Origin of the sequence: Pseudomonas aylmerensis (assembly GCF_001702265.1) — a bacterium.
GTDB lineage: Bacteria > Pseudomonadota > Gammaproteobacteria > Pseudomonadales > Pseudomonadaceae > Aquipseudomonas > Aquipseudomonas aylmerensis.
Window position 1 is genome coordinate 57,672 of the sequence record NZ_MAUE01000032.1, and the last position, 57,671, is coordinate 115,342.

The 57,671-nt window shown below is 62.4% G+C and carries 50 protein-coding genes and 1 pseudogene (2 of these 51 cut by a window edge); 15 read left to right on the forward strand and 36 right to left on the reverse strand.

Annotated features, from left to right (window positions below; genetic code table 11):
• Positions 1–3,367, forward strand: partial view of an NEL-type E3 ubiquitin ligase domain-containing protein gene (locus tag BBG20_RS21390; protein ID WP_065906847.1) — the 3' portion only. 1,658 nt of this gene lie to the left of the window's left edge; only the last 3,367 of its 5,025 coding nucleotides appear in the window; its start codon lies off the left edge, out of view; the stop codon is at positions 3,365–3,367.
• Here BBG20_RS21390 and BBG20_RS21395 read toward each other — a convergent pair.
• From BBG20_RS21395 to BBG20_RS21420, 6 genes are all read right to left on the reverse strand, one after another.
• Complete coding sequence (locus BBG20_RS21395; protein WP_065906849.1) at positions 3,357–4,097, reverse strand: pilus assembly protein; 741 nt, start codon at positions 4,095–4,097, stop codon at positions 3,357–3,359. The genes BBG20_RS21390 and BBG20_RS21395 overlap by 11 nt on opposite strands.
• A gap of 20 nt (positions 4,098–4,117) precedes the next feature.
• The gene (locus BBG20_RS21400; protein WP_065906851.1) at positions 4,118–4,591 is read right to left on the reverse strand and encodes a CS1 type fimbrial major subunit; all 474 of its coding nucleotides are present in this window, start codon (positions 4,589–4,591) and stop codon (positions 4,118–4,120) included.
• 56 nt (positions 4,592–4,647) lie between these two features.
• Entirely contained in the window at positions 4,648–5,388 is a 741-nt protein-coding gene (locus BBG20_RS21405) for a pilus assembly protein (RefSeq protein ID WP_065906853.1), read from the reverse strand.
• 15 nt (positions 5,389–5,403) lie between these two features.
• Entirely contained in the window at positions 5,404–6,627 is a 1,224-nt protein-coding gene (locus BBG20_RS21410) for a hypothetical protein (RefSeq protein ID WP_065906855.1), read from the reverse strand.
• A 26-nt stretch (positions 6,628–6,653) separates the two neighbouring features.
• Positions 6,654–9,179: a CS1-pili formation C-terminal domain-containing protein gene (locus tag BBG20_RS21415; protein ID WP_065906857.1), complete on the reverse strand. Its 2,526-nt coding sequence runs from the start codon at positions 9,177–9,179 to the stop codon at positions 6,654–6,656.
• A 107-nt stretch (positions 9,180–9,286) separates the two neighbouring features.
• A complete protein-coding gene (locus BBG20_RS21420) occupies positions 9,287–9,778 on the reverse strand; it encodes a CS1 type fimbrial major subunit (protein WP_065906859.1) in 492 nt (163 codons plus the stop codon).
• Between the two features lie 521 nt (positions 9,779–10,299).
• Here BBG20_RS21420 and BBG20_RS21425 point away from each other — a divergent pair.
• The gene (locus BBG20_RS21425; protein ID WP_065906861.1) at positions 10,300–10,848 is read left to right on the forward strand and encodes a PadR family transcriptional regulator; all 549 of its coding nucleotides are present in this window, start codon (positions 10,300–10,302) and stop codon (positions 10,846–10,848) included.
• On the forward strand, positions 10,845–11,612 hold the full coding sequence (locus BBG20_RS21430; RefSeq protein ID WP_065906863.1) for a siderophore-interacting protein: 768 nt from the start codon (positions 10,845–10,847) through the stop codon (positions 11,610–11,612). Before BBG20_RS21425 ends, BBG20_RS21430 begins: the two co-directional genes overlap by 4 nt.
• Before the next feature lie 19 nt (positions 11,613–11,631).
• Here the strand turns inward: BBG20_RS21430 and BBG20_RS21435 are convergent, their stop codons facing one another.
• The 11 genes from BBG20_RS21435 to BBG20_RS21485 form a co-directional block, all read right to left on the reverse strand.
• The gene (locus tag BBG20_RS21435) at positions 11,632–12,588 is read right to left on the reverse strand and encodes a fimbrial protein (protein WP_053133612.1); all 957 of its coding nucleotides are present in this window, start codon (positions 12,586–12,588) and stop codon (positions 11,632–11,634) included.
• Between the two features lie 106 nt (positions 12,589–12,694).
• Positions 12,695–13,243, reverse strand: a complete 549-nt coding sequence (locus tag BBG20_RS21440) for a fimbrial protein (protein WP_065906865.1) — start codon at positions 13,241–13,243, stop codon at positions 12,695–12,697.
• Between the two features lie 11 nt (positions 13,244–13,254).
• Positions 13,255–13,734: a fimbrial protein gene (locus BBG20_RS21445; RefSeq protein ID WP_065906867.1), complete on the reverse strand. Its 480-nt coding sequence runs from the start codon at positions 13,732–13,734 to the stop codon at positions 13,255–13,257.
• Between the two features lie 13 nt (positions 13,735–13,747).
• Complete coding sequence (locus tag BBG20_RS21450) at positions 13,748–14,242, reverse strand: fimbrial protein (RefSeq protein ID WP_065906870.1); 495 nt, start codon at positions 14,240–14,242, stop codon at positions 13,748–13,750.
• 10 nt (positions 14,243–14,252) lie between these two features.
• Complete coding sequence (locus tag BBG20_RS21455; protein WP_065906872.1) at positions 14,253–14,834, reverse strand: fimbrial protein; 582 nt, start codon at positions 14,832–14,834, stop codon at positions 14,253–14,255.
• Positions 14,835–14,855: 21 nt separating this feature from the next.
• Complete coding sequence (locus BBG20_RS21460; RefSeq protein WP_065906875.1) at positions 14,856–15,617, reverse strand: fimbria/pilus periplasmic chaperone; 762 nt, start codon at positions 15,615–15,617, stop codon at positions 14,856–14,858.
• Positions 15,614–18,217, reverse strand: coding sequence for an outer membrane usher protein (locus tag BBG20_RS21465; protein ID WP_158267379.1), 2,604 nt, complete (start codon positions 18,215–18,217; stop codon positions 15,614–15,616). Before BBG20_RS21465 ends, BBG20_RS21460 begins: the two co-directional genes overlap by 4 nt.
• A gap of 19 nt (positions 18,218–18,236) precedes the next feature.
• On the reverse strand, positions 18,237–18,797 hold the full coding sequence (locus BBG20_RS21470; protein ID WP_065906878.1) for a fimbrial protein: 561 nt from the start codon (positions 18,795–18,797) through the stop codon (positions 18,237–18,239).
• 50 nt (positions 18,798–18,847) lie between these two features.
• Positions 18,848–19,357, reverse strand: coding sequence for a fimbrial protein (locus tag BBG20_RS21475; RefSeq protein WP_065906879.1), 510 nt, complete (start codon positions 19,355–19,357; stop codon positions 18,848–18,850).
• A 438-nt stretch (positions 19,358–19,795) separates the two neighbouring features.
• Positions 19,796–20,419, reverse strand: coding sequence for a Pr6Pr family membrane protein (locus tag BBG20_RS21480; protein WP_065906880.1), 624 nt, complete (start codon positions 20,417–20,419; stop codon positions 19,796–19,798).
• Positions 20,420–20,423: 4 nt separating this feature from the next.
• Positions 20,424–20,657, reverse strand: a complete 234-nt coding sequence (locus BBG20_RS21485; protein WP_065906882.1) for a VF530 family protein — start codon at positions 20,655–20,657, stop codon at positions 20,424–20,426.
• 212 nt (positions 20,658–20,869) lie between these two features.
• Between BBG20_RS21485 and BBG20_RS21490 the strand changes: the two genes are divergently transcribed.
• Positions 20,870–22,888, forward strand: a complete 2,019-nt coding sequence (locus tag BBG20_RS21490) for a TonB-dependent receptor (protein ID WP_065906884.1) — start codon at positions 20,870–20,872, stop codon at positions 22,886–22,888.
• A gap of 400 nt (positions 22,889–23,288) precedes the next feature.
• Entirely contained in the window at positions 23,289–25,706 is a 2,418-nt protein-coding gene (locus BBG20_RS21495; RefSeq protein WP_065906886.1) for a glucose/quinate/shikimate family membrane-bound PQQ-dependent dehydrogenase, read from the forward strand.
• 64 nt (positions 25,707–25,770) lie between these two features.
• Here BBG20_RS21495 and BBG20_RS21500 read toward each other — a convergent pair whose 3' ends face one another.
• The 9 genes and pseudogenes from BBG20_RS21500 to BBG20_RS21540 all read right to left on the reverse strand — a co-directional run bounded on the left by BBG20_RS21500 (position 25,771) and on the right by BBG20_RS21540 (position 36,091).
• Positions 25,771–28,107, reverse strand: a complete 2,337-nt coding sequence (locus BBG20_RS21500; RefSeq protein WP_065906888.1) for a putative bifunctional diguanylate cyclase/phosphodiesterase — start codon at positions 28,105–28,107, stop codon at positions 25,771–25,773.
• Between the two features lie 208 nt (positions 28,108–28,315).
• Positions 28,316–29,488, reverse strand: a complete 1,173-nt coding sequence (locus tag BBG20_RS21505; protein ID WP_065906896.1) for an ABC transporter substrate-binding protein — start codon at positions 29,486–29,488, stop codon at positions 28,316–28,318.
• Entirely contained in the window at positions 29,485–30,459 is a 975-nt protein-coding gene (locus tag BBG20_RS21510) for a CobW family GTP-binding protein (RefSeq protein WP_065906898.1), read from the reverse strand. Before BBG20_RS21510 ends, BBG20_RS21505 begins: the two co-directional genes overlap by 4 nt.
• A 12-nt stretch (positions 30,460–30,471) precedes the next feature.
• The gene (locus BBG20_RS21515) at positions 30,472–30,774 is read right to left on the reverse strand and encodes a hypothetical protein (RefSeq protein ID WP_065906900.1); all 303 of its coding nucleotides are present in this window, start codon (positions 30,772–30,774) and stop codon (positions 30,472–30,474) included.
• Positions 30,775–30,787: 13 nt separating this feature from the next.
• Positions 30,788–31,537, reverse strand: a complete 750-nt coding sequence (locus tag BBG20_RS21520; RefSeq protein ID WP_065906901.1) for an SDR family NAD(P)-dependent oxidoreductase — start codon at positions 31,535–31,537, stop codon at positions 30,788–30,790.
• A gap of 156 nt (positions 31,538–31,693) precedes the next feature.
• Positions 31,694–32,457: pseudogene (locus BBG20_RS21525) on the reverse strand (SDR family NAD(P)-dependent oxidoreductase).
• A 10-nt stretch (positions 32,458–32,467) separates the two neighbouring features.
• The gene (locus BBG20_RS21530) at positions 32,468–33,808 is read right to left on the reverse strand and encodes an MFS transporter (RefSeq protein ID WP_065906903.1); all 1,341 of its coding nucleotides are present in this window, start codon (positions 33,806–33,808) and stop codon (positions 32,468–32,470) included.
• 61 nt (positions 33,809–33,869) lie between these two features.
• On the reverse strand, positions 33,870–34,748 hold the full coding sequence (locus BBG20_RS21535) for a polysaccharide deacetylase family protein (RefSeq protein ID WP_065906905.1): 879 nt from the start codon (positions 34,746–34,748) through the stop codon (positions 33,870–33,872).
• 11 nt (positions 34,749–34,759) lie between these two features.
• Positions 34,760–36,091 carry an amidase gene (locus BBG20_RS21540; RefSeq protein ID WP_065906907.1) on the reverse strand — a complete coding sequence of 444 codons (1,332 nt, stop codon included), beginning with the start codon at positions 36,089–36,091 and terminating at the stop codon, positions 34,760–34,762.
• 336 nt (positions 36,092–36,427) lie between these two features.
• Here BBG20_RS21540 and BBG20_RS21545 point away from each other — a divergent pair, with 336 nt between their 5' ends.
• The 6 genes from BBG20_RS21545 to cmoB all read left to right on the forward strand — a co-directional run bounded on the left by BBG20_RS21545 (position 36,428) and on the right by cmoB (position 43,011).
• Positions 36,428–37,417, forward strand: a complete 990-nt coding sequence (locus tag BBG20_RS21545) for a GntR family transcriptional regulator (protein WP_065906913.1) — start codon at positions 36,428–36,430, stop codon at positions 37,415–37,417.
• 135 nt (positions 37,418–37,552) lie between these two features.
• Positions 37,553–39,976 carry an endopeptidase La gene (gene lon, locus BBG20_RS21550; protein ID WP_065906917.1) on the forward strand — a complete coding sequence of 808 codons (2,424 nt, stop codon included), beginning with the start codon at positions 37,553–37,555 and terminating at the stop codon, positions 39,974–39,976.
• A 254-nt stretch (positions 39,977–40,230) separates the two neighbouring features.
• Positions 40,231–40,620, forward strand: coding sequence for a protease inhibitor I42 family protein (locus BBG20_RS21555; RefSeq protein ID WP_065906919.1), 390 nt, complete (start codon positions 40,231–40,233; stop codon positions 40,618–40,620).
• Position 40,621: 1 nt separating this feature from the next.
• Entirely contained in the window at positions 40,622–41,278 is a 657-nt protein-coding gene (locus BBG20_RS21560) for a lysoplasmalogenase (RefSeq protein ID WP_065906920.1), read from the forward strand.
• 36 nt (positions 41,279–41,314) lie between these two features.
• Positions 41,315–42,058: a carboxy-S-adenosyl-L-methionine synthase CmoA gene (gene cmoA, locus BBG20_RS21565; RefSeq protein WP_065906921.1), complete on the forward strand. Its 744-nt coding sequence runs from the start codon at positions 41,315–41,317 to the stop codon at positions 42,056–42,058.
• Complete coding sequence (cmoB, locus tag BBG20_RS21570; RefSeq protein ID WP_065906922.1) at positions 42,055–43,011, forward strand: tRNA 5-methoxyuridine(34)/uridine 5-oxyacetic acid(34) synthase CmoB; 957 nt, start codon at positions 42,055–42,057, stop codon at positions 43,009–43,011. The genes cmoA and cmoB overlap by 4 nt, the downstream gene beginning before the upstream one ends.
• Positions 43,012–43,149: 138 nt before the next feature.
• Here cmoB and tadA read toward each other — a convergent pair whose 3' ends face one another.
• From tadA to lptF, 10 genes are all read right to left on the reverse strand, one after another.
• Positions 43,150–43,647 (reverse strand): tRNA adenosine(34) deaminase TadA, encoded by a 498-nt coding sequence (gene tadA / locus BBG20_RS21575; RefSeq protein WP_065906923.1) that lies wholly within the window; start codon positions 43,645–43,647, stop codon positions 43,150–43,152.
• Entirely contained in the window at positions 43,647–45,029 is a 1,383-nt protein-coding gene (locus BBG20_RS21580; protein WP_065907091.1) for a multicopper oxidase family protein, read from the reverse strand. The genes tadA and BBG20_RS21580 overlap by 1 nt, the downstream gene beginning before the upstream one ends.
• A gap of 401 nt (positions 45,030–45,430) precedes the next feature.
• Entirely contained in the window at positions 45,431–46,174 is a 744-nt protein-coding gene (pdxJ, locus tag BBG20_RS21585; RefSeq protein ID WP_065906925.1) for a pyridoxine 5'-phosphate synthase, read from the reverse strand.
• Positions 46,175–46,225: 51 nt separating this feature from the next.
• Positions 46,226–46,915 (reverse strand): DNA repair protein RecO, encoded by a 690-nt coding sequence (recO, locus tag BBG20_RS21590; RefSeq protein ID WP_016978272.1) that lies wholly within the window; start codon positions 46,913–46,915, stop codon positions 46,226–46,228.
• Between the two features lie 164 nt (positions 46,916–47,079).
• Positions 47,080–47,982, reverse strand: coding sequence for a GTPase Era (gene era / locus BBG20_RS21595; RefSeq protein WP_016978271.1), 903 nt, complete (start codon positions 47,980–47,982; stop codon positions 47,080–47,082).
• Positions 47,975–48,664, reverse strand: a complete 690-nt coding sequence (gene rnc / locus BBG20_RS21600; protein WP_016978270.1) for a ribonuclease III — start codon at positions 48,662–48,664, stop codon at positions 47,975–47,977. The genes era and rnc overlap by 8 nt, the downstream gene beginning before the upstream one ends.
• 150 nt (positions 48,665–48,814) lie before the next feature.
• Positions 48,815–49,669: a signal peptidase I gene (gene lepB, locus BBG20_RS21605; protein ID WP_065906928.1), complete on the reverse strand. Its 855-nt coding sequence runs from the start codon at positions 49,667–49,669 to the stop codon at positions 48,815–48,817.
• A 5-nt stretch (positions 49,670–49,674) separates the two neighbouring features.
• Positions 49,675–51,474 (reverse strand): translation elongation factor 4, encoded by a 1,800-nt coding sequence (gene lepA, locus BBG20_RS21610; RefSeq protein ID WP_028618986.1) that lies wholly within the window; start codon positions 51,472–51,474, stop codon positions 49,675–49,677.
• A 151-nt stretch (positions 51,475–51,625) separates the two neighbouring features.
• Positions 51,626–52,705: an LPS export ABC transporter permease LptG gene (gene lptG, locus BBG20_RS21615; protein WP_065906929.1), complete on the reverse strand. Its 1,080-nt coding sequence runs from the start codon at positions 52,703–52,705 to the stop codon at positions 51,626–51,628.
• A complete protein-coding gene (gene lptF, locus BBG20_RS21620) occupies positions 52,698–53,816 on the reverse strand; it encodes an LPS export ABC transporter permease LptF (RefSeq protein ID WP_016978267.1) in 1,119 nt (372 codons plus the stop codon). Before lptF ends, lptG begins: the two co-directional genes overlap by 8 nt.
• A 283-nt stretch (positions 53,817–54,099) precedes the next feature.
• Here lptF and BBG20_RS21625 point away from each other — a divergent pair, with 283 nt between their 5' ends.
• From BBG20_RS21625 to BBG20_RS21640, 4 genes are all read left to right on the forward strand, one after another.
• On the forward strand, positions 54,100–55,590 hold the full coding sequence (locus BBG20_RS21625) for a leucyl aminopeptidase (RefSeq protein ID WP_065906931.1): 1,491 nt from the start codon (positions 54,100–54,102) through the stop codon (positions 55,588–55,590).
• Between the two features lie 124 nt (positions 55,591–55,714).
• A complete protein-coding gene (locus BBG20_RS21630; protein ID WP_065906932.1) occupies positions 55,715–56,143 on the forward strand; it encodes a DNA polymerase III subunit chi in 429 nt (142 codons plus the stop codon).
• Between the two features lie 7 nt (positions 56,144–56,150).
• The gene (locus BBG20_RS21635) at positions 56,151–56,549 is read left to right on the forward strand and encodes a DNA polymerase III subunit chi (protein WP_065906933.1); all 399 of its coding nucleotides are present in this window, start codon (positions 56,151–56,153) and stop codon (positions 56,547–56,549) included.
• Positions 56,550–56,679: 130 nt separating this feature from the next.
• On the forward strand, positions 56,680–57,671 hold the start of the coding sequence (locus BBG20_RS21640) for a valine--tRNA ligase (protein ID WP_065906935.1). It continues 1,855 nt past the right edge of the window; the window shows 992 of its 2,847 coding nt (coding positions 1–992); the start codon lies at positions 56,680–56,682; its stop codon lies off the right edge, out of view.

Genomic DNA, 57,671 nt, shown 5'->3' on the forward strand with positions numbered 1-57,671 from the left:
CTATGTCGACGACCAGGGCACACTCGATCCCGCGCAACGGCTGATACACGAAGGCGCGCAGTATCGGGTGCAACACGCGCGCATCGTCCACCCACGCCGCCCGCAAGCGTATCGACCACAGCTGTATCGCCGGGCCAACGGGATTGTCGTGCATGAAGCCGACCAGCCGCAGACCTGGGACAGCCGCACGTTGATGCGCCGCCTCGGGCCCAGGGTCGCGGCCTTCAGCGATGAGCAACTGGAACGCATCCGCCTCACCAGTGGCTGCGATGACGACGTGCTACGCGGCGCGTATCTGCAGGACCAGCCGCTGCCACCGCTGCTCGCTGACACGCTCAACCGCTTCGAGGCCTACGCCAGCGCGCAGTCGGCCAGTGATCAGATCCGCACGGGCATGCCGCTGGACCCGGCTGCCGCCTGGTTCGAGCAAACCGTTACCGAACTCGACGGCTGGCCACAGGACAAGGCCCTGGAAGTGTTCCTCAGCCCCAGCCTGAGCGGCGACTCCCACCGCTATGGCAGGCTCGACGCCGCCCCGGCGGACACCCTCAAGATGAGTGTGGCGCAGGTGATGTCCGGGCAGTTGCCGGAGCGGGTGCTGGGGTTTCTCGATGAAGCCCAGGCGCGCCTGCTGCTCGGCGCCCAGGTGCCCAAGGCCGGGCAAGTGCAGCACTTGCGCGAGCTGTTGGCCGCCTACGTCACCCGCCAGGCCCCCGAGATCGGCCAGTACGCCCACCATGTGCGTGAGCTGTCCGATGAGCCGGGCATCCGCCTGCTGCGCGAGCATTTCCCGCAGATGGACTCCAGCGTCGCACGGTCTCTGCTCGACAGTGCCGATGCCGCCGAGCGCAGCCTGATGCTGGACCACCGGCGCCTGCCGCTGCGTTTGGAAAACCTGGCGCGCGAACTGAATTTCGCCGCCGGCACCAGCCACGCCTATGAAAGTTTCTACTTCCCCTGGCGCCAGACCGCCGACAGCGAACGCATGCTGCTCAATACCCTGAAGCGGCACAGCGACTTCTTCGCCGACCTGCACCTGCAGATTCGCCAGCACACCGCCGACGGTCCGCTGCGCTGCGAGGCCGGCCCGGTCAATGCCGGCACCCGGCGCATCCTGGTCAGGAAGGACACCCTGGGCTATGAGGTCCGCGACGGCGCCCACCGCAAGCTGCACGGCCCCGACACCCTGTACGAAGCCCTGTTGCACGCCGCGCCCGCCGATAGCCGCCAGGCGGTCGGGCTTTCACCCGGCCAAGGCGAGGGCCTGCGGCACTGGCTGCTGACCACCCTGGAACCGCTGGCCGAACGCCGCAGCGCGCTGGCCCAACCCCCCGTGCGCAGCCAGGCTGACGAGGAGACACTGAAGCTGCTCGGCTCCCCCGCGCCTGCGCGCACGCCGAAGCTGGTCGTCATGAGTGAGCAGGTGGTGATCCTGAACGCCTTGAAAACCGTATTTACGCACCAGAGCGAGGCGCACATCCTGGCCTTTATGGAAAAAGTCGGCAGCGAGCACCTCAGCCCCCGCGTCAACCAACTGATCGTCGACCATTACCGCCTGGACGCTGACCTGGCGCACTGGTCGCGCCAGCCAGGCAACCATCCGCCGGACAGGGAGCTTGAGTTGCGCCTGTTCATTCGCGGCAAACTCCTTGAATGCTGGCAGGATCAGATCCGCGCCTATACCGAACCCTCCGGCACGCGCCTGGATCTGAGCGGCATAACGCTGCCCGATACCCTGCCACCGCTGCGCGCCGACTTCAGCCATGTCACCCGGCTGAACCTGATCCACAGTCAGTTCAACGCGGACCATGGTGAGTTCCTGCAACACTTCCCGCAGCTGTCCACCCTGTATCTGGCGGATAACCCGCTGTCCCGGCTGCCGGAAGCGATCCGCGACCTGCGCCACCTGGAAAACCTCGACCTGGCCTGGTGCCCGCTGGCGTTGCAGGCGGTGGATGTCACCCGCCTGAAAAACCTGCGCTACCTGCGGCGCCTGAAGCTCAACAACACCCGCAGCCACAGGGCCCCGGATATCGGGCGCATGCGCGACCTGGTTCACCTGGACCTCAGCCACAGCCCTGTCGCGCAGTGGCCCGATGGGCTGTTCGAGGTGCCCCGGTCCTCGCGGTTTGTCCTCAACCTGCAGGGCACCGCCATTACCCACGTGCCCGAGGTGGCCCTGGGCAGTGCCGAGGCCCGGCTTGTCGCCGCGACCTACCTCAATCGCGCCGCACTCGACGCCCTGCAGCGTGAACGGTTCAAGGCCTACCGCGCGTCAGTCGGGCTGGATCCCGAGCGCACCTATGAACCCCAGGGCGACAGCACGCCGTGGCTGGACTACCTGTCACCGCAAGGCCAGGACGACGCCCGCAAAGTCTGGGATGCACTGGAGCACGAACACGGCTCCCAGGGATTGTTCGAGGTGATCAAGGCCCTGGAAATACCGGAGCGGTTCCAGACAGATGAAGATCAGCAACGCTACCGCGCCAACCACCGCACCCTGACCCGGCAGGTCTGGACCCTGCTGCAGGCGGCCGCCGTCGACACCCCGCTGCGCAATCGGCTGTTCGAGATCGCCAGTTTCCCCGGCAATTGCCCGGATGCCGGCACGCAGATCTTCAACGAAATGGGGGTCGAGGTGCTGCTCTACCAGATCGAGCACCAGGCGCCGACGCCAGAGGCCCATGAGCGGCAACTGGTCACCCTGGTCAAGGGCCGTGCGCGCCTGCAACAGCTCAACGAGGTGATCCGGGCCGACGTTCAACAGCGCCTGGCGCCGGTCGCCCAAGGAGGCCAGGGCTTGCGGTTTCTCACCGAGGTCGTCGACGGCGTGGCCGGCCAGGTGGATGAAGTGGAAATCTACCTGGCTTACCAGACCGCCCTCGCCGAGCGCCTGGACCTGCCGTGGATCGCCGAGCACATGCTCTACCGCAGCATCGCCGGGGTCAGCGACGCACAGATCGACGCGGCGTATGCCAAAGTACTTGAGCTTGGCGAGGGCGACGGCCTGGTCAACCGCATGCTGCTCGACGCGCACTGGTGCGAGTGGCTGCAACGTCGCTATGCCGGCCAATATGCCGAACAGCAGCAGTGGCTCAAGGCGCAACACAACCGCTTGTTCGACCTGCTGGAGTTGGGCGAACAGTGGCCGCAGACACCCGACACCGCAGCGCTGCAAACACAGGTCGATGCCCTGGCCAGTGAGCTGGGCATGAGCGGACTGAACCCCGCCGACCCGGCGGCATTCCAGGCCGCCTGCGAAAAACGCGAGGAAGAACTGGGCGACATCGCCCAGGCGTGGATGCGTGACCGCACCCGCGCAGCGCTGATGGCGGCGCGCACCTTACGCAATCGCCCTAGCCGCTGATCTCGATGACGCTCTCGGTGGTGCCTTCCACCAGGAAGAACCGATAGATCCTCCCGGCCTGTTTTTCAAAGCTGAAGACCCGGCCGGGGAAGATATGGTTCTTGGTGGTGGGCGCGCAGGCGGTGCGGTCATTCACCGCACAATCCTTGAACTCATCCACCACTACCACGGTGTTGCCGGCATTGCGCAAGGTGTAGGTGCGGCCGCCGTTCTCGACACGGGTATCGAAGCGGCTGTCCGTGGGCCGCACGAAGAACACCGTGCCGTAGCCCGCCATTACCTGCACGCCGCCCGCCAGGGTGTTTTCGTAGGCCTGGCGGTCTTCATCGTTCAGCCCGAAGCCATCATCTTTATCGGGTGCCACCGGCAGGTAGCGCACGCGGAAATAGCGCTCGCGATCGCGCTCGCCAATGAACACCAGGCGCGTGCTCTGCATGCCGTCCGCCGGCACGATCAGGCGCGCCGGGCTGGCGATCAGGCCATTGCGCACGCTGCCGTCGGCCTCGATCCGAAGCGGCACTTCCTCATAGCTGCCGTCCGGTTTGTAGAGCATCTCGCTGACGTTGACCTTGACGAAGGCGGTCTGGGTGCCGCCGTTGAAGATGCGCTTCAGGTAGGTACTTTTATCGCCGCGCAAATAGTCGTAGAAATCACCGACATTGATGTTCGGCCCGGCGTGGGCGTTCAGGGCACACAGCAGCAAACCCAGGGTTGCACATAAAGACTTCATCACCACTCCTCGAAAAACCATCACGGCCGTACCGCATCGAACAGCAACTCGACGCTGCCGTAGTACTCACCCGGGGTAAACCCCTCCGCCGGCTCGACCGCCGAGATATCCAGCAGCACCCGCTTGCCCTGGCTGGCCTCGGCCTGCGGCACCACCAGGGTGTCAGCCAGGCCCAGCACCTGGCCGTTGAAGGTCACGCTCAAGTCGATGTAGGTACGCCCGCCATTGAACAGCATCGGCAGCGCGCCCAGCCGTGCGTTGATGCCGCCCGCCGAACTCTTCACGTCAAAGTGTTCGCGCACCGGCCGCAGGCGTCCCGGCACCAGGTCCCAGACCATCTGTTGTTCACGTTCGAAGAACCCGGGGTTGATCGGCAGTACATAAAAATCCTGGGTGGGGATGGTCACCGACACGTCAAACACGTGCTCTTCACGGATCGCCAGGGCCTGGGTACTGAGCAACGCGAGCACCATCAGCAGCAGCGCCGCCGACATGACCTTGCACCGTCTGCACGCACGGTATGCGCGTGCCTGGGCTATTTCACTGACCATCAGCCTTTGACCTCATAGGGTGTTTTCTCGCTGCCCTCGATCAGGGTAAAGCGATAGGTACGCCCGGCCTGCCTGGTAAAACCAAAGGCACGACCCGGCAAAATGTGATGCTTGGTCACCGGTCGGCAGTCGTGGCTATCGCCGCTGGCGCAGTCCTTGAACTCATCGACCACCACCACACTGTTACCGTCGTTATGCAGCCCGTACTCAACGGGTTGCTCATCGACACGGGTGGCAAACCGCGTGACCTTGGGCCGCACGAAAAACACCGTGCCGAACCCGGCCAGCACCGTGACCCCGGCCGACAGGCGAGTCTTGTAGGCGTCACGCTCCTCCTCCGACACGGCGAATTCGTCGTCCTGCTCGGGCATCACCGGCACAAAACGCACGCGAAAGTAGCGCTCTTTTTCGCGCTCGCCGAGGTACAGCAAGCGCGTGCCCTGCACGCCATTGGCCGGCACGATCAGGCGTGACGGCGTGGCCATCAGGCCATCGCGGACACCGGTCTGGGCATCGCTCTTGAGCTCGACTTCCGCGGAACCGCCGTCGCTGTCGTAGAGGATTTCCATCACCGCGACCTTGATGAAGGCCGTGCTGTCACCACTGTTGAACACCCGTTTCAGGTAGGTACTTTTATCGGCGTCCAGGTAGTCATAAAACACCCCGACATTGATATTCGGAGCCGCCGGTACCGACTGCGGCAACCAGCACAGCGCACACAGCGCCAACACATGTTTCATTGTCATGAGCCTCATCTAGAGATCCGAATCCCAAATCACCGAAACCTGGCCCGCGTACGTGCTGCCGCCGCGCTCGACCATCTGGTCGGCGTATGGCTTCTGGACCTCGAAATGCAAGGTGCCGGGTCGCCGGCTGACATAAAACCCTGGCTGGAACTGCTCGGTACCGGCGCCGCTCAATAACAGCGGCTGACGAATCACGGCGCCGCCGTCTTCACGGTTCAGGCCATGGGGCAGGCTGACGCTGACATCCACCGGCACTTCGTGGCCATCGGTAGTGTTGCGCAGGGCGCAGGTGTCCCCGATGACACGCTCGCAGGCCATCTGCATCTTGAAACGCGATGAAGCGGAGATGTGGAAGGTCTGGTCACGGAACAGCCGGGCGGGTTTGCGGCCCTGGCTGAGCCAGGCTTGCCAGCCACCCTGGGGCACCAGCTCGATTCGGTTGCCACCGGGCGGCACGTCGACCTTCAGGTCGTGCTCCACGCTCAAGGTGAAGTTGAGAGTGAGGGCGTTTTTCGAGGGCATCATGACGTCACCGAAATCGTAATCGCCGCCCGGGCCCATGCTGTAGGTGATGCTGCCGGTGTACAGCCCACTGGACATGCCCAACGGGTTGGGCGTGCGCAGTTCGTAGGCGTACTCCATGGTGTTGACGCTCATCCTGAGCAGATCCTCGGACGGTTTCCGGCTGCAAGGGCCAGCACCTTCAGGCGTCAGCCAGAAGTACGAAGCAGACGCGGTACCTGCTGCAAGGTGGTTGGTGCTTTGGCAAGGTGAAGGCGCAGACCGCCACTGCGTAGACCAGCCGACCCCTGGCTGCGCCCACCCCGACACGCCAGGCGGTCGAGGGATCGACCAAAACCCGCCGATGCCGGCGATCCGCACTTGAACGATCTCGGTTTCCTGGGTGGCGGTATGCGTTACGGTCAAATCACGCCAATCGGACGGCACCTTGACCATGAAGCCGTGGCGCTCCTGCTCATGATTGGCAATGATCGGCGCATTGCTGGCAATCCTGAGGGTCTCGTCCCGCAGGCTGAAAATACCCAATGCCTTGCAGCGCGCCGGAATATGCGCGGCACAAATCGAACTGATCGGCGTGGTGTTTTCGAACTTGTTCACCATAGGGTTGCTGGGGTCCGGCCGGAAGCGCGCAGTGATGTCCTCGTCAGCCAACGCCGCGAAGGAACACAGCAGCATGGCCGTGCCCGTGGTGCGTAAAATGAAGCTGTTCATAACCTTGGGTTTTCTCGTCATCATGCTCAACCGGCAATCTGTTCAGTGGCGGTGGACTCGGCCAACGTATCCGGCGTGCAGCGCAAATCGCCGATCATCAGCAGGTTGTTTTCACTGCGGGCCTTGGAAGGGTCGAGCCGGAACTGGCAGAGCAACTGGTTATTGCGGCGCACTTCCAGGGTCGGTGAACTGGCGTTCATTTCCAGCGAGAAGAACCCGTCGACCTCGCTCACCCCACGGGTGGCGTGATTGATGACGTGCAGGCCCTTGAGCGGTTTGCCCTGGGGGTCGACCAGGCGGCCGAGCACGGTGACGGTTTGCATCACGCTGATCTTGCGGTACTCCACCCCGCCCTTGTTCAGGTGGTAGCGCGTGCGCGGCGGCTGGATCGAGGCCGACGGCGCATGGTTGCCGTCGAAGTCGAAACTCACCGAGCTGCCCTTGTAGGCAGTGATCGGGATGAAGTTGCGACCGGGACGCAAGGCCGTGCTGCCGCCACTCAGGTCGTCGGCGCGCAGGGCGATGTCGTCGACGTCGGTCTCCACGTCCACGATCAGCCCGGAGCCGTTGCCGTGGTACTGGCTGGTCATCACCATCTTTTGCTGGCCGACGGCGAACGTGCTGTCCAGGTTCAGGCCGCCACTCAAGTCGTCGTTGAACGAGGAACGCTGCAGGTAGCCGTCACCGTTGACATACTCGTTTTCAAAACTGGCCATGCCGGACAAACCGATGCCGTAGGTGTCGGTGGTTGTCGTGGCGGACACGCTTTGCAGCAGGTGGTCCTGCAGGTCCTTGCGGTACGTCAGCGAAGCGTTGTTGTCCCGGGTGCCGTCGCGGGAAGTCCGTGTGCCGATGCTGGCGGACCATTGCTCGCCCGGCGCGCCGAGGGCCAGGCTGATGCTCAGGTCGACCCCGCGATTGCGCTGCTCGCCCGTGGCGAAGCTGGCAGGCCGGTCAAACACCGACACGCGCCAGTTGGCGTCGTTGCCGAACAGGTGGGTACGTTCGGTCCAACCCAGGTCCAGGCCGACACCTTCGTTGTTGCCCTCGCTGTAGAACAGCCGGGCATTGATGGAGCGCAGGTTGCTCAGGCGGTGGTTGACCGAAATCGACGAGTTGCTGGTCTGCCCGATGAACACGTCGCGCTGACGAATGCGCGTGCCGTCGGGCAGGGTTTCGTAGGTGTTGCGGGTGTCGAGCCAGCTGCGCGTGTGGTTGAACACCACGCTGCCCAGGCCGTAGTTGTACAGGCCATTGAAGTCGAGGCCGGTGCCGTATTTTTCCGTCCAGTAGACGTTGGCATACAGGCTGGCCTGGTCGGCAAGGGTCCAGTCGAACGAGGTGCCGTACTGCATGTTGTCCTTGACCTGGCGCCCGGACACCCCCAGCACCACACGCGGATGCGCCAGGTAGTTGAGGGAGACGCCGGCAGTCGGGCTGCCGCTGCTCTGCTCGTCGAAGTTGCTCAGCAGCTTGCTTTCCTGGCCGGCGAACAGGTTGTAGCGCCAGCGCTCGTCGTGGTTGCGCCAGTTGTTGGGTTTGTACACCAACTCCTGGGTGGTGCTGGTGATCTGGCCGTCTTCCACCAGGCGCACTTCCACTTCATAGATGCCGCCGGGTAGGGGCCGCGTGTCGAGGCTGTGCAAGCCGCTGCCGACCGGCTGCGTGTTGATCAGCAGGCCATTGCGATAAATCTCCACCGACGCCTGACGGCTGGCGGTGACGTAGATCGGGTACACCGCAGGCTTGGCGTTGCTGATCACCAGGCTGTCGGAACTGCCGTACATCACGCCGACGGCGGTGTCGGGGCTGGCCCCGAAAGTGCGCAGTTGGCGCGTCAGGCCTTCGGCATTGGGCGTGAAGTAACCCAGGCGCAGGAAGTTGCCTTCCAGCTCACGCTGGGTGTAGAGCGCGTACACCGCGTGGTTGAGGTCATCGTCATCGGGGCCGCCAAGGCGCGAGAACTGCATGTTCAGCGTCTGGCTCCACAGGCCCAGGCTACTGCTGGCGTCGACGCCGAAGCGCCCGCCGAGGTCCTGGCCTTCGCCGCCGCTGAGGTTCAACTGGTTGCGCACGATCAGGCCGGTGCTGCCGCCGGTGGGCAGGAAGTAATAACGCTGCTCCTGGGCATCACGCTCGGCGTTTTCGGTGAGCAGGGACACCGTGGAGTTTTCCAGGTTGTAGTGCACAGCCATGAGCCCCGAGGGGCAGTTGCTGGCGCAGGCACCGAGCGCCACACCCTGCTTCAGGTAGTCGGCCCAGTGGTCGCGCTCTTCATCCTTGATGACGCTGCCGTCGTGGTCGGTAAAGTCGAGCAGGGTCAGGCGGTCGTCACGGGTCAGGACGATCATTGCCTCGGAGACAAACTCCTGGTCCAGTTCAACCCTGACGGCCAGGGGGACATCAAAAAAGTGCTCTTCAAAGTCCGCCGGCAATCCCTTGGCCTGGGAAAGCAAACTACGCGGTGTTGTGCCTTCGGCGGTACCTGCCGCCAACGCGCCCGCACAAAACAACAAGGCAAGCGCTGCCGCGATGGAAGTCATCGGGAACATGAACGGAATACTCTGATTTCGGACTTCAAACGCAAAACCGGTCGACCGACAGCGACTGCCTGTCGACCGGTATCGCTACCCAACAATAAGCCGGTGCTGATCAGGCCTTACTGTGTGACGCGTGGCACGTGGTCGAAGACGATGGTGTAGTTGGTGGTGAACAGCCCGGATACGCCATCTGCAGGTTTGGCGGCAGCCACGACCAGGTCAGCCTGGGTGCCTGGGGTGGTGCTTGCGTCATCGGCCACTTCCAGTGGCGCGCCGGTCAGGACTACACCGTTGAAGGTGTTGGTCAGTGCGATCGCGGAGGTGCCGTTGGTCAACGAAGCGGGACCGCCTTCGATGTAGGCGTGGATCGAACCGTCAGTGTTTTTCAGGTCGTAGGTGGCGCGCAGCGAACTCAGTTCACCGGTGACGGGGTTGTAGTTCATGGTTTCGTCGCGACCGAAGTTGGGATCACGTGGCAGCACATGGAACTGCTTGGTAGGAATCGTCGCCTTGATGTTGATGACGCTGCTGGCCTCGCCGGCAGCGAAAGCGCTGGAGGAGCCGATCGCCAAAGCAACGAGAGGCAGGACGAAAGCGGTCTTTTTAAGCATTTTTAGTACCTGTGGTGACATCAAATGTTAGTTGAGAAAACTGTTTTCTCGCCCCGCCCAAACCCAATAATCCGGTCTTGCGAAGCAGGCAAATAGTCCCTCGAAACGCCACTTGATGATGCCGGCCCTTTCGCGCTGACCCGTAATTAAACACGACACGCAAATACAGAAAAAAACCATAAAATTCAAAAAGATGAATATTAACTGTCATCTTGTTATTACACGCAAACATGGACAGTACTACTTATATAAATCCGCACTCTGTAGGACATCAGCTACACACCAGAGCGGCTCTGGTTATTCCCCGCCATTAGAGCAATAACTCCACTGAACCAGCTGATGGTGTCTTCATAAAATGGCCATTTAGCCGCGCTGATTCGCTGATAAGGCCAGGCCCTGTTCGGAGGCGGCGGCCATCTTGCGCAGCCGCGTTTTCCTATCGCTACCGTTCGTCAGACGGTTTTGCGCTTTACGTAAGATATATCTTAAGTTGTATCTAAATCAGACAGGAGAACACGACAGTGAGAGACCCTCATCACCACCGAGACCACGGTGACGACCGCGATGGCTTCGAAAAACGCCCTGGCCGCGAACGCGGTGGGCGCGGCCCGCGCGTCTTTGCGCCGGGCGACCTGAAATTGCTGCTGCCGGCGTTGATCGCCGAACAGCCGTGCCACGGCTACGACCTGATCCGCCGCATTGAAACCCTCTTCGACGGCGCCTACAGCCCCAGCCCCGGAGTGATCTACCCCACGCTGACCTTCCTGGAAGAAAGCGAGTTGATCGCCGGCGACGCCGAAGGCGGAAAAAAACGCTACACAATCACCGACGCCGGTCGTCTCTTCTTAAGCGAACAGGCGGTGGCCCTTGACGGCATTCGCCTGCGCATGGAGGTGAGCAAACGCTCGCTGCGCGGCCATGACCGTCCACCAGAAATCCACGAGGCGGTGCACAACCTGCGCCACGCCTTGCATTCGCACCACGGGCGCTGGAGCCCGGAAGAAATCGTTCGTGTCGCGGCGCTGCTCAACAGCACCGCCCAAGCCATTGCCGACGGGAAAGCTCAATGAATACTCAAGCCATCCACCGCGTGACCCACGAGATCAAACGCCGCCGCCTGCAGGTATTGCGCGTGGTCGACATCACCCCGCGCATGCGCCGCATCACCCTCGGCGGGCCGGAACTGGCCGGGTTTATCAGCCTGGGCAGCGACGATCACATCAAGTTGCTGTTCCCGCAGAACGCTGCCGAGCAGGCCGCGCTGGAAAGCCCGACCTTCAGCATCAAGGGCGAAGGCCCGCAGCCAGCGATGCGTGACTACACGCCGCGCCGCTATGACCTGGACATCGGTGAACTGGACATCGACTTCGTATTGCACGGCGATGGCCCCGCCTCCACCTGGGCCGACCAGGCCAAGGTCGGCCAGCACCTGTACATCGGCGGGCCACGCGGCTCGATGATCGTGCCGGACATCTTCGACAGCTACCTGCTGATCGGCGACGAAACCGCGTTGCCGGCCATCGGCCGCCGCCTGGAAGAACTGCCGGCGGGGCGCAAGGTGCTGGCGGTGATCGAGATCGCCGATGCGGCGGAACAACAAGCGCTGCAAAGCGCCGCCGATGTGGAGGTGATCTGGGTGGTGCGCGGTCAGGACAACCTGCTCGACCGCGTGAAAAACCTCACGCTGCCGAGTGGCTCGCTGTACTGCTTTGTCGCCACCGAAACCAAGCTGTCGCGCCAGGTACGCCGGGTGCTGCTGGACACCCATAAGGTCAATGAGGAGTTCCTCAAGGCCGTGGGCTACTGGCGTGCGGACGGCAACGAAGAGGAGTAAGCCTCACGTTACGGGTGTGTCATGGCACCCCCATAACGAGTACTCCGCTGCCGCTGATGGCTCCGGCAGCAGGTAGGGAGCCTGCTCGCCGAACAAGGGAAAACGTCACATCGTCGCCCCCCACGCTGTTGGTAATTTGGGTCAGGAATGAACCATTGACATGAACCGCACTTGCACCACGAACAAGGGCCGTCCCCACGTCCGGGTTGGTCATTCGCAGCAGACGCGTGTCGAACGAAGAGGCGGTGCCTTTGTAAGTAATGGTGATCGGTGTAGTAATCCCGCCGTCCGGGCATGAATAAGTGAGCCGGCGGTTGCTGCGGATGGTCGTGGTCAGCGGATCGGTACCGATTGCTCTTTGGTGCACATTGCCGAAGTTGATCTCGATCGGGTTGTTATTGTTGATCGTGCAGGTGGACGGGGAGATGGTGAAGTTGTTGGCGGCCGTATAAGTGACAGTGAGTTGCGGCCGAGTGGCGTCGTAATTGTTCGAGCTGGTGAGACGTAACAGGCCAAGGGTGTCTCCTGTTCGAACATCGATCGGGTTGGAGGGACTGTGGCGTACCAGAATATAGGGCGTGATATTGATCGGATAGCCGATCCCGTTGTTGGGCATGGTGGCCACCCGTATACCCGCCTGAACCGGGGTATTGAGGAATGCGCCATTGATGCGCAAACCACTCTGTTCACCTGCGAACTTGGGGCCGGATGTCCAGGGCGTCCCTGAGGCATTGCCGGTTTCCCAATAGTCCGCCCCCCAAACAGGACCGGCTCCAGCCGTAAACCGACATTCGAGTCGAGCACCTTCCATCAGAATCCTCGTGCGGTCTGTATCGAGTCGTACAGTTACGGGGACGGTCAAATGAGTGACGCGCGCCCACTCACCGCCATTGACTCGACAGTCTACGGCCTGCGCGGTCGTGTTAACGCCAATCAGCAGGAGAAGCATAATGGCGCTGTCATATAGTCGTTTCATGTTGATCTCTCGTTGCTTATCTACACAGGCGCCATCCAGCGAACAATCAGTCCGTGTAAATGACCTAAAAGCCAATGCGCGTGCACCCGATGCTTGAACTTGTGAATTACGGATAGTCCAGCGTAAACGTAGAGGTCACCCTGTAAGCCCCATGCCCGATGGTCTGGTCCCTGATGGCATTGGGCTCCCCCTGCACATAGGCTTTGAGTTCAATGACATTGCTGCCATTGGCCAAAACCTGTTCGTCGCTGACTTTGTTCACGGGCAATGGCTTGTTACTCAGCGTCTCCAGACCGAGCCCGATACCCGAGGCACCATTGCCGCTATCCAGCGCGAACAATCCGGGCAGCGCCCGGTTTTCCACACCGCCGAAGGTGATGGTCACCGTGTTGCCGATGGTGGTGTCGCAGTCTTCCAGATGCAGCTTGAAGCCTTTGCCCACAGAGCGCGTGTTGATGTAGAGGTGCTTGCTGGTCAGGTCCCAGAGCTCCAGGGTGATTGCCTCGTCGCCAGGCCTGATGTTGCAGGCCTGCTCAACCAGGTTGCCCTTGAAATTCAGGTTGTCCGTCGCAGACGCCTCGGTTATCAGGCTGAAGGCTGGCACCCAGGCCAGCACGGCGCACAGCCACCTGGGATGAACACTCTCATGTCCCATGGATTCAACTCCTACTGGTATTCGGCCAACAGCGTGGCCACCGCTGTAAACCTTGCGGGGGCCAGCGTTGCACCCGGCTGTTTGACCGGTACGACTTCCAACATCGGCGGGGACGACACGGTTATATCCAGTGGCGTATTGAGTCGAAACGGCAGGCTATTCTGGAGTATTCGAATGCCCAGGCCAGGCGCGCTAGTTTGCACAGCCGAGCCGTCGAACGTCGTGGGTGTGCCGTTGACACTCAACTTCAGCACCCACGGGAGCGTGGCGCTACCACAGCTGATGGTGTAGCCGAGCGCTCGGCGGTATCTCACGCCATCGACTCGCTTGACGCCGACATCGCCGAAATCGACTTCGATCGTGTTCCCCGCATTGATCGTGCAGGGCGGCGGCTCGTTGAGTGTCCCGCTGAACGTCAAGTTGGCCGAAGCAGCGCTGCTGAGGCCGATCGAACACAAGGCGAGCAAGGCTCGCTGCTGCCAGCATGTCATTGCGCGCTCCTCATCATTGGTAATCGACCACAAGCGTGGCGGCGGCATCAAATGCGCCCCCGAGCAGGATGCTGCCCGCGCGCTTGACCGGCACTGCCTGCACGACGGGGAAGTTGGGATAGGTAAAATTCACGGCCGCATTAAGCGGCCAATCCGCACCGTTAACGAACAGTTTCACCCCAAGATTCGGGTTGCGGGTCGAGAGTACGCGAGCATCAAACGAGGCCCCCGTGCCCCTGAGTTCAAGCCTCATGGCGTTGCTGAAAGGGGCATCACAGGTGACGGTATAAGGCACGTTGCGACGATAGTTGACACCGTCCACCCGTGACGTCAGAAGGTCGTTGCCAAAGGGCACATTGAGCGTACTCCCGCCGTTAATGATGCACGGCGGAGGTGCGATGATGACCGCGCGGATGATCAGGTTGGTGTCGGCCTGCACACCCTGGCTGGCGACCCACAGCAGGCCTGCCCCAATAAGAATGGCCCGCGGGCCGACTGCCTTGGTCATTACATTGGCCTCACTCATAACTGAGCCTGAAATCCACTACGGCGCGGAAGGCCCCACTGGTCAACGGCGCGGAGGTGCGCGTGGGTTGAACATTCCAGGTCTGGAGACTGCCGCCCTCGGTCAGAAACAACGGTTCGCCCCGGGAGCCCAGTTGCACGTCCCGACCCAGGGCATCGGTCAACCGCAGCCCCATCCCGGTGATGCCTTGCACTTTGACCAGCCGTGGATCATCGGCATCGGCAAGCGCGAGAAACGTGACCGACAACACCGGTTGATGGGAACTCCATGCCAGGTTCCCGGTACGCTCGCTGCGGATGCTGCCGGCGGTGCGCTGGCAATCCTGGAAGCGCAGCTGGAATGCCCTTGATGGCGCCTGGTCGCCAGGTCGTAGCAGCAGGCTGGCCGACACGGCGCCCAGGTCAATCGTTTGATGGCGCGATGTCATCTCCAGGCTGCAAGGCGATTCATGCATGGACCCGTTAACGTTCAATCGCCCACGTTGGCCATCGATGCCTTCGTCATCCTCGGCGCCTACTCGCGCCGCCAGGACCCATAACACGCAACCCAAGACTTTCACGGTGTGCGACTTCATGACGTTCTCCCGCAGCAGGCGCTACTCATTAGGCGATGAGACCTGCGCGTTCACGGTGCAGGTTTCGCCACTGCAGGTGAACGCCAGGAGCGGGCGTCCACCGTAATCGTTGACGTAGGCCAAATACGGGGCCTGGCCAAGTGCCGTGGCCGTTGGCCCCAAGGCCAGCGCCCCCTTGGGCGGGATCATCACCGGTTCAAAGCCCGCCACGGTTTTGCCGTCTTTGCTGCTGCGCGCGTCCACCAGGGACACGTAGTAAGGCGTGGGGTTATTCACCTGGTATCGGTCGCCCTGCCGGGTCAGGGTGAGCTTTTCCTGCCAGGGGTTGGACAAGTCCTGCTGGCTGGGCATGATGGCTTGGGGGCGATAGAACAATTTGATGCGGGTCTGCAGCGCAATTTGCAGGGTGTTGGATTTGTCGCTGCGCGGCGGAATTTCCCGCAGGTTGAAGTAGTAAACGGTCTCGCGATCCTGGGGCAACGATTTGACCGCCGGCAACGCCTGAACTTTCACCTGGCTTTGTTTACCGGGCTCCAAGCGTTGAACCGGCGGTAGCACGATCAAGGGCGAGGTGATTTTGTTGCCCTGCTCATCCTCGATCCACCCTTGGGCCAGGTACGGTAACTGGGTGTTGTTATTGGTGATGTTCACGCTGGTGGCATCCTTGCCACCCTCAAAGATCACACGGGTGCGATCCAGGCCAACCGCAGCGTTGGCGGCCGGGTTCAGGCCTGTTGCCAAGAGTGCGAAGAGCAGGAATCTAGAGCGCGTATTGAGCATCATGAGGCGGGGTTCTCCGTATCGGTACGCTTGCCGGTCAGCGATGCTGGCTCGGGTGAGGATTGATCAGTGGCTACACTCTGGCAGCGCAGTTGCAGGGCATCGCTCAAGCTGTCGGCTGGCAAAACCACAGGGAGCGTGAGCAGGCATTGCTCGAGGCCACTCCAACTGACAATCATCTGCTCACCGGCCTGGATGCCACTCAGGTAAACAGCACCGCCGTCGTTCACAATCCCGGTGTCCTGCTGTTTTAGGTTCTTCACCGTCGCGCCGAAGGGCGGTGAACTGCCATCCGGCAGGCGCAGCACGGCCATGGCCTTTTCACCGGCAATCACGTCCAGCGATCGATAACCGATGGCCCCTTCGGTGAGTGTCAGTTGCGTCACCGACTGCGTGGCTTCGACGTTGCTCGGCAAGCTCTCCAGGTCGACACTGGCGGCGGTGCGCTGGTAGCTGCTGATATCGGAGATCACCGCCTTGCCGAAGATGTTGGTGCGGGTCGACACGCCGTAGCCCCGCACAGGCACGTCGGGTACCCCGCCGGAGTCGATCATCAGACGGGTTCCGCCAACGGCATTGGTTCGGTGCAGGGCTGCACCGTAGGGCGTGAGTGTGCCGCCACCGCGAACAGACGCACTGAGGGTCCTGCCATTGCCTTGTTGTGTGCTGGCGCTGAGATCGATGTCAGCCTGGTCGCCAATATGGCTCAGGTAACCGCTGGTAGAGTTGTCACTTGCACTGAGCTGATAGCTATTGCGCTCATCGAGGCGGTCACTGTAACGCGTGGCATAGCTCTCTTTGCCCGAGGTCCTGCTGCCATCCAGCGACAGTGTGCCGCTGCGCCCCAGTGGCAGGCTGACCGTCAGCGCCATTCCGCTATCCTTGTAGGCGTATTCCTGACTGCGGTACATATTCAGGGACAGGCTCATGTTCCTGACTGTCCCCAGATTAAAGTAGCGCGACATGGACAGGTTCCAGCGCTGAGTGTCCGGGCGCCCCCAATACGTCTGTTTGTTGTAACTGGCGTAGACGGTCGCCCCAAGGTCACGAAACTGTTTATTGAGCGTCACCGTATACAGTGACTTGCTGTCGCCAATCGGTTTCCAGCCCTCGATGATCTCTACGTTCTCGATCCCGCCGAGCTCGCCGTTCAACCCGTAATGGCTGGCGTCCAGGTACTCACTCATGCTCAAGTAGTTTTTCTCGGAAAACCGGTAGCCGGCAAACGTCACCTGGCTGTCGTACTGCTCGAAGTGCTTGGAGTATTGAAGGCGGTAGGATTTGCCCGAGAGCGCCTGATTCCACACGCTGGCGTGGGACTGGGTGACATCCAGCGATACGGCGCCGAACGCCAACAGGTCACGACCGGCGCCGATAGACAACGCACGGTAGTTGTTATCGGTGATAGCACCGCCGAACAGCGACCAGCCATTGCTGACGCCCCAGGAGAACTCACCGGTACCGAAAAAATTGCCATTGGCGCCGTATTGAAGATCGGAGGGCCGCCCCAACGCCAGCTTGTAACGAACCTGGCCAGGACGCGTCAGGTAGGGAATGCCTGCCGTGTCGATCTGGAAGGTGTGGACCGAACCATCCTGCTCTTCCACCCGTACATCCAGGGTGCCGCTGACGGCGTCATTGAGGTCCTGGATACGATACGGGCCTGCAGCGACCAGCGTTTCATACAGCACGCGGCCCTTCTGGCTGATAACAACCCGGGCGTTTGTCTTGGCGACGCCCACCACTTCCGGGGCATAACCGCGCAAGTTGGGTGGCAGCTGGCTTGCATCCGAAACGAGTGCGGCACCGGTATAGCGGAAGCTGTCAAACAGGTCCGAGTACAGATAGTCCTCTCCCACCGTCAGGCGCGCCTTCAGCGCAGGCACTGCGCGATACGCGTAGTAACGACTCCACTCCAGTTGTTGTGGATCGCCGTACCCACTGTCGAGGCCCTTTTCGACACGCCCCTGCCAGTCCGCCCTCAGGCGCCAGGCGCCGGCATTCGCCCCCACGGTGCCGTTACCCGTCAAGTTGTTACGGGTGCCGTCATTCTTCTGGTAGCGGGACTGCACCGTCATGTTGTAATCGATCAGCAGCCCCGGCACGCCCTCATCCCAGCGGGAAGGCGGATCCCAATTGATGGCGCTGTATTCAAGGTAGGCCTGGGGCACGCTGATGTTCAGCGTGGAGGTGGCCAGATCGCCACTGACCTCCATGCCCGGCAAGCTTTCTATATCCAGGCAGTCATGGCCTTTCCACCACTTGAGTTCGGCAGCGCTCGACACTTTCAGGCCCAGCAGGTCCACAAGCGCCGGCGACAGACAGGCCTGGCTGCCTTTGGGATCATTATCGGGGGGATAGAACGCCACCGACTGCTCGGCCATCGCCTGATTATTGATCTGCACCACCATCGAGTAAGTGCCAGGCAGAATAAAACCGCTGCGGGCAAACCGAGACAAGTCAATATTGGTCCGATCACTTAGATCGAGGACGTCTGTATTGAACTCAATATCCCCGCTCGCCATAGCCGTGCTCGGTAATAATATCAACCCACTAAAAAAGTTTGAGCGCAGCGTATTCTTGACCTTCGCCGTATTCAACATGCAAGCAACCCATCAAAGTTCAGAAATATTCCAACTTGAATCGCACGGTGGCGCGGTGTGCTCCGGCCACTATGGGCAATCCGTTGCCAACAAAATGAAGCGTGAAGTGCAGCGTCATGTCGCCTTCCGCCAAGGGGTGCGGTGTCATCGGCTGACCGGGAATACTTAATTGGCCAACCGAATCTTGGATATTGAGAGCAACACCTTGCGAGCCACCCAATACAGCAAAAGAGCGACCCTCCCTGTCGGAGGGACCGTCAAATGTCACCCGCAGGTGCTGCCAGTCGGGCAGCGTTACCCCGGGGCGTAACGGATCGGTGCGACTCAATGTGCAATTGACCAGGCGCAGTTGGAAGGATTGGTCGCCGCCCCTGGCGCGTCGTAAAAACCGGCCGATAGGCTCAGGGTCCATATCGATGGTTTGATCGACGCTGACCAACTCCAACCCGCAGGCCGAGTCAACGACCTCTCCTCCCAGCGTGACGAGCCCATCCCCGTGCGCAAGCTCCTGGGCAACCCCCCAAGGGCTGGCGAACATCGCCAAAGAAGAGGTGATAGCGAGACTTACGAATGTTTTCACCTGTGCCTCCACCCGCCTCCCCCGCCACGCTGGGTGGCGGGGGAAAAAGCTTACTGATAAGCCAAGGTGAAATTGGTCACCGCGCTGAAATCACCCGGCAACACGTCGCCCGTAGCAGCGCCTTGCACATAGGCACCGAACTCCAGCGTGTTATCACCGGTGGCAATGATCTGCGGCGTGGTAGGCACGCCCAATCGAACGGGTTGACTGCCATGGGTCATCATGATGCCGACGTTGCCCGCGCTACCGACGGTGCCCAGCGCACCCGGCACCACGCCGGATGGCGCCCCGGTGAAGGTCGTGGTCACCGTGTTATCGGTGAGGCCGGCCAGGTCGCAACCTTCGAGTTCAATCAGCAAGCGCCGTGGCTCGGACTTCCCACCCGCCTGCAACTGATGCTTGGCAATCGCGCCAAGGGGAATGGTTTGATCGACGGAGTCAGGCTTGATGGAGCAGGCGCCGGAATGCACCGAACCCAAAAAGGTGACCGTTCCATCCGCCGCCTGGGCAACAGACACAGACCCTACCAACAACCCGATGGATAACAGCACAGTGTTCATTTTGGCTTTCATGTCTAGAGGCTCACAGAGTAATAAACGTCATTAAGTCATTCCGACGCCTGAGCGCGCAGAACGCCCTACCTTTTTCCAATTACTTGTATTGCAACTCAACTCGCTTGATGAGCCCGAGTGATTATCCAGTGCAGACTTTAAAAGGAAAGTCGGCCCGTTCATTTAATGACGTAGCCTGACGACGCCAAGACTTATAAGAAAATTATGGCAATTTGCCAAAACTTTATATTCATCTGTAAGACGTGGATGACGTGAAGTTTATAGGTGCCGAGTTATCGGTAACTATAACTGTAAGAACCGAACTACATCACTTTGAAAGTCAACGCTTTCATGTAGAAAGATTAACTAATGAATTGAAGCGTTCGAGAGGAGGCGCGCAACCGCTCGACGAGACGGTGCTCGCCGGGTAGGTAAGGAAAGCATCAATCAGGAGCGGGGCTTGATGCGCTTATCCAGCCTCACCACGGCCAGTGCAACCAGCACAAACCCCGCCAGAATCCCCCCGGCATTCACGAACACTTGTGGATAACCAAGGGTGCCGACATCGATGAACGGGTACTGATACTGCCCGAGCAAATCCCCGCGCAGCAGCGCATAGCCGAAGTACACCAGCGGGTAGATCACCCACAGGCCGATGTGTTTCAGGCGCAGATGGCCCTTGGGCACATACCGCCACCAGTACACGACGAACAACACCGGCATGACGTCGTGCAGCAGCTCATCGGCGATAAATTGAAAGCCCTCGGGCTGCCACAAATGCCGCAGCAACAGGCTGTAGGCGAGGCCCACCACCACGATGCTCACTGCGATGCCACTGCTGATCGCGGGCGCGAGAAACCACCGCTTCGCCGGCGAGTCGCGCTTGACCCACGCATAGCTCAACACCACCGCCGCCAGGGTGTTGGTGAGCACGGTGAAGAAACTGAAAAAGTTGATCAGCCCGCCCAGCAGGCTGGCGCCGGCGTCCCAGCGCGAAGAGAAGATCAGGTATTGCTGAATCGCCAACCCGACCCATCCGGCCAGCGCCGCTGCCGCCACATACCGCTTCATGAGGTCAGTCCAGCGGGCGTTTGGTGCGCATCAGCTTGACGTACAAGCCTTCGACTTTTTCCCGCGCCCACGGCGTCTTGCGCAGGAAGGTCAGGCTCGACTTGATGCTCGGGTCGCTCTTGAAGCAGCGGATATCAATGCGCTCGGCCAGGCTTTCCCATTCGTAATGTTCCACCAGGGTGGTGAGGACGTGCTGCAGGGTCACGCCGTGGAGTGGGTCGTTGCTTGTCGCGGTCATGCCGGGCCTTTTGCAATAAGAGGAAATACAGCCGCGCACCTTAGCCGACGGGGCGTACCGGTGGAAGCACTGCATTGAATATAGCCCGTGGGAGAAAGTTCCCCTTTTCAGCGAAAAAAGAGATGTTATATTGTAACTATACTTATCAAAAGTAAGCCGTTCGATACCGTCTGCAGCCTTCTCTTTTTTGCCGTTTTGCCAAGGAATGTCCGATGTCCCTCTCCTCCCTGTGGCGCTTGACCCCGCTTGCCGCCGCCCTGTTGATCTGCTCCGAAGCCCACGCCCTGGAACTGCAACCCCAAGTCATCACCGGCAACCCGCTGGGCAGCGAGCAACTCGCCTCGCCGACCACCGTGCTGGAAGGCGATGACCTGACCCTGCAGCAAAAAGGCAGCCTCGGCGAAACCCTGAACAAGCAGCCCGGCGTGTCGTCTTCGTACTTCGGGCCGGGCGCCAGCCGGCCGATCATCCGTGGCCAGGACGGTGACCGCATCCGCATCCTGCGCAACGGCGTGGGCGCGCTGGATGCCTCGTCGCTGTCCTACGACCACGCGGTGCCACTGGACCCGGTCAACGTCGACCGCATCGAAATCGTGCGCGGCCCGGCAGCGCTGCTGTACGGCGGCAGCGCCATCGGCGGCGTGGTCAACACCTTCGACAACCGCATTCCCACCGAAGCCATCGAAGGCATCCACGGTGCCGGTGAATTGCGCTACGGCGGCGCCGACACCACGCGCAGCAGCGCCGGCAAGCTGGAAGCCGGCAACGGCACCTTCGCCTTGCACCTGGATGCGAATGCGCGGGAATTCAACGACCTGAAAATCCCCGGCCAGGCACGCAGTCGCCACGCCCCGGAAACCGATGACGCCCCCGGTAAGAACGGTCGCCTGGGCAACAGCGACGGACGCCAGGACGGCGGCGCGGTGGGCGGCTCCTACACCTGGGATGACGGTTACGCCGGGCTGTCCTACAGCAGCTACGACGCCAACTACGGCTCCCCCGCCGAGCAGGACGTGCGCATCCGCATGAAGCAGGATCACTACGCGTTCGCCTCCGAAGTCCGCAACCTGCAAGGCCCGTTCACCTCGGTGAAAGTCGACGCGGGCTACACCGACTACGAGCACCGTGAAATCGAAGGCGGCGAGACCGGCACGATCTTCAAGAATAAGGGTTATGAGGCACGGGTTGAAGCCCGTCACCAGCCACTTGGCCCGCTCGACGGGGTGGTCGGTGCACAGGTCACCCGCAACGAGTTCTCCGCCCTCGGTGAAGAAGCGTTCGTGCCGCAAACCGACACCACGGCCGGCGCGCTGTTTATCCTCGAAGAAATGCAGGCCACCGAGCGCTTGAAACTCAGCCTCGGCGGGCGCCTGGAACACACCAGCGTCGACCCGGACGCCAAGGGCAACGAGCGCTTTGCCGGCGCCGACAAAAGCAATGACTTCACCGCCGGCAGCCTGTCCTCGGGTGCGGTGTACACCCTCACGCCGATCTGGTCGGTGGCCGCGACCCTCGGCTACACCGAGCGCGCGCCGACGTTCTACGAGCTGTACGCCAACGGTGCGCATGTCGCCACCGGTACCTATGAGCTGGGCAACGCCAACCTGAAGAAAGAAAAAGCCGTGTCCAGCGACCTGGCCCTGCGTTTCGACAACGGCACCCACAAGGGCAGCTTCGGCGTGTTCTACAGCCACTTCTCCAATTACATCGGCTTGCTGGGCACCGGTCGTACGCTGAACGATGAAGGTGAAGAAGACGCCGGCGGTATCCCTGAGTACGAATATTCCGGCGTACGTGCGCGATTTGCCGGCTTTGAAGCCCAGGACCACTGGAAACTCGGTGAAAGCGCCTACGGCAAGTTCGCCCTGGAGCTGTCGGGCGACTACACCCGCGCCACCAATCTCGACACCGGCGAAGCCTTGCCGCGCATTGCGCCACTGCGCTTGAACAGCGGCCTGCTGTGGGAACTCGACCGCTGGCAGGCACGTATCGATGTGGAACACGCCGCCGGCCAGGGCCGGGTGCCGGATAACGAGAGCGGCACCGACGGCTACACCACGCTGGGCGCGAGCGCAGGCTATCGCTTCAACGTCGGCGGCAGCCAATGGCTGGCGTTTGTGAACGGCGAAAACCTCACCAACCAGACCGTGCGCTACGCCAGCTCGATCCTGCGTGACATCGCGCCGGCACCGGGCAGAAGCGTGCAATTGGGTATCCGCACCACCTTCTAACCCACGCCTGCAGGCGCCGACTCGCCGGCGATGGCAGCCTCACGGGCCCATCGCCGGCAAGCCGGCGCCTGCACTTTTTGCAGCGACGTTCTGTCACTGTTACCAAATCGGAAATGATGCATCTTGCGATTTGTGCTTTCGCTTGGTGCACCAGCACTTTATCCTTGCCGCAACAAACTGAAACGTTTCACTCCCGCGGTCGATCCCATTTTGCCGAATTGCCCTCTCCTCGAAGACAGCGCTGTCTTGCACCGACCTGCGCCTGAAGGTCTATCGCCCGCCTGTGGATAACCGCCTGTCCCCAGAAAAACCGAATTAACGCTGAACCAAGCCCGCGCCGAATCGTCATCTACAGTGAAGCACGGGGTTACATAATTCCAACGTAACGGAGAAACACACTATGAGCACTGATGGTGCTTCAAGCCCAAGCCGCCTGCTGCCCAGGCTGCTGGGGATCTTGCTGCTGATCATGGGGCTGGCCTTGCTGGCCGGCGGCGTCAAGCTGAGCATGCTCGGCGGGTCGCTGTACTACCTGCTGGCCGGTATCGGCATCGCCCTGACCGGCGTGTTGCTGCTGGCTACCCGCCGCGCCGCGCTGGGCTTGTACGCACTGGTGTTGTTCGCCAGTACCGTATGGGCCTTGTGGGAAGTCGGCCTGGACTGGTGGCAGTTGGTGCCGCGCCTGGCACTGCTGTTTGCCCTGGGCATCGTCCTGCTGCTCCCGTGGTTTCGCCGTCCGTTGCTGCGTGGCCAGCCTGCCCCGCTGGGCACCGGCGCGCTGAGCGTGGCCGTGGTCCTGGCCGGTGCTGCCGCCCTCGCCAGCCAATTCACCAACCCGGGTGAGATGGTCAAGACCGGCCAACTGGACCGCGACGCGGTACCTGGCATGGCCAGTTCTGCGCCGGCCCAGGCCGATGGCGACTGGAACTCCTACGGCCGTTCGGCCCATGGTGATCGCTACTCGCCGCTGGCGCAGATCACCCCGGAGAACGCGCACAAGCTGGTCCCGGCGTGGACCTTCCGCACCGGCGACATTCCTGGTGCTGGCGATCCGGGTGAAACCACCGCGGAAAACACCCCGCTGAAAGTCAACGGCATGCTCTACGTGTGCACGCCGCACAGCCAGGTGATCGCGCTGGACCCGGACACCGGCAAGGAAATCTGGCGTTTCGACCCGAAGATCAGCACCGAAGGTGCCGAGAACTTCAAGGGCTGGGCGCACATGACCTGCCGTGGCGTGTCGTATCACGATGACGCCGTCTACGCTTCCGAGCAGAGCCCTACCGGCAGCGCCAGCCCGGCCGCCGCGCCGAATGCCTGCCCGAAACGCATCTTCGTACCGACCGCCGACACCCGTCTGATCGCCCTGAACGCCGACACCGGCAAGATGTGCGAAGACTTCGGCGACAAAGGCCAGGTCGACCTGCGTGCCAATATCGGCAGCTTCGCCCCCGGCGGTTACTACTCCACCTCGCCACCGGCCGTGACCAAGAACCTCGTGGTGATCGGCGGTCACGTGACCGACAACGTCTCCACCGACGAGCCTAGCGGCGTGATCCGCGCGTTCGACGTGCACACCGGCAAGCTGGTGTGGAACTGGGACAGCGGCAACCCGGACGACACTACCCCGTTGGCCGAAGGCAAGACCTACACCCGCAACTCGCCGAACATGTGGTCCATGTTCAGCGTGGATGAAAAACTCGGCATGCTCTACCTGCCGATGGGTAACCAGATGCCCGACCAATACGGCGGCGACCGTACCGAAGATTCGGAAAAATACAGCGCCGGCCTGACGGCCCTGGACATCGACAGCGGCCACGTGAAGTGGACCTTCCAGTTCACCCACCACGACCTGTGGGACATGGACGTGGGAGGCCAGCCTTCGCTGATCGACATCAAGACCGAAGCCGGCGTGAAGCAGGCAGTGATGGCGTCGACCAAGCAAGGCAGCATCTACGTGCTCGACCGTGCTACCGGCCAGCCGGTGGTGCCGATCCACGAAGTCGCCGTGCCGCAAGGCGCTGTTGCTGGCGACCACACCTCGCCGACCCAACCGAAGTCCGAGCTGAACTTCATGCCACCGCCCCTCAAGGAGCGTGACATGTGGGGCGTGACGCCGTTCGACCAGCTGCTGTGCCGCATCGATTTCAAATCCATGCGCTACGACGGCCCGTTCACGCCGCCTTCGCTGCAAGGCTCGATCGTTTACCCAGGCAACTTCGGCGTGTTCGACTGGGGTGGCATTTCCGTCGACCCGGTACGCCAGATCGCCTTCGTGAACCCAAGCTACATGGCGTTCAAGTCCAAGCTGATCCCGGCGGCCGATATCGCCAAGCAAGGTCCGCGCGTGAGTGAAACCGAAGGCGTGCAGCCGAACAAAGGCGCGCCGTACGGCGTGATCCTCGAAGCACTGCTGTCGCCCCTGGGCCTGCCGTGCCAGGCTCCGGCGTGGGGTTATGTGGCGGCGGTCGACCTGACCAACCACCAAACCATCTGGATGCACAAAAACGGTACCGTGCGTGACAGCTCGCCGGTTCCAATCCCCCTGACCATGGGCGTACCAAGCCTGGGCGGCACCTTCACCACCGCCGGTGGCGTAGCGTTCCTCAGCGGTACCCTCGACCAGTACCTGCGTGCCTATGACGTGAAAAACGGCAAGCAGCTGTGGGAAGGCCGCCTGCCTGCAGGCGCGCAGACCACACCGATGACCTACACCGGCAAGGACGGCAAGCAATACGTGCTGGTCATGGCTGGCGGTCACGGCTCGCTGGGCACCAAGCAGGGTGACTACGTGATGGCGTTCAAACTGCCGGATTAAGCACCACCGGCGGTACAAAAAAGGCGGCTACCCCCAGGGGTAGCCGCCTTTTTATTGCGCCTGATTAAACCGGAGTGCGCTCGCGGCGCATCCACATCTCGAAGGCCATGGCGTTGAGGGGACGGCTGATCAGGTAGCCCTGGGCCGTGTCGCAATTCCACAGTTTGAGCAGCTTGAGACTGGGCTCGAACTCGACCCCTTCGGCCACCACCTTGAGCCCCAGGTTGTGGCTCATCTCGATGGTGGAACGGACGATCACGCCGTCGCCGCTGGTGCTGTCGAGGTTGCGCACGAAGGACTGGTCGATCTTCAACTCCTGCACCGGCAGCCGTTGCAGCTGGGCGAGGGAAGAATAGCCGGTGCCGAAGTCATCCACCGAGAGGCTGATACCGCAACCACGCAATTGCTCCAGCACGCTCAGAGCCTGCTGCGGGTTGTGCATGATCGCGCTTTCGGTGATCTCGAAAAGCAGCTGCTGGGCCGACACGCCGTAGTGCATCAGCAAGGTGGTGACGCGGATCGCCAGGCCATCATCGGCCAGATCATCCACCGAGATATTCACCGACAATTGAATATGCAGCCCACGCTGCGCCCACTCGCCGATCTGGCGGATGGCTTCTTCGATCACCCATTGCGTGAGGCCGCCCATACTGCCGGTGCGCTCGGCCAGGGGGATGAATTCGGCGGGCGAGACCAGCCCCAGGCTCGGATGCTGCCAGCGCAGCAGGGCTTCGGCCTGGCGCACATAGCCGTGCTTGAGGTCGAGTTTGGGCTGGTAGCACAGGTACAACTCGCCTTCGACGGCGGCCCGGCGCAGGTCGCGGATCAAGGTGATCTGGCGCTGGTGGGCGAGATCGCGGTCCTGCTGATAGATCTGCAGGTAGCCCGGCAGCGCCGCCGCATCATGGCGAGCGATGGCGGCGCGGCTGATCAGCTCTTCGACCTGCTGGCCGTCGGCAGGGTAGGCAGCGATACCGATGCTGACTTCGTGGCGCAGTTCGTCATTGCCGATGCGCTGGGGTTCGGTGAGCACCGCGTAGAGGCGGTCGGCGCGGGCCACGGCGCGGTCGATCTCGGTATTCTCCAGCAACAGCAGGAACTCGCTGCCGGTGATGCGTGCTGCCGTGTCGCTGGCCAACAGGCTCATGGACAGGCAGCGGCTGGCTTCGCGGAGCATCTCCTCGACGCCCTCGGGACCGAAGCCTTCGTTGATCACCCGATAGTTCTCGATGCCCAGGTACAACAACACCACCGGCCGCCGCGCGCTGATCGCGCTGCCCAGGCGCTCCATGGCCAAGGCCCGATTGGGCAGGCCGGTGAGCGGATCATGCAGGGCGTTATGCGCCAGTTGCCGTTCGCGCACGGCGATCCCGCTTTGCATGGCGTTGAAGGCGCGCGCCAGGAGGCCGAACTCGTCATGACCGCGCACCCGCACCGGCGTGCGGTAATCGCCGGCACCGATCCGCCCCGCCGCCTCGACCAGCGCATTCAGCGGGCGCGACACGCGACGTGCGAGGAACAGCGCGCCGGCCAACGACACCAGCAGCACCGCCAGGGCAATCCCGAGGAACTGCCGGTCCAGCGGCGCGAAGGATTCCAGCGCATGGTCCAGCGGGCTTTGCAGCAGGACCCGCACTTCATTGCCGTCACCGGTATTGGCCAGCGGCAGTACCTGGCTGAGCACGCGCTGGCCGTAGAACAGGTGGATCTGCGGCTCGGGGTCGATAGGCGCTTCGCGCAGCAAGCTGAAAGTGGAGGCCTGGTACGCATCGGGCTGGGTGCTGAACAGCGGACCCGGCTTGCCCTCCTGCACGCTGAGGAACGACACCTCCAGGTTGCTCATGGAACGCAGCTCATTGGCGAACAGCTTGTCCATGGGAAAACCCATCACCACCCGTGCGATGGGCAACGGGTCGAGCACTTCCTCCTGCACCAGCAGGTACGGCCGGCCGTCCATGGCCACGATCAACATCTGCAGGCCGCTGCGCCGCGCGAGGCGCAGGGCGTTGTTATAGGGGAACACCTGGCCGCGCGACAGGACGGGCAAGGTGCTGACCATGACCTTGCCATCCAGGCCCAGCACAAACACTTCGCTGGAACGAATACCGGTGCCATGACGCCGCAGGGCGGCGAGGATCGGCACGGTCTGGCCCTCGGCCACGGCTTGTTTGAACGGGCCGTCGACGGTCAGCCAGTCAAGGCCGTATTGCAGGCGACGGCCGCGCAGGTCCAGCAGGCGTTCGAACACCTGGCTGCCGGTCTTGAGTTGGACTTGCGCCTGGTTTTCCACGGCGCGGGACGTCGCGGTCTTGACCGCGAAATAAGTGGCTGCGACGACCACCAGCAGCAACAGCGCCAACACCCCCGCAATGCGGGTTTGAAAGGTGTGGCGCCAGCTCATTGCAGTGCCCGCTGGCTGCCTTCGCCGCTCTCTGCCACTCGGTCCCTTTGTCATATGCTTTCCTGGCAACTGCTGACTGGCGTCAAAAAAATATCCATTTTGCATGAATATTTGGTTTGAGCAGATTAGCTGGGGAAAAGCATAAGCGCACTCAATAAATACGGGGATTTCACAGTCATTTTATTGGCGACACGTGCTTGACCGGCGCTCAGCCGCGCGCCCGCATAAAGTCCCCCCACCGCCGCACCAGGTAGTTGTGCTCATCCATGACCGAGTTCCACACCGCGATATGCCCCATGCGTTGCTCATAGGAGCCGCCATCGCGCACTTCGCCGATATCAATCAGCGGCAAGCCGTCGCTGCCCAGCAACTCCTCCCGCGCAGGCTTGCCGGCATACCAGTAATCCCATTCGGCGCTGCTCAGGTGATCACGCGTGCGCGCCGGGTTGCCGATGTAGTAACCCTGGCGCGCCATCACCGCACCGGGCCAGCCGGACAGCCACCAATTGAGATAGGCATACGCCGCATCCAGCACCGGCCCCTGGGCATGGCGCGACAACGACAAGCCGCCGAACCAGGCGCGATAGCCTTCGCGCGGCACCGCCAGGCGGTATTTCACCCCGGCGCGGTGCAGGCGCATCAAGGTCGGCGACCACAGGCTCTGGATATCGATGCTCGGGCTGAGCATCAATTGCGCCGCCTCCTCGTCATCGGACCAGAACGCCGCAAAGTGCCCTTCCTTCTGTTTGCGCACCAGAATGTCGGCCAGCACATCGATCTCTTCGATGCTCATGTTGCCGATGTCCTTGAAGCTGGCCAGCCCCGCGCCCTGCACCGCCAGCGCGGCGTCCAGCGCGCCGATGGCGGCGTCACTCTGCAGCGCCGTGCGTGCGCGCCATGCCGGATCGAGCAACCAGCCCCAGCTTTCATTGCCGTGGCAAAAACCCTCGGGCAAGCGTTCGGGGCGGTAGGCAAAACTGTCGGCGTTGTGGGTCAGCGGCAACATGCTGATGCGCTCGGTGACGGTGCTGCCGAGGCTGCCATCGTGCTGCACGAACAGGCGCTCGCTGGGCACGCTGCCGCTGCCCAGGCGGTCGTTCGGCGACAGGCGCCCGCGCTTGGGCAGGTCGTTGATCTCGTGCCACAGCGCCAGGCGTCGCGTGTCGATGGGCTGGATCGCGCGGGCCGGCCACACGAAGTCGACGTTGTGAAACCACTGGTCGTAGAGGTCGTAGCTGTCGGGCTGCATCACCGCGATGCGCTGGGCCTGTTCGACGTCGTGCACCTGGTACACCAGGCGGATGCCCAGCTCCTGTTCGGCGCGCACGCGCAGGCATTCGAGCAGGGTCACCGAGGTGCCGAGAACGCGCAATGTGATCATGCGGCGAACCGTCGCGAGAACACGTCGAAGGAGCGCCGCAGCAGCGCGGGGTCGAGCCCGCGCAGGATAAACACCAGGCGCGACTGGCGGTCGCTGCCCGGCCATGCGGGCAAGTGCACCGGGGCGTGCAGGCAATGCTGCACGCCATGAATGACGATGGGGGCGTTACTGGCGTTCACGTTGAGCAGCCCTTTGACGCGGAGGATTCGTTCGCCGTGGCATCTTAACAGCATCGACAACCACACCCCGAAACCCACCCAGTCCAGCGGCTGGTCGAAGGTCAGGCTGCACACCTGCGCGGCGCCGTGGGTGACGTTGGTGGCTTGATGCAGTTGCCAGCGGCTGACTTCCACGGCGGGCTCGGCGCTGCGCAGGCCTTCACCGAGCAGCAGTTGATCGCCGCTGAGAATGTCCTGTGTATCGAGGATCGGCGTACCGGCGTTCAGCCCCTGCAGATGCGCACGCAGCGCCGCGCAATCAGGCACCAGGTCAGTCTTGCTCAACAACAGGCGATCCGCCGCCGCGACCTGGGCCAGCCACTCCGGGTGCAGGCGTTCCTGCAGCGCGGCGTGACTGGCGTCGACCAGGGTGATCACCAGGCCGATATGAAAACGCCCGCGCAATTGCACGTCGTTGTTCAAGGTCGCGAGGATCGGCGCCGGATCGGCCAGGCCGGTGGTTTCCAGGATCACCCGCTTGAACGCAGGAATCTCACCGCGCTCGCGGCGTTGCAACAGGCCAAGCAGCGCGTCTTTAAGTTCGCCGCGGATCGAGCAGCAAATACAGCCGCTGGGCAGTAACACGGTATTGGGCGCCACTTCTTCCACCAGCAGATGGTCGATGCCGACGTCGCCGAATTCGTTGATCAGCAACGCGGTATCGCCGAGGCTTTCGTGCTGCAGCAGGCGCTTGAGCAAGGTGGTCTTGCCACTGCCGAGGAAGCCGGTGATCACATTTAGAGCGATGCTCATTTTCTTCTTACCTCATGACGCCTGCAGGTCCAGGTGATCGAGCAAGCGGGGATCGAGCGGGTCCAGCGGGCGGCCGAGCATGGTTTCAGCGGCCTGCCAGAGTTGATCCAGGCCGCTCGCCAACGCCTGTTTCCCGGTGGCGCCCAGCAGCAGGTAGGACGCGCCGTGGAAGTCTTCGACCTTGAGCCGGAACACCGCCAGCACCTGGTTGATGGCGGCGATACGGCGCAGGCGTTCGCGGCGCCTGGGCAGTTCGTCGCCCAGGGGGTCGCTCCAGTGCAGGTCTTCGCCGAGCAGTCCGCAGAGTCCGCACATGCCTACACCCCGCTCATGGCATGACATCGCCGGAATTGGGGCCCAGGGTCTGGCCGACAAACAGGTTGCCACCCGGTTCGCTGGCCAGCAGCAAGGCGGTGGGCGCGACTTCATCCGCCAGGCCGAAGCGGCCCAGGGGCAGTTCGGCGGCCTTGGCGCGTTTCCAGTCGGCACTGATGCCGCCCACCAGCGGCGTTTCGATAGGGCCCGGCGCGATGGCGTTGACCAGCACATTGTCCTTGGCCACTTCCAGCGCGAGGGACTTGGTAAAGCCGATCACCCCGGCCTTGGCGGCGGCGTAGTGGGTCAGCTCCGCACCGCCCTTGATGCCCAGTTGCGAGGCGACGTTGATGATCCGCCCCCAGCGCTGCGCGAGCATGTGCGGCAGGGCGCGCTGGCTGGCGATGAAGACACTGGTGAGGTCGACACGCAGCATGTCATTCCACATTTCGAGGGAGAGGTCGACGCAGCGCGCCTGGGTGAGCATGCCGGCATTGTTGACCAGGATATCGATGCCGCCGAAATGCTCGACGCAGCGGTCGACACTGGCCTGGGCGCCTTCGACCGTGCCGACATCGGCCAGGCACTCGACCACTTCGGCGCCAAGGTTGCGGCAGGTGATCGCGGTTTCAGCCAGGCTGGCAGCGTTGCGGTCGGAGAGCAGCAGGCGTGCGCCTTCGACGGCATAGGCGCGCGCGATGGCGGCCCCGATGCCGCTGCCGGCGCCGGTGATGACGGCGCGGCGATGAGTGAGTTGAGGCATGGTGAACTCCTTGAATAATCGAGTTGCGAACGCCGTTAAATATGGCAGCGGCTTGCTCGCGAAAGCGGTGTGTCAGTCGATGCATGCAGAACTGTTGCGCCGCATTCTTGAGCAAGCCCGCTCCCGCACTTGATGTGCATCAGGCTTGAATCCGCATCAGTCCGGCCAGCGCACGGTCAGGCCACCGTCGATGACGATGCTCTGCCCGGTCAAATAACTCGATGCCTCACTGGTCAGGAACTGCACCAGCGACGCCACTTCATCCGCCCGCCCTACCCGGCCCAGCGGAATTGCGCGCGCCGCTTTCGCCAAGCCTTCCGGCCCCAGCGAATTTTTCGCATCCAGCGACTGCGGCGTCTCGATCAAACCGGGAATCACCGCGTTGCAGCGAATGCCCTTGGGCGCCAACTCCACCGCCAGCGACCGGCACAGCCCCGGCACACCGGCCTTGGCTGCCGCGTAGTGACTGTGCTCCTGCCAGCCATACACGCCGCCGGCAATCGACGAAATCGCCACCAGCGCGCCGCCCTCGTGCATATGCCGGGTCGCCGCGCGGAAGGTGCGCATCACCCCCGTCAGGTCGACATTGAGCATCTCGTCCCACAGCGTATCGGTCATCTCCAGCAACGGCGCGCGGCGCAGCAGACCCGCGTTGGCCACTGCGTAATCGAGGCGGCCAAAATGTTGCACGGCCTGCTCGGCCAGGGCGTCCACCGAGGCGCTGTCGCCCACGTCCAGTGGCAGCATCAGGCACTCGCCGCCGGCCGCTTCCACCAGGGCCACAGTGGTGTGCGGGTCATGGGGATCGGCGGGGTAATACNCCCGCCGACCACCGCCACGCCGTTGCGCGCATAGGCCACGGCGAGGGCTTGGCCGATGCCGCTGGCGGCACCGGTAATCAAGGCAACTTTACGGCTCATCAAACACTCCTTACTGAACGGTTTCCGGACGCACGTGGCGTGCGGCAAACATCAGGGCGCCGGACAAAAAGCACGGCAGTGCACCGAACCACAGCGCGGCGGTCTGCCAGTCGCTGCCGGCGGACAACACCTGGGTCGCGCCAAAACCTGCGACTACCGCGCCGATCGGGCCCATGGCATGGATGATCGCGCCACCGGTGGCGCGGATGCTGGTGGGGAAACTTTCGCTGATGAAGAACAGCGCTGCCGAGTACGGCCCGATCAGGAAGAACAGGCCCAGGCTGTACAGCCCGACGACCATCGCCATGTTGCTCGGGCCAAACAGCATGCCGGCGAACGACAGCCCGCCGAGCATCCAGCCCAGGCCGATCACGTTGCGGCGGCCGATCTTGTCGCCCATCCAACCGTGGCTGAGGTAGCCGCAGTAACCCACCAGGTTCGACAGTACGAGGATGATCAGCGAGTTCTCGAACGAGATGTGGTGCACGCTGACGATCACCGAAGTCCCCAGCACGCTGAACACCTGGATCGCCGCCCAGTTGAGCAGCAGCGCTGCGCCGATCACCAGCGTGGCGCGGCGTGCCGGGCCACGGAAGGCCGCCTTGAGGCCGGCCTTGCTGTGTTCGTCGTAGTCCACGCCGTAGGTCGCGGCGACGTTCTGCGCGTCCTTCACCGCGCCGCTTTTACGCAGCTCGCTGATGCGCTGGTGGATCTGGAACTGCGGGCTCTCCTTGAGCTTTCGCGCCATGATCGCGATCACGATCGCCGGGATCGCGGCGAAGATGAAGCAGCCCTGCCAGCCAATGACCGGCAGCAACAGCGCGGTCAACCCGGCGGCGATCAACGCCCCGACCGGCCAGCCGCCCTGCACCAGGCTGTAGATGAACCCGCGGCGCTTGGTCAGGCGCGGGTCTTCGGAGGCGCCATACAGCTCGCTCAAGTAGGTCGCGTTGACGGTTTCCTCGGCATAGCCCAGGCCGCCCAGCGACCGGATCAGAATCAGCGGCGACTTGCCCCATGCCCCACCAATCGCGGTGAGTGCCGAGCAGAGTGCCGAACCGGCCACGGTGAAGATGATGCCTTTGCGCCGACCCAACTTATCCACGACCGGGCCAATGGCAAACGCGACCACCGCCGTGCCCACCGCCACCCAGGTCGCGATTTCAGCTTGCTCCACTTCACCCCAGCCAAAGTGCCGGCCGATCTCCGGCAGCAACGTGCCGAACAGGATGAAGTCATACACCGCAAACACCCAGGCGAAAAACGCGATCCAGGTGGCGAAGCGCACTTCCTGGGACGTCAGTTGCCGGGGTTTCCAGCCAGTCAGGTCAAGCTTGTTGTAGATGGACATGGGGCGCGCCTCAAGGATTTGACCGGCAGGCGCCGGCAAGCCGGCTCCTGCAGGGTGGGGTTCAGGTACGGGGTTGGCGGCGAATGAAGTCGTCGGCGATTTCGTCGAAGGTGACGAAGCGCACGCCGGCATGGCTCTGGATGTGCTCGATCAGGCGCTCCAGCATCAACAGCACTTGCGGGCGGCCGGACACGTCGGGGTGGATGGTCATGGTGAACACCGCGTGTTCGTGCTCGCGGTAGACCCAGTCGAACTGGTCGCGCCACATTTCCTCGAGGTGACGCGGGTTGACGAAGCCGTGGCTGTTCGGGGCTTTCTTGATGAACATCATCGGCGGCAGGTCATCGAGGTACCAGTTGGCCGGGATCTCCACCAGGTCGGTTTCTTCGCCACGCACCAGGGGTTTCATCCAGGTATCGGGGTGCTGGCTGTAGTCGATCTTGGTCCAGGTGTCGCCCTTGCGCACGTAGTAGGGATGGAAGTCGTTGTGCATCAGGCTGTGGTCGTACTTGATGCCTTTTTTCAGCAACAGCTCGTTGGTCACCTTGCTGAATTCCCACCACGGCGCGACGTAGCCGGTGGGGCGCTTGCCGGTGACCTGGGTGATCAGCTCGATGGACTTGTCGAGGACGATTTCTTCCTGCTCGGCGGTCATCGCGATCGGGTTTTCGTGGCTGTAGCCGTGCACGCCGATTTCGTGGCCGGCGTCGGCCACGGCCTTCATCTGCTCGGGGAAGGTTTCCATCGAGTGGCCGGGGATGAACCAGGTGGTGCGCAGGCCGTAGCGTTCGAACAGTTTGAGCAGGCGCGGCGCGCCGACTTCCCCGGCGAACAGGCCGCGGGAGATGTCATCGGGCGAGTCTTCGCCGCCGTAGGAACCGAGCCAGCCGGCGACGGCGTCGACGTCGACGCCAAATGCACAGAGGATGTCTTTAGCCATGGTGTGTCTCCTTAAAAAGTCAGGGCGGTTTCGACCGACAAAGCGGCCCGCAGCAGGCGTGCGTCTTCGCCGCTGGGGGCGCTGAGCAGCAGGCCGGTGGGTAAACCCAGGGCGTCGCGGCCACTGGGCAGGCTCACGCCGGGCATATCGAGCAAACTGCCGGGCATGGTCAGGCGCAGGGTGGCGAGGTTGGTGCTGACAAACAGCGCGTCGTCGGCTTCCAGCGGTGCCAGGGCCGGGGCGACATGCGCAACGGTGGGGGTGATCAGCACGGCGCCGTCGAGGTCGTCGATCAGTTGCTGTTGCAGGCGGCGGCGGGCATCGGTGAGGGCGATCAGTTGGCTGGCCGGCAACGCGCGCGCGGCTTCGAGGCGGCGGCGTACGCGGGGGTCGAGTTGCTCGGCATCGGCGCTGTCGAGCAACGCCTGGTGCAGGGCGAAGGCTTCGAAGGCGCCGAGCCAACCTTGGTGCTTGATCAGCTCCAGCGTGGCCTGGAACGTGGGCGAGGGGCGCAACTCGACCCGCGCACCGGCGGCCTTGAGTTGGTCCACCGCGCGCAGCAGGTTGTTGTGCACGGCGGGTTCAATGCCTTCCAGGGCGCCTTGCTCCAGCACAAAGTGCTGGCCCTTGAGGCTTCGCGCGACATGGGTTTGCCGGCGGCCGTGGAGCAGGTCGTCGATGGCCAGCGCATCGCGCACGCTGCGGGTCAGCGGGCCAAGGCTGTCGAGGGTGTGAGCCAGGGGAAACACGCCGTCGCGGCTGTAGCGTCGGCTGCTGCTGCGGTAGCCCACCAGGCCATTGAATGCCGAGGGGATGCGGATCGAACCGGCGGTGTCGGTGCCCATCGCAATGGGCACAATGTCGGCGGCGACGGCCACCGCCGAGCCGGACGATGAGCCACCCGGGATACGTGGCTGGTCATTGCCGTGCGGGTTGTGCGGGGTGCCGAAGTGCGGATTGAGACCGAGCCCGGAATAGGCCAGCTCGCTGAGGTTGGTCTTGCCGACGCTGACTATCCCCGCGCGGCACAGCAGCCCTACGCTGGGCGCATCGAGCAAGGCGGCAGGCACATTGCGTCGGTAGGCGGCACCGACAGTGGTGACGCTGCCGGCCACGTCATAGAGGTCCTTCCAGGCCACGGGCACGCCATCCAACCCACTCAATGGCTGGCCGGCCCGCCAGCGCGCGGCGGCAGCTTCGGCTTCACGGCGGGCGCGCTCGGTGGTCAGGCTGATAAATACCGCCGGGACCTGGCTGGCCTTGTCGAGTGCCTGCTCGAGGGCTTGCACCGGGTCGTTGCGACCGCTGGCGAAATCCTCGGCCATCGAAGTGGCGTCTGACATCAAGATGACCCTCACAAAACGTACATATTAATAAAATGTACATTTTACAAAGGCAGGTTTCGTGCCAGTCTGTGAACGCGCCCAACGTGCAGATCAGATGTTCACGTCAGGATCCACGGGATAGATGCTCCTGGGTCTGGAAAAAAAAGCGTGCAACACATCCAGCGCAGGGTTTAAAAGAAATAATGTATCTTTTATGAATAAGTACATTTTGGTGCAGAAAAGTAACATTCCCGCTGTCCAGGCCCCAAAAAAGTGCCACCGATGTGGCGCAGAGTGACAGGCGCATCTATGAGAGAATCCCCGGCCACCGTCCTACATCCTCTTGAGAAAGCAATGAAAGCAGTGTCCGCCTCGGCCTCCCGTTACGCGATGATTCATCAGCTGTTGCGTGATGCGATCGTCAACGGCACCGCGCGCCACGGGCTGGTCCTGCTGGAGGCACCGCTGGCCGAACTGTTCGGCACCAGCCGCGTGCCGGTGCGCAAGGCCCTGGACCTGCTGCACGCCGAAGGGCTGATTTGCCGCTTCAACGGCCGCGGCTACCTGATCAACCCCGAAGGGCTGGCCATGGAGCCGCTGCGCTTGCCGCTGAGCCATGCGCACCTGGGCCTGAATGGCGAAGATGAGCTGGTGGATACCCGACCGCTGGGCGAGCGGATCGTCGAGGAGATCGGCGCGGCGCTGTCCACCTGCATCGCCTTCGGCCACTACCGCCTGGACGAGCAGGCCGCCGCCGACCACTACGGCGTAAGCCGCGCGGTGGTGCGCGAAGCATTGATGCGCCTGCGCGATCGAGGCCTGGTGGAAAAAGAGCCGTACTCGCAGTGGCTGGCGGGGCCGCTGACCGCGCGGGAAGTCACCGAAGACTACGAACTGCGTGCCTGCCTGGAGCCCGAAGCCCTGCGCCAGAGCGCACCGAACCTGGACCGCGAGCTGCTCGAAGCCATGTTGCAACGCGTGCTGGACGCCCAGGACAGCCCCCATTGCAGCCTGGAAGCCATCGAACAGATCGAAGAGGATTTGCACCAGCGCTGCCTGGCCGGCCTGCAGAATCGCAAGATCGCCGCGTTGATTCGCCAGGGCCAGAGCCCGATGATCATCAGCCGGATTTTCTACCGTTTGCTGGGGATCGGCGCCGATCCAGCCATGCTTGCCGAACATCGCCTGATTCTGGAGTTGTTGCTGCACGGCGCCGTCGATGCGGCCGCGCTGAACCTGCGCGAGCACCTGCAACGGGCCCGGCAGCGCATGTTGCAGCGGTTGAAAGTGCTGTCGGTGCTACCGGAACAGCCACTGCCCGCCTATCTTCACAAAATCAGCTGAGCCCTGCAGGAGCCGGCTTGCTGGCGCCTACGGGTTTCGAAAATATCATGCAATATGTTGCTATCTCACGCCCGCCATTGAAACCACCACTGCCCTGCCCCATCTAACCTGCATACTTCCTTATGCAGGTGCCCCATGAGCGACCAGCAAGAATTCCCGGACATCGACCTCAACGATTACGCCGATCCCGAAAACGCTGAACACGCAGCTTCATCCAATACCGGCCTTGCCCTGCCTGGGCAAAACCTGCCGGACAAGGTCTACATCATTCCGATCCACAATCGGCCGTTCTTCCCGGCGCAAGTGCTGCCGGTGATCGTCAATGAAGAACCGTGGGCGGAAACCCTGGAGCTGGTGAGCAAATCCGATCACCACTCGCTTGCCCTGTTTTTCATGGACACGCCGCCCGAAGATCCCCGGCATTTCGACACCTCCAGCCTGCCGCTGTACGGCACCCTGGTGAAGGTGCACCACGCCAGCCGCGAGAACGGCAAACTGCAATTCGTCGCCCAGGGCCTGACCCGCGTGCGGATTCGCACCTGGCTCAAGCACCACCGCCCACCGTACCTGGTGGAAGTCGAATACCCGCACCAGCCCAGCGAGCCGACCGACGAGGTCAAGGCCTACGGCATGGCGCTGATCAATGCGATCAAGGAACTGCTGCCGCTCAACCCGCTGTACAGCGAAGAGCTGAAGAACTACCTCAACCGCTTCAGCCCCAACGACCCGTCGCCGCTGACCGACTTCGCTGCCGCCCTCACCTCGGCCACCGGCAACGAGCTGCAGGAAGTGCTGGACTGCGTACCCATGCTCAAGCGCATGGAAAAAGTCCTGCCGATGCTGCGCAAGGAAGTCGAAGTCGCGCGCCTGCAAAAAGAACTCTCCGCCGAAGTGAACCGCAAGATCGGCGAGCACCAGCGCGAGTTCTTCCTCAAGGAACAGCTCAAGGTCATCCAGCAGGAGCTGGGCCTGACCAAGGACGACCGCAGCGCGGACGTCGAGCAGTTCGAGCAACGCCTGGAGGGCAAAGTGTTGCCGGCCCAGGCGAAAAAACGCATTGATGAAGAACTCAACAAACTGTCGATCCTGGAAACCGGCTCGCCGGAGTACGCGGTCACCCGCAACTACCTCGACTGGGCCACCTCGGTGCCTTGGGGGGTGTATGGCGAGGACAAGCTCGACCTCAAGCACGCGCGCAAGGTGCTGGATAAACACCATGCGGGGCTGGACGACATCAAGAGCCGCATCCTCGAGTTCCTCGCGGTGGGCGCTTATAAAGGCGAAGTCGCCGGTTCCATCGTGCTGCTGGTGGGCCCGCCGGGCGTGGGCAAGACCAGCGTCGGCAAATCCATCGCCGAGTCACTCGGCCGGCCGTTCTACCGTTTCAGCGTCGGCGGCATGCGCGACGAGGCCGAGATCAAGGGCCATCGCCGCACCTACATCGGCGCCCTGCCGGGCAAGCTGGTGCAGGCGCTCAAAGATGTGGAAGTGATGAACCCGGTGATCATGCTCGACGAGATCGACAAGATGGGCCAGAGCTTCCAGGGCGACCCTGCGTCGGCATTGCTGGAAACCCTCGACCCTGAGCAGAACGTCGAATTCCTCGACCACTACCTGGACCTGCGCCTGGACCTGTCCAAGGTGCTGTTCGTGTGCACCGCCAACACTCTGGATTCCATCCCCGGCCCGCTGCTGGACCGGATGGAAGTGATTCGCCTGTCCGGCTATATCACTGAAGAAAAAGTCGCCATCGCCAAGCGTCACCTGTGGCCCAAGCAGCTGGAGAAAGCCGGTGTGTCGAAAAACAGCCTGAGCATCAGCGACGGCGCCCTGCGCGCGTTGATCGACGGCTACGCGCGGGAAGCCGGCGTGCGCCAGTTGGAGAAACAGCTGGGCAAACTGGTGCGTAAAGCCGTGGTCAAGCTGCTGGATGAGCCCGACTCGGTGATCAAGATCGGCAACAAGGACCTGGAAAGCTCCCTGGGCATTCCCGTGTTCCGCAACGAGCAAGTGCTGTCCGGCACCGGGGTAATCACCGGCCTGGCCTGGACCAGCATGGGCGGCGCCACACTGCCGATCGAGGCGACGCGCATTCACACGCTCAACCGTGGTTTCAAGCTCACCGGGCAGTTGGGTGAGGTGATGAAGGAGTCTGCCGAAATCGCCTACAGCTACATCAGCTCCAACCTGAAGTCGTTTGGCGGTGATCCGAAGTTCTTCGACGAGGCCTTCGTGCACCTGCACGTGCCGGAAGGCGCCACGCCCAAAGACGGCCCGAGCGCCGGGGTGACCATGGCCAGCGCGCTGCTGTCGCTGGCGCGCAACCAGCCGCCGAAAAAAGGCGTGGCCATGACCGGTGAATTGACGCTGACCGGGCATGTCCTGCCGATTGGCGGGGTGCGCGAAAAGGTGATTGCGGCGCGACGCCAGAAGATTCACGAGCTGATCCTGCCGGAGCCAAACCGTGGCAGCTTCGAGGAGTTGCCGGACTACCTGAAGGAAGGCATGACCGTGCACTTTGCCAAGCGCTTTGCCGACGTGGCGAAGGTGCTCTTCTGATCGCTCACTAGCCCGAGTGCCCCGAGTGCCCCCCCCCTGTGGTGAGCAGGCTTGCCCTGCGTTGGGCTGCGTAGCAGCCCCAGAACTGACGACCCCATTCCTTCAGAAAGAATGGGGTCTATTTAAGAGGTGCTGCTCCGCAGCCCAACGCAAGGCAAGCCTGCTCTCCACCAAGCGCACTCTGCGGTCCTCTTGTCACACCTTGTCTCATCTTCGGTTATGCTCGCCCTTCGTCGCTAATCAACGGAGCCTCCATGACCGCTGCCCGCCTGCTGCTTCCCCTGAGCCTTGCCCTGCTGGCCGCCTGCGCCAGTGCCCCCAAGCAAAACATCACCGTGGAAGATCAGGGCGCCTGCCCGCTCCAGCTCAAGTCCGGGCAGAATCTGATCCTGACCCTGCCCAGCAATCCCACCACCGGTTACCGCTGGGCCATCCAGGATTCGGCCGGCGGCGTATTGCGCGCGCTGAGCCCCGAGGTCTACAGCAGCTCGGAATCCGGCGTGATTGGTGGCGGCGGCCAGTCCACCTGGCGCTTCCAGGCCTTTGCGGCCGGCCAGGGACGTTTGCGCCTGACCTCCCAGCAACCCTGGGAGCCGGAAGCCGAACCCGCCGAAACCTTCGACTGCGCCATTACGGTGAACTGATATGCCATGGCTGATTCTTGCGTTGATGGGCGCCGGCACCTTTATCTACGGCCTGACCACCCACGCCACCCTGTTGTGCCTGTTGGTCAAGCCGCTGCCGGTACTCGCGCTGCTGGGCTGGCTGCATGACGCGCCGCCCACCGACTATCGACGCTGGATCAGCCTGGGGCTGATTTTCTCGCTGGTCGGCGATGTGCTGCTGGCGTGGCCGGGCGACTTGTTCATCTTCGGCCTCGGCGCGTTCCTGTTCGCGCACCTGGCGTATCTGAAAGCCTACTTCAGCGATTGCCGCCGCTTGGCGCTGCTGCCATTGGTATTGGCGCTGGGCGTGGGCGCGATCCTGCTGAGCATCCTGATTTCCCACGGCCTGGGCGACCTGCTGATTCCGGTGGTGGTGTACGCGACGGTGATCAGCGCCATGCTCTGGCGCGCGTTGGCACGGCTGGGCAGCGGCGTGCCGAAACGCTCGGCGCTGCTGGCGGCGGCCGGTGCGGTGTCATTTGTGTTTTCCGACACGCTGATCGGCATCAATCGGTTTGTGCTGTCGTTCGAGGCGGCGCCGTATCTGTTGATCGTCACTTACTGGCTTGGCCAGTGGGGTATCACGGCCTCGGCTTTCCATCAGACAACCCGCGCATCCGAGGGCCAAGTTGGCTAAAATGCCGGCCTTTCCCCCATCGTCGCCGGAACAGCCGTGAGCAAAGAACCCGATCGCCTATTCGCCCAGCCCCTGCCCCAGGTGCCGGACTTCGCCTTTAACGAGGACGTGGTGCGGGTGTTCCCGGACATGATCAAGCGCTCGGTGCCGGGTTACCCGACCATCGTCGAGAACCTCGGCGTGCTCGCGGCGCAGTTCGCCCAGCCCAACAGCGTGCTGTATGACCTGGGGTCATCCCTTGGCGCGGTCACCCAAGCGTTGCGCCGCCATGTGCGCACCGACGGTTGCCGGGTGATCGCTGTGGATAACTCGGCGGCCATGGTCGAGCGCTGCCGCGAATACCTGAATGGCCAGGACTCGATGTTCCAGGAGCTGTTGCCGGTCGAGGTGGTGGAAGGCGATATCCTCGCGCTGCAATTTGCCCCGGCCTCGGTGGTGGCGCTGAACTTCACCCTGCAATTTATCGCCCCCGAGGAGCGCCTGGCGCTGCTCGGCCGCATCCGCCAGTCGCTGTTGCCGGGCGGTGCATTGATCCTGTCGGAAAAGCTGCGCTTCAATGACCTTGAAGAACACGCGCTGCTCACCGACCTGCACATCGCGTTCAAACGCGCGAATGGCTACAGCGAACTGGAAATCGCCCAGAAGCGCAGCGCCATCGAAAACGTCATGAAGCCCGACAGCCTCGAAGAACACCGCGAACGCCTGCTGGCAGCCGGGTTCTCGAAAGTCGTGCCGTGGTTCCAGTGTCTTAACTTTGCCTCGTTGATTGCCTTGCCATGATTGATCTGTCCCCCCTCGCCCGCCATCTGGTCGGCACTCCCCTGGCCGTGTGGGCCCAGGGCCTGCAAGCGCAACTCGATAGCAAGATGGAAAAAGGTCATGGCGACCTCGAGCGCTGGCAGAGTGCGTTGGATGCGTTGCCTGCCATCCAGCCCAGCGAAGTGGATTTGCTCAACGGCCTGACCCTGGACACCGACTGCGACGACGCCACTCGCGCGCAAATGCACACCGCGCTGATGGGCCTGAGCCCGTGGCGCAAGGGGCCGTTCCACCTGTTCGGCGTGCATGTGGACACCGAGTGGCGTTCGGACTGGAAATGGTCGCGCGTGGCGCCGCACCTGGACCTCAAGGGCAAGCGCATCCTCGACGTCGGCTGCGGCAACGGCTACTACATGTGGCGCATGCTCGGCGCCGGCGCCGACAGCGTGATTGGCGTGGACCCCAACTGGCTGTTCTTCTGTCAGTTCCAGGCCGTGCAGCGCTATTTGTCTGCGCCGAATGCCTGGCACCTGCCATTCCCGTTCGAAGACCTGCCGCCCAATCTGGAAGGCTTCGACACCGTGTTTTCCATGGGTGTGTTCTACCACCGTCGCTCGCCGATCGAGCATTTGCTGGCGCTGAAGGACACTCTGGTCAAGGGCGGCGAACTGGTGCTGGAAACCTTGGTGGTCGAAGGCGACCAGCAGCAAGTGCTGGTGCCGGAGGACCGCTACGCGCAGATGCGCAACGTATGGTTCCTGCCGTCGGTGCCGGCGCTGATGTTGTGGCTGCGCCGCGCCGGCTTCAGTGAGGTGCGTTGCGTGGACGTGAGCGTGACGACGGTCGAGGAACAACGCGGGACGGAGTGGATGAAGTATCAGTCGCTGAGCGACTTCCTCGATCCGCAGGATCACAGCAAGACGATCGAAGGGCTGCCGGCGCCGATGCGCGCCGTCATCATCGCCAAGAAATAAACCCAATCGCCCTGGATAAATGCAGATCAAAAGGGGGGAGCGGGCTTGCTCGCGAAAGCACTGGTTCAGCTACGCAGAGGGGGGCTGAACCACCGCTTTCGCGAGCAAGCCCGCTCCCACATTGGTTTTCAGTGTTGTTTAAACCGATGGTTTTGCACGGCGCGCCTTGAAGAATTCGCTCAAGACAGTCCCACACTCCTCAGCCAGCACCCCGCCTTCAAACAGCACGCGGTGATTGAGAAAACCCTGGGTAAAGAACTGCCCCTGGCTTTGCACGATCCCGGCCTTGGGTTCCAGCGCGCCATACACCACCCGCGCCACCCGCGAATGCACGATCAGGCCGGCGCACATGCTGCACGGTTCGAGGGTCACATACAGCGTGCTGCCGACCAGGCGATAGTTGCTGATCGCTTGCGCGGCGGCGCGGATCGCGACCATTTCGGCATGGGCACTGGGGTCGTTGCCACTGATCGGGCAGTTGAAGCCGCGACCGATGATTTCGCCGTCCTGCACCAGCACTGCGCCCACCGGCACCTCGCCCAGCGCAGCGCCTTGGGCGGCCAGGGCCAGGGCCTCGCGCATGAAGTCCTGGTCACGGCTGCGGTCGATGATCGCCGTTGGACGAAACTGGCGCATCACGCCACCTCGATGGCGGCCATCAGGCCGGTTTCCATGTGGTCGATCACGTGGCAGTGGAACATCCACACCCCCGGGTTATCCGCCACCAACGCCACGCGCGCGCGCTCGTTCTTGCCCAACAGGTAAGTGTCGGTGAAGTACGGGATCACCTTATGGCGGTTCGAGGCGATCACCTTGAAGCTCATGCCATGCAGGTGGATCGGGTGCTGGTACTGGGTCATGTTCTTCAATTCGAAAATGTAGCTCTTGCCCTTTTCCAGCTTGGCAATCGGGCGGTCGGCACAGGTCTTGTCGGTGATGTCCCAGGCCTTGCCGTTGATCTGCCACAGGCTCGGCGGCTTACCGTTGTCGACGTTGACGGAAACCGAGCCGACCCATTCAAAATTGAAGTTGAGTTTCTCGGCGTTGGCCAGGTCCGGCTCGGCAATCGGGTTGGCTGGCAAAGCGGGCGGCCACTCGGTGGGAGCGTCGTCGTTGGCGACGGAACGGAAGGTGCCGAGGCGCACCGGGCCGTTGCGGATCGACAGCTCTTCACCCGCCGCTGGCGCCTTGATCGCCAGGCAGATGCGCATGCCCGGGCCCAGCCAGTATTCCTTGCCCAACGGCCGCGGTTCGACCGGGTTGCCGTCCAGTGCATAGATCTGCGCTTCAACCTCGGGAATATTGAGGCGATACGTCAGGGTGTTGTCGAGGTTGAGCAGGCGCACGCGGGTGATCTGCCCGGCCGGCAAATCGATCACCGCCTGGGACACGCCATTGATCGTCGACAGGCGCCCGGCGGTCCCGCCACGCGCCGCTTCACGCGGGATGCTGAAGGCAACAAAGGCGCCCTCTTCGTCCACGTGCCAGCTTTTCAGGCTGAGGGTGCGTTCGTGCTTGAAACCGGTGGGCTCGCGCTCTTCGATGATCAGCGGACCGACCAGGCCACGGCCGAGTTCTTCGCTGCTGTTGACGTGGGGGTGATACCAGTAGCTGCCGGCGTCGGGTACGCGGAATTTGTAGTCGAAGTATTCACCGGGCAGTACCGGCAGTTGCGAGACGTAGGGCACGCCGTCCATTTCCAGCGGCAGGCGGATGCCGTGCCAGTGAATGGTTGTTGCGACCGGCAGGTGGTTGATAAAGCGCACCCGCAGCCATTCACCCTGGCGCACGCGCAATTCGGTGCCCGGCGCCGACGGGCCGAACGCCCAGGCTTCGGTCTTGTGTCCTGGCACCAACTCCACGTCGAGCGGCGCGGCGATCAGTTCGTAATCGTGCCCCGCTTCGGCCTCGGCGACTTTCCCCAGCCAGTAGCGATAGGCGCCACCGGCACCGACGCCCACAACGGCCAGGCCTACAAGACCACCCAGGATTTGTCGACGGGAAAAGGATCGGGACACAACAACCTCACGAATCTGCCGCAGGCCAGAGGCCCGCAAAAGGCAGATACGATACACCTGCATCGGCTAAACAGTAAGGCTTCGCATTGCCGCAGTTGCTGATTTCATTGGGTCGCGTGGCGAGCGCGCTGTTTGTAACAAAGAGCTTGTCGTGCCGAGCAGGCTTTTTGTAACAAGGAGCCTGTCGTCCCGAGCACGCCTTTTGTAACAAGGAGCCTGTCGGGCCGAACACGCCTTGTGTGGCGAGCGGGCTTGCCCCGCGTTGGGCTGCGCAGCAGCCCCAGTTCAATCGCCGCCGAGTGTCAGGGAGATCGGAATCGCAGGTTTCAGGGCCGCTTCGCAGCCCAACGCGGGGCAAGCCCGCTCACCACAGGAAGCACGGCTGAGCTTGGGCTGCGGTATCAGGCCTTGGCAGCTGCCAGAATCAGCGCCTTCATCTCGGCCACGGCACCTTTGAAGCCGACAAACAGCGCATGCGCCACCAGCGCATGGCCGATGTTCAGCTCGTTGATGCCCTTGATCGCAGCCACGGCCTCGACGTTGTGGTAGTGCAGGCCATGGCCGGCGTTGACGATCAGGCCTTCATTCAACCCGCAATTGACCCCGTCGATGATGCGTTGCAGTTCGTCGGCGACTTCGGTCGGCGTGGTGGCATCGGCATAACGGCCGGTGTGCAGCTCGATGGCCGGCGCGCCAACGCGGCGCGACGCTTCGATCTGACGCTCATCGGCGTCGATGAACAGCGAGACTTCGCTGCCGATCTTCGACAGGCGCTCCACCGCGGCCTTGATCCGCGCTTCCTGGCCGGCGACGTCAAGGCCGCCTTCGGTGGTTAGTTCCTGGCGGGTTTCGGGCACCAGGCAGATGTGCGCCGGACGGATGCGCTCGGCGAACGCCATCATCTCTTCGGTGACGCCCATTTCGAAGTTCATGCGGGTTTGCAGCACGTCCTTGAGCAGCAGCACGTCGCGCTCCTGGATGTGGCGGCGGTCTTCGCGCAGGTGCACGGTGATGCCGTCGGCGCCCGCTTCTTCGGCGTCCAGCGCAGCCTTGACCGGGTCAGGGTAACGGGTGCCCCGGGCCTGGCGCAGGGTGGCGACGTGGTCGATGTTGACGCCAAGAAGAATGCGATTGCTGGTGGTCACGGAAGCGCTCCTGAAAAGGGAAAGAATCGGTGCACAGCATACACGGGGATGTCAGGGCTTTCGAAACAACTCGCGACTGACCAGCGGCCGTCCGCCCAAGTGCACGGCCAGTGCCTGGCGCATCAGGCGCTTGGCGGCGGACAAGGCGCCGGGGGCGGTCCAGTCGGCTTCGCTCATGGCCAGCAGCTCAGTGCCCTGGAACAGCCCCGGCTGCAGCAGGTACACGCGCTCCAGGCCAGCATCGACCTGGAGGCGGTACATGCCGTCGGCGGCGATGGGGTCGCCGTGCAGGTCGTTGGCCAGTTCGAAGCCGTAGCCGAGGTCATCCAGCAGGCGCCACTCGAAAGCGCGCAACAACGGCTCCAGCGGGCGCCCTTCGGCGAGGGCGAGCAAGGTGGCAGCGTAGTGATCGAAGACCGCGGGGTGCGGGTCTTCAGCGGGCAGCAGGCGGATCAGCAGTTCATTCAGGTAGAGGCCGCTGAACAGCGCCTCGCCATTGAGCCAGGCGCTGGTGCCGACGCTTTCCATGCGGCCGACGTTCTTCAGCTCGCCCTTGCCGCGAAACTCCACGTCCAGCGCCACGAAGGGCCGCGCCAATGTACCCGCCTTGCCCCGCGCGCTGCGCAACACTGCGCGCAGGCGACCTTGGGGCGTGAGGAAATCCACCAGCGCACTGGTCTCGCGGTAGGCGCGGCTGTGCAGGACGTAGGCGAGTTGACTGGGAGGTGGGGATTGGGACATTGGGTTCTCGCTGACAAGCACGGTCTTGAAAACTGCGACTATCCAATGTGGGAGCGGGCTTGCTCGCGAAGGCGGAGTGTCAGTCGATACATTCATCGCTGATAGACCGTATTCGCGAGCAAGCCCGCTCCCACATTTTGACTTGCGGCGTTACCGAAGGCCGTTTACAGGTCGCCGTAGCCCAGCGAACGCAGTGCGCGCTCGTCATCGGACCAGCCACCCTTCACCTTCACCCACAGGTTGAGCATGATCTTGGAATCGAACAGCAATTCCATGTCCTTGCGCGCTTCAGTGCCGATGCGCTTGATGCGCTCGCCCTTGTCGCCAATGATGATTTTCTTCTGGCCGTCACGCTCGACGAGGATCAGCGCATGGATATGCAGGGTCTTGCCCTGCTGCTTGAACTCTTCGATCTCGACGGTGATCTGGTACGGCAGCTCGGCGCCCATCTGGCGCATGATTTTCTCGCGCACCAGTTCGGCGGCGAGGAAACGGCTGCTGCGGTCGGTGATCTGGTCTTCCGGGAAGAAGTGCTCGTTCTCCGGCAGGTGCTCGGCGATCACGCGTTCCAGGGCATCGAGGTTGTGCCCGTGCTGGGCCGAGATCGGGATGATCTGCGCGTTCGGCAGTTGTTCCTGCAGCCAGCTCAGGTGCGGCATCAGCTCGGCTTTGTCTTCGATGCGGTCGGTCTTGTTCAGCGCGACGATCAACGGGCCGGTGACGTACTGCACACGCTCGAGGACCATCTGGTCTTCGTCGGTCCACTTGGTGCGGTCGACCACGAAGATCACCACGTCGACGTCTTTCAACGCCGCCGAAGCGGTCTTGTTCATGTAGCGGTTGAGGGCTTTCTCGCCGCCTTTGTGCATGCCCGGGGTGTCGACGTAGACCGCTTGCACGTTGCCTTCGGTCTTGATGCCCAGCATGTTGTGGCGGGTGGTCTGCGGCTTGCGCGAGGTGATCGCGAGCTTCTGGCCGAGGATGTGGTTCAGCAGCGTGGACTTGCCCACGTTGGGGCGGCCGACGATGGCAACATAGCCACAGCGTGTTGCGGTTGAATCAGTCATGGCCATTCTCCACGCCCAGGGCAATCAGTGCTGCAGCGGCCGCTACCTGTTCGGCAATACGACGGCTCACACCCTGACCTCGGCTTTTTTCATTCAATAAGGTGATTTCACATTCCACGAAGAACACGCGGCAATGCGGTTCACCCTGGATATCCACCACTTCGTAGCGTGGCAGTTCGCACCCGCGCGACTGGAGGAATTCCTGCAGGCGGGTCTTGGGATCTTTGTTGGTGTCGACGAGCGTGAGGCTTTCGATCTCGGAGGTCAGCCACGCGGTGACGCGCTCCTTGGCCGCTTCCATGCCAGCATCGAGGTAGATCGCGCCGATCAGCGCTTCGAGGGCATCGGCGAGGATCGATTCACGCCGGAAACCGCCACTCTTCAACTCGCCGGATCCCAGGCGCAGGTACTCGCCCAGGCCGAAGCCGCGAGCCAGCACCGCCAGGGTCTCGCCCTTCACCAGGCGCGCACGCAGGCGCGACAGCTGGCCTTCACGGGCTTGTGGGAAGCGCTCGAACAGGGCTTCACCGGCGACGAAATTGAGGATGGCATCACCGAGGAATTCCAGGCGTTCGTTATTACGCCCGGCAAAGCTGCGGTGTGTAAGGGCAAGGACCATCAATTCCTGGTCCTTGAAGGTGTAGCCGAGCTGACGCTCGAGACGGCTTAAAGAAACGCTCACGGTTTACCCATATCTGTTTGGTGGCACCGGCGGCCATCGACGATTGACGCAGTGTTCAAATTCAAATCCTGATTGGTGCTGCATGAGGCGGGACCGATTTGTCCCAACCCCAGAAAAGCATTCGGCGCTGTGTTCACAGCGCCGCCTGTATTACTTGATCAGCCCGACCCGCGAGAAGTTCGGCAGGTGGCTGAGCTTGGGTTCCGGCCAGCTCATCCAGACCGCGAAGGCCTTGCCGACGATATTCTGGTCGGGAACCATGCCCAGCAGGTCCTTGGGAATGGTGGGATCATCCCAGTAGCGGCTGTCATTGGAGTTGTCACGGTTGTCGCCCATCATGAAATAGTGCCCGGCCGGCACTTTCCACTCACCATCAGGCTGGGCACGGTAGCGGCTCATTTCCTTGCGGATTTCGTGCTCTACCGCACCGAGTTTTTCTTCGTACAGCTCAGCGCTGCCCAGGCTGTTCGGTTCGGAACCGATCAACTTCTCGGCCACCGATTCGCCGTTGATGAGCAGGCGCTTGTCGCTGGTGTAGCGAATCACGTCGCCCGGCAGGCCCACTACACGCTTGATGTAGTTGACGTTCGGATCGCTCGGATAGCGGAACACCATCACGTCGCCGCGCTGCGGGTCACCGATCTCGATGACCTTCTTGTCGATCACCGGCAGGCGGATCCCGTAGGAAAACTTGTTCACCAGGATGAAGTCGCCGACATCCAGGGTGGGTTTCATCGACCCCGAAGGGATCTGAAACGGTTCCACCAGGAACGAACGCAGCACCAGCACGATGAACAACACCGGGAAGAACGACTTGCCGTATTCAACCAGCAAAGGCTCTTTGTTCAGCTTCTCGATAACCACGCCATCGGGCTGGCTGACGCTGCCCTGATAGGACGCGATAGCCGCCCGCCGACGCGGGGCGAAGAACACCAGATCGAGCAACGCCAAGAGACCGCAAACGGCAACGGCGATGACCAGCAACAGCGGGAAATTTAGCGACATAGGACCTAACTATCCAACCTGAGCACCGCAAGGAAGGCTTCTTGTGGAACTTCCACGTTACCTACTTGCTTCATGCGTTTTTTACCGGCCTTTTGCTTCTCAAGCAGCTTGCGCTTACGGCTTACGTCACCGCCGTAGCATTTGGCCAGTACGTTCTTTCTGAGAGCCTTGACGGAGGTCCGCGCAATGATCTGCCCGCCGATGGCGGCCTGGATCGCGACGTCGAACATCTGGCGCGGAATCAGTTCTTTCATCTTCTCGGTCAACTGGCGACCTTTGTAGTGCGCGTTGTCCTTGTGCACGATCAGTGCAAGGGCATCTACCTTGTCGCCGTTGATCAACACATCCAGTTTCACCAGATTAGCCGATTGGTAACGATCGAAATGGTAGTCCAGCGAAGCGTAGCCGCGACTGGTGGATTTGAGGCGGTCGAAGAAGTCCAGGACCACTTCGTTCATCGGCATGTCGTAGGTCACTTGCACCTGGGTACCGAGGAACAGCATGTCGCGTTGTACGCCACGCTTTTCGATACACAGGGTGATGACGTTGCCCAGGTGCTCCTGCGGAACCAGGATATTGGCCCGCACGATAGGCTCGCGCATGTCTTCGATTGCCGACAGATCCGGGAGCTTGGACGGGTTGTCGACGTAAATCGTTTCACCGGTTTTCAGCAACAGCTCAAAAATAACCGTCGGTGCGGTGGTGATCAGGTCCAGGTCGTATTCGCGCTCGAGGCGCTCCTGGATGATTTCCATGTGCAGCATGCCCAGGAACCCGCAGCGGAAGCCGAAGCCCAGGGCGTCGGAGCTTTCCGGGGTGTACTGCAACGACGAGTCGTTGAGGGTCAGCTTCTGCAGGGCTTCGCGGAAATCCTCGAAGTCATCGGAGCTGACCGGGAACAGACCGGCGTAGACCTGTGGCTGAATGCGCTTGAAGCCCGGCAGCACATCGACGTCCGGCGTCGAGCTGAGCGTCAGCGTGTCACCTACCGGCGCGCCGTGGATGTCCTTGATACCGGCGATGATGAAGCCCACTTCACCGGCTTTCAGATCAACGGTCGCAGTGTGCTTGGGGTTGAACACACCCACGCTGTCCACCAGGTGGATCTTGCCGGTGGACTTGACCAGGATCTTGTCGCCCTTCTTCACGCGGCCATGGCGCACGCGGACCAGGGACACAACGCCCAGGTAGTTGTCGAACCAGGAGTCGATGATCAACGCTTGCAGCGGATCTTCGTAGTTGCCGGTCGGCGCAGGAATGGTCTGCACCAGGCGCTCGAGCACTTCGTCGACACCCAGGCCGGTCTTGGCGCTGCAGGTGACGGCGTCGGTGGCGTCGATGCCGATGATCTTCTCGATCTCTTCCTTGACGCGCTCGGGCTCGGCCTGTGGCAGGTCGATCTTGTTCAGCACGGGCATGACTTCCAGGCCCTGCTCGATCGCGGTGTAGCAGTTGGCAACCGACTGCGCTTCAACGCCCTGGCCGGCGTCAACCACCAGCAAGGCACCTTCACAGGCCGCCAGGGAACGGCTGACTTCATAGGTGAAGTCGACGTGGCCCGGGGTGTCAATGAAGTTCAGCTGGTAGGTGATGCCGTCTTTGGCCTTGTAATACAGAGTAACGCTGTGGGCCTTGATGGTGATCCCGCGCTCGCGTTCGAGGTCCATGGAGTCCAGGACCTGGGCTTCCATTTCACGCTCGGCAAGGCCGCCGCACATCTGGATGAATCGATCGGCCAGCGTCGACTTGCCATGGTCAATGTGGGCGATGATGGAGAAATTGCGGATATGACTCAAATCACTCACGGATCAACACTCAAAAAGGCTGCAGGCAGATTGCCCGCTGAAAAATAGCCGGGAATTGTACCTGATGCTCAGGCCAGGCGTCATCTTTGCTGACCAGAACAAAAATGCCCCGATCTCGCGAGCGGGGCATTTTTTGTTCATAAGCGCAGCATCAACCGGCGCGGCGCAACAGCCAGAACCCCGCCAGGGCGCAGATACCGGTCGGCACCAGCACCGCAAACAACGGCGAGAACCCGAACACCAGGCTCGACGGGCCCAGCAGGTCCTGGGCAATCCGGAAGGTGAAGCCGACCAGCACGCCGGTAAACACGCGCTGGCCGAGGGTGACCGAACGCAGCGGGCCGAAGATGAACGAAATCGCCATCAGTACCAGCGCGGCGGTAACCACCGGCTGCAACACCTTGACCCAAAACGCCAGCCAGTAGCGGCCGTTGTTCAGGCCCTGGTCCTTGAGATAGTGGATGTAACCCCACAGGCCGGAGATCGGCAGGCTTTCGGGGACCATCACCACGGTGTTGAGCAATTGCGGCTTGAGGGCGATATCCCACTCCTCGCTTGGCACATTGATCACTTCGGTGCTGGCCTTGGTGCCTTGGCCGATATTGCGGAAATAAGTCGTGGTGACGTCGCTCAGTTGCCACTTTTCATCGCCGTACTGCGCACGTTTGGCGAAGCTGGACGCCAGCAAGTGACGTTCCTTGTCGAACGTGTAGCGCGTGACCCCGATCAACAGGCCGCCCGGCTGCACGGCGTTGATGTGGATGAACTCATCACCCTGGCGGTGCCACAGGCCATGCTTGGAGCTTTGCGCATCGCCTGAGCCCTGGGCCAGGGCGCGGTTGGCCTGGGCCGTGGTTTCAGCCGGTGGCGCGACGTATTCGCCGATCAGCACGCTGCACAGCATCAGCAGCAGCATGGGCTTCATCACCGCCCAGACGATACGGCCGATGGACACCCCGGCGGCCCGCATGATGGTCAGTTCGCTGTTGCTGGCCAGGCTGCCCAGGCCGATCAGGCAGCCGATCAGCGCGGCCATCGGCATCATGTCGTAGAGACGACGCGGTGCGGTGAGGGCGACGTAGCTCAGCACGTCCCACACGGTATAGGTGTCGCTGACGTTGCCGACTTCATCGATGAAGGCGAACAACGAGGCCAGGCCCAGGATGATGCCCAATACCGCCAGGATGGCGATCAGTACGCTGCTACCAATGTAGCGATCGAGCTTAGCCACGAGCCAACTCCTTCTGGCCACGACGGCTCATCATTTTCAAGCGTATAGGTTCCCAATACAGCAGCCCCAGGCCGATCACCAGGAAGATACCGTGCACCCACCACAGGCCCAGGGTCGGCGACAGCTTGCCTTTCTCCAGGGAGCCACGGGCGGAAATCAGGATGGTCAGGTAAGCCATGTACAGCAGGATCGCGGGCAACAGCTTGAGGAAACGGCCCTGGCGCGGGTTGACGCGCGACAGCGGCACGGCCATCAAGGTCACGATGAACACCAGCAGCGGCAGGGAAATCCGCCATTGCAGCTCGGCGATCGAGCGCAGCTCCTTGCTGCCGAACAGGTCGGTGGTGGGGATGGCATCGCGGTCAGTGACTTCGTCGCTGATGTCCGGACGAGCCAGCATCACGCCATAGGTGTCGTACTTGATCGCACGATAATCCGCCATGCCCGGGCTGCCATCGTAGCGATAGCCATTTTCCAGGATCAGGTAGCGGCTGCCGTCCGGACGGACTTCCTGGCGGCCGGAATCGGCTACCAGCACGGAAATGCCGCGGTCTTTCTTGTCCTGGCCCAAGCGTTTTTCAGAGATGAAGACACCGCCCAGGTTGGCGCGGTCGTCGGTCAGGGTTTCGGTGTAGGTCACCCGTGAACCGTCGTTCAGGGCCTGGAAACGGCCGGGTTCGAGGGTGTCGAACTCGGTCATCGCGTCCTGCTTGTTCAGCACCAGCTGGAACTGCATGGCGCCTTGCGGGGCCAGGCTCAGGCTCAACCAGGCCACGATCAGCGCGACGCCGGCGGCCGGGATCATGGTCATGCCCAACAGGCGCTGCTGGCTCATGCCGGTGGCCGAGAGCACGGTCATTTCGCTTTCAAGGTACAGGCGGCCGTAGGCCAGCAGGATCCCGAGGAACAGGCCCAACGGCAGGATCAGCTGCAGGAACCCCGGCAGGCGAAAGCCCATGATCAGGAACAGCGAGCCTGGGTCCAGGGCGCCGGAGGCAGCCTGGGCCAGGTATTTGACGAAACGACCACTCATGATGATGACCAGCAACACCGCACTCACGGCACTCAGGGTCAACAGGACTTCGCGGGACAGATAACGGAAGACGATCAAACCAGACACTCCAGGGTTGTCAGGCTAAGGCGGCCAAACAAGCAGCATACCGAGTCAGCCCGTTTACAGCGGGCCGGCTAAAAAGATGGCGCATTATCCTGTGATTGACCGCGCCTGTCACTGCGCAACCTCATGCGCATGCACAAAGCACGTGGCAAGGGTTGTCAGGCTCCGCCGGCGAGGTTCAAACTGCGGCCTTTGTCGCGGGCGGCTTACACCGCTGCCCAGCCTTAAAGCCGGCGTACAGACGCACGGCTCTCAGACCTTTATAAGGGACCCGAAAATGGAATTGGTTGTAAAAAGCGTTAGCCCCGAAACGTTGAAAACCGCCACCCTCGTGGTCGCCATCGGCGAAGGCCGCAAGCTCGGCGTCGCCGCCAAGCAACTCGACGAACTCAGCGGCGGTGCGATCAGCGCCGTGCTCAAGCGCGGCGACCTGGCCGGCAAAGTCGGCCAGAGCCTGCTGCTGCAAAGCCTGCCCAACCTCAAGGCCGACCGCGTATTGCTGGTGGGCGTGGGCAAGGACGCCGAGCTCGGCGACCGTCCATTCCGCAAGATCATCAGCAGCATCCTCAGCACCCTCAAGGGCCTGGGCGGCAGCGACGCGGCACTGGCACTCGACGAAATCGTCGTCAAGGGCCGTGACAGCTACGGCAAGACCCGCCTGCTGGCCGAGACTCTTGTCGACGGCGGTTACATTTTCGACCAGTTCAAGAGCCAGAAAGCCGAACCGCGCGCCCTGAAGAAAATCACCCTGCTGACCATCAAGGCTGCCCAGGCTGAAGTCGAGCGCGCCGTGACCCATGCCCAGGCCATCGCCAACGGCATGTCGTTCACCCGCGACCTGGGCAACCTGCCGCCGAACATCTGCCACCCGACCTACCTGGGCGAACAGGCCAAGGCGCTGGGCAAAGAGTTCAAGGGCCTCAAGGTCGAAGTGCTGGACGAGAAAAAGATCAAGGAACTGGGCATGGGCTCGTTCTATGCCGTGGGCCAGGGCAGCGACCAGCCGCCACGCCTGATCGTGATGCAATACAACGGCGGCAAGAAGTCCGAGAAGCCTTACACCCTGGTGGGTAAAGGCATCACCTTCGACACCGGCGGCATCAGCCTCAAGCCGGGCCTGGGCATGGACGAGATGAAGTACGACATGGGCGGCGCCGCCAGCGTGTTCGGCACCCTGCGCGCCGTGCTCGAGCTGAAGCTGCCGATCAACCTGGTGTGCATCCTGGCCTGCGCCGAGAACATGCCGAGCGGCGGCGCGACCCGTCCGGGCGACATCGTCACCACCCTGAGCGGCCAGACCGTCGAAATCCTCAACACCGACGCCGAAGGCCGCCTGGTGCTGTGCGACGCACTGACCTACGCCGAGCGCTTCAAGCCACAGGCCGTGATCGACATCGCGACCCTGACCGGCGCCTGCGTGGTTGCCCTTGGCGCCCACACTTCGGGCCTGCTGGGCAACAACGACGAGCTGATCGAGCAACTGCTCAGCGCCGGCAAGGCTGCCGACGACCGTGCCTGGCAATTGCCGCTGTTCGATGAGTACCAGGAGCAACTGGACAGCCCGTTCGCCGACATCGCCAACATCGGCGGCCCGAAAGCCGGCACCATCACCGCGGCCTGCTTCCTGTCGCGCTTCGCCAAGAACTTCAACTGGGCACACCTGGACATCGCCGGCACCGCCTGGACCAGCGGCGGCAAGGACAAGGGCGCCACCGGCCGTCCGGTGCCCCTGCTGACCCAGTACCTGCTGGATCGCGCCAAGGCCTAAACGCAACCCCTGCGCAGGAGCCGGCTTGCCGGCGATGGCTGCCTTGAAATCGCCACCAGACTCAAGGGCCTCATCGCCGGCAAGCCGGCTCCTGCAAGGGGTATGCGCATGCCCAGGAACTGTAATGACCCAAGTCGACTTCTATATATTGCCCAGCGCCGATCCCTCCGCGCGCCTGGACTTTGCCTGCAAACTCACCGAAAAAGCCTGGCGCATGGGCCACCGCATCTACCTGCATTGCAGCGACGCGATCCAACGCGATGAACTCGACGCCCGCCTCTGGCGCTTCAAGGGTGAAAGCTTCGTGCCCCACGGCCCCGCCGAATCCGAACCCGAAGGCCTGATCGTCCTGGGCCTGGGCGACAGCTGTGGCGATCACCATGACCTGCTGGTCAACCTGGACCTGAAAGTACCGCCCTTTGCCAAGGCATTCGCCCGCGTGGCGGAAGTGGTGGTCGAAGATCCGGCTATTCGTCAGGCCGCGCGGGAGAGTTTCCGCTTCTACCGCGAACAGGGCTATCCTTTGCAAGATCACCGGCTACAACGACTTTGAGCACATGATGGACACTCCAAACCCTATAAAAAAAGACGACCACCTGCTGGACGACCTCGAGTCGATCCGTCAGTTGCTGGGTGATGATGACTTGCAACCGCCGCTGCTGACCGAATCGGTCAATGGCGAGGTACAGATTCCGCTGTTGTTCGACATGGTCGGTGGCAAACCCGCCGCACCTGAGCCGGTTGCGGCGCCTGTCGCGCCAGCCGCCCCCGTTGCAGAGCCTGTCGCCGAGAAGTCCCCGGACGCCTTGTTGCTGCACCTGGACAACGAACTGCGCGCCGCCGCGCAATTGATCATGCAAGACGTGATCGACGACTTTGCCCCGCATATCGAGACCGAGATCAAGCGCCGGCTGGATGCGCGCATGGAGCGGCTGATCGCCGCGGCCACAAGCAACTAGCTTCAAGCCTCCAGCTGCAAGTCAGAGCACCGCGATCAACTTGCAGCTTGTCGCGTGTAGCTTGCAGCTGCTCCCCCCCGCTATACTTGTCGGCTTTCCTGAATTGATGCCAACTAGGGTCCCGCCGCGCATGGATAAGACCTACCAACCGCACGCTATTGAAACTTCCTGGTACCAGACCTGGGAGTCCGAGAATTATTTCGCTCCGCAAGGCGCGGGCGATTCCTACACCATCATGATTCCGCCACCGAACGTCACTGGCAGCCTGCACATGGGCCATGGCTTCAACAATGCGATCATGGATGCGTTGATCCGTTTCCGCCGCATGCAGGGCCGCAACACCCTGTGGCAGCCCGGCACCGACCACGCCGGCATCGCCACCCAGATGTTGGTGGAACGCCAACTCGAAGCCACCGGCCAGAACCGTCACGACCTCGGTCGCGAGAAATTCCTCGAGAAGATCTGGGAATGGAAAGACCAGTCCGGCGGCAACATCAGCCGTCAGATCCGTCGCCTGGGTTCGTCCGTCGACTGGAGCCGTGAGCGCTTCACCATGGATGACGGCCTGTCGGAAGCCGTGAAAGAAGCCTTCGTGCGCCTGCATGAAGACGGCCTGATCTACCGCGGCAAGCGCCTGGTCAACTGGGACACCAAGTTGCACACGGCGATTTCCGACCTCGAAGTGGAAAACCACGACGAGAAAGGCTTCCTGTGGAACCTCAAGTACCCGCTGGCCGATGGCGCCAAGACCGCCGAAGGCAACGACTACCTGATCGTCGCCACCACCCGTCCGGAAACCATGCTCGGCGACGCCGCCGTGGCCGTTAACCCGAACGATGAGCGCTACCAGGCACTGATCGGCAAGTTCGTCGAGCTGCCGCTGGTCGGCCGCCGCATCCCGATCATCGAGGATGATTACTGCGACCCCGAATTCGGCACCGGCTGCGTGAAAATCACCCCGGCCCACGACTTCAACGACTACGAAGTCGGCAAGCGTCACAACCTGCCGCTGCTGAACATCTTCGACAAGAACGCCGCTGTCCTGCCGGCCTGCCAGGTGTTCAACCTCGACGGCACGCTGAACGACAGCATCGACGGCAAGATCCCGGCCGAATACGCCGG

Excerpts from the sequence above, each read along its gene's own strand:
- BBG20_RS21475 (WP_065906879.1), bottom strand. The coding sequence starts at position 19,357 with ATGAACACTGTGCTGTTATCCATCGGGTTGTTGGTAGGGTCTGTGTCT.
- BBG20_RS21405 (WP_065906853.1), bottom strand. The coding sequence starts at position 5,388 with ATGAAACATGTGTTGGCGCTGTGTGCGCTGTGCTGGTTGCCGCAGTCG.
- era (WP_016978271.1), bottom strand. The coding sequence starts at position 47,982 with ATGACTGATTCAACCGCAACACGCTGTGGCTATGTTGCCATCGTCGGC.
- BBG20_RS21435 (WP_053133612.1), bottom strand. The coding sequence starts at position 12,588 with ATGAAACGACTATATGACAGCGCCATTATGCTTCTCCTGCTGATTGGC.
- tadA (WP_065906923.1), bottom strand. The coding sequence starts at position 43,647 with ATGCGCCAGTTTCGTCCAACGGCGATCATCGACCGCAGCCGTGACCAG.
- BBG20_RS21505 (WP_065906896.1), bottom strand. The coding sequence starts at position 29,488 with ATGATCACATTGCGCGTTCTCGGCACCTCGGTGACCCTGCTCGAATGC.
- BBG20_RS21530 (WP_065906903.1), bottom strand. The coding sequence starts at position 33,808 with ATGTCCATCTACAACAAGCTTGACCTGACTGGCTGGAAACCCCGGCAA.
- BBG20_RS21410 (WP_065906855.1), bottom strand. The coding sequence starts at position 6,627 with ATGAACAGCTTCATTTTACGCACCACGGGCACGGCCATGCTGCTGTGT.
- BBG20_RS21400 (WP_065906851.1), bottom strand. The coding sequence starts at position 4,591 with ATGTCGGCGGCGCTGCTGCTGATGGTGCTCGCGTTGCTCAGTACCCAG.
- BBG20_RS21515 (WP_065906900.1), bottom strand. The coding sequence starts at position 30,774 with ATGTGCGGACTCTGCGGACTGCTCGGCGAAGACCTGCACTGGAGCGAC.
- BBG20_RS21420 (WP_065906859.1), bottom strand. The coding sequence starts at position 9,778 with ATGCTTAAAAAGACCGCTTTCGTCCTGCCTCTCGTTGCTTTGGCGATC.
- BBG20_RS21560 (WP_065906920.1), top strand. The coding sequence starts at position 40,622 with ATGCCATGGCTGATTCTTGCGTTGATGGGCGCCGGCACCTTTATCTAC.
- BBG20_RS21485 (WP_065906882.1), bottom strand. The coding sequence starts at position 20,657 with ATGACCGCGACAAGCAACGACCCACTCCACGGCGTGACCCTGCAGCAC.
- BBG20_RS21440 (WP_065906865.1), bottom strand. The coding sequence starts at position 13,243 with ATGGGACATGAGAGTGTTCATCCCAGGTGGCTGTGCGCCGTGCTGGCC.
- BBG20_RS21545 (WP_065906913.1), top strand. The coding sequence starts at position 36,428 with ATGAAAGCAGTGTCCGCCTCGGCCTCCCGTTACGCGATGATTCATCAG.
- BBG20_RS21415 (WP_065906857.1), bottom strand. The coding sequence starts at position 9,179 with ATGTTCCCGATGACTTCCATCGCGGCAGCGCTTGCCTTGTTGTTTTGT.
- BBG20_RS21630 (WP_065906932.1), top strand. The coding sequence starts at position 55,715 with ATGACCCAAGTCGACTTCTATATATTGCCCAGCGCCGATCCCTCCGCG.
- recO (WP_016978272.1), bottom strand. The coding sequence starts at position 46,915 with ATGTCCCAATCCCCACCTCCCAGTCAACTCGCCTACGTCCTGCACAGC.
- cmoB (WP_065906922.1), top strand. The coding sequence starts at position 42,055 with ATGATTGATCTGTCCCCCCTCGCCCGCCATCTGGTCGGCACTCCCCTG.
- BBG20_RS21450 (WP_065906870.1), bottom strand. The coding sequence starts at position 14,242 with ATGACCAAGGCAGTCGGCCCGCGGGCCATTCTTATTGGGGCAGGCCTG.
- BBG20_RS21500 (WP_065906888.1), bottom strand. The coding sequence starts at position 28,107 with ATGAGCTGGCGCCACACCTTTCAAACCCGCATTGCGGGGGTGTTGGCG.
- BBG20_RS21490 (WP_065906884.1), top strand. The coding sequence starts at position 20,870 with ATGTCCCTCTCCTCCCTGTGGCGCTTGACCCCGCTTGCCGCCGCCCTG.
- BBG20_RS21540 (WP_065906907.1), bottom strand. The coding sequence starts at position 36,091 with ATGTCAGACGCCACTTCGATGGCCGAGGATTTCGCCAGCGGTCGCAAC.
- BBG20_RS21395 (WP_065906849.1), bottom strand. The coding sequence starts at position 4,097 with ATGAAGTCTTTATGTGCAACCCTGGGTTTGCTGCTGTGTGCCCTGAAC.
- BBG20_RS21520 (WP_065906901.1), bottom strand. The coding sequence starts at position 31,537 with ATGCCTCAACTCACTCATCGCCGCGCCGTCATCACCGGCGCCGGCAGC.
- BBG20_RS21555 (WP_065906919.1), top strand. The coding sequence starts at position 40,231 with ATGACCGCTGCCCGCCTGCTGCTTCCCCTGAGCCTTGCCCTGCTGGCC.
- BBG20_RS21535 (WP_065906905.1), bottom strand. The coding sequence starts at position 34,748 with ATGGCTAAAGACATCCTCTGTGCATTTGGCGTCGACGTCGACGCCGTC.
- BBG20_RS21445 (WP_065906867.1), bottom strand. The coding sequence starts at position 13,734 with ATGACATGCTGGCAGCAGCGAGCCTTGCTCGCCTTGTGTTCGATCGGC.
- BBG20_RS21480 (WP_065906880.1), bottom strand. The coding sequence starts at position 20,419 with ATGAAGCGGTATGTGGCGGCAGCGGCGCTGGCCGGATGGGTCGGGTTG.
- BBG20_RS21430 (WP_065906863.1), top strand. The coding sequence starts at position 10,845 with ATGAATACTCAAGCCATCCACCGCGTGACCCACGAGATCAAACGCCGC.
- lon (WP_065906917.1), top strand. The coding sequence starts at position 37,553 with ATGAGCGACCAGCAAGAATTCCCGGACATCGACCTCAACGATTACGCC.
- lepB (WP_065906928.1), bottom strand. The coding sequence starts at position 49,669 with ATGTCGCTAAATTTCCCGCTGTTGCTGGTCATCGCCGTTGCCGTTTGC.
- BBG20_RS21460 (WP_065906875.1), bottom strand. The coding sequence starts at position 15,617 with ATGATGCTCAATACGCGCTCTAGATTCCTGCTCTTCGCACTCTTGGCA.
- BBG20_RS21625 (WP_065906931.1), top strand. The coding sequence starts at position 54,100 with ATGGAATTGGTTGTAAAAAGCGTTAGCCCCGAAACGTTGAAAACCGCC.
- BBG20_RS21465 (WP_158267379.1), bottom strand. The coding sequence starts at position 18,217 with ATGTTGAATACGGCGAAGGTCAAGAATACGCTGCGCTCAAACTTTTTT.
- BBG20_RS21495 (WP_065906886.1), top strand. The coding sequence starts at position 23,289 with ATGAGCACTGATGGTGCTTCAAGCCCAAGCCGCCTGCTGCCCAGGCTG.
- BBG20_RS21510 (WP_065906898.1), bottom strand. The coding sequence starts at position 30,459 with ATGAGCATCGCTCTAAATGTGATCACCGGCTTCCTCGGCAGTGGCAAG.
- BBG20_RS21455 (WP_065906872.1), bottom strand. The coding sequence starts at position 14,834 with ATGAAGTCGCACACCGTGAAAGTCTTGGGTTGCGTGTTATGGGTCCTG.
- BBG20_RS21635 (WP_065906933.1), top strand. The coding sequence starts at position 56,151 with ATGGACACTCCAAACCCTATAAAAAAAGACGACCACCTGCTGGACGAC.